The organism is Oceanicella sp. SM1341, assembly GCF_003448965.1.
In the GTDB taxonomy this organism is placed as follows: domain Bacteria; phylum Pseudomonadota; class Alphaproteobacteria; order Rhodobacterales; family Rhodobacteraceae; genus Paroceanicella.
This window is the reverse complement of the sequence record NZ_QRGC01000032.1, coordinates 1-55,799: the sequence shown is the minus strand read 5'-3', so window position 1 is coordinate 55,799 and position 55,799 is coordinate 1. Positions and strand designations below refer to the sequence as shown.

53 protein-coding genes and 1 tRNA gene (1 of these 54 running past the window's edge) are annotated in these 55,799 nt (G+C 72.5%); 32 read left to right on the top strand and 22 right to left on the bottom strand.

Going from position 1 to position 55,799, the window contains the following annotated elements; all coding sequences use genetic code 11:
* Together D3P35_RS22075 and D3P35_RS22070 are read left to right on the top strand one after the other, a co-directional pair.
* Nucleotides 1–855 carry the 3' portion of an MFS transporter gene (locus tag D3P35_RS22075; RefSeq protein WP_118137961.1) on the top strand. The gene continues 360 nt to the left of window position 1, outside the view, so 855 of the gene's 1,215 nt are visible here — the last part of the coding sequence; the start codon falls outside the window, past its left edge; the stop codon is at nt 853–855.
* 60 nt (nt 856–915) lie between these two features.
* Nucleotides 916–2,892 (top strand): ATP-binding protein, encoded by a 1,977-nt coding sequence (locus tag D3P35_RS22070; protein WP_157982262.1) that lies wholly within the window; start codon nt 916–918, stop codon nt 2,890–2,892.
* Between the two features lie 17 nt (nt 2,893–2,909).
* Here the strand turns inward: D3P35_RS22070 and D3P35_RS22065 are convergent, their stop codons facing one another.
* A complete protein-coding gene (locus D3P35_RS22065) occupies nt 2,910–3,296 on the bottom strand; it encodes a response regulator transcription factor (protein ID WP_157982261.1) in 387 nt (128 codons plus the stop codon).
* A gap of 131 nt (nt 3,297–3,427) precedes the next feature.
* Between D3P35_RS22065 and D3P35_RS22060 the strand changes: the two genes are divergently transcribed.
* Nucleotides 3,428–4,075, top strand: a complete 648-nt coding sequence (locus D3P35_RS22060) for a response regulator transcription factor (protein WP_118137954.1) — start codon at nt 3,428–3,430, stop codon at nt 4,073–4,075.
* Between the two features lie 510 nt (nt 4,076–4,585).
* Here D3P35_RS22060 and D3P35_RS22055 read toward each other — a convergent pair.
* A complete protein-coding gene (locus D3P35_RS22055; protein ID WP_118137995.1) occupies nt 4,586–5,566 on the bottom strand; it encodes a GlxA family transcriptional regulator in 981 nt (326 codons plus the stop codon).
* A 290-nt stretch (nt 5,567–5,856) separates the two neighbouring features.
* On the opposite strand from D3P35_RS22055, the gene D3P35_RS22050 reads away from it, so the two are divergent.
* Nucleotides 5,857–6,204 carry a carboxymuconolactone decarboxylase family protein gene (locus D3P35_RS22050; RefSeq protein ID WP_232830598.1) on the top strand — a complete coding sequence of 116 codons (348 nt, stop codon included), beginning with the start codon at nt 5,857–5,859 and terminating at the stop codon, nt 6,202–6,204.
* A 243-nt stretch (nt 6,205–6,447) separates the two neighbouring features.
* Here the strand turns inward: D3P35_RS22050 and D3P35_RS22045 are convergent, their stop codons facing one another.
* From D3P35_RS22045 to D3P35_RS22020, 6 genes are all read right to left on the bottom strand, one after another.
* A complete protein-coding gene (locus D3P35_RS22045) occupies nt 6,448–6,738 on the bottom strand; it encodes a putative quinol monooxygenase (RefSeq protein ID WP_118137952.1) in 291 nt (96 codons plus the stop codon).
* Between the two features lie 23 nt (nt 6,739–6,761).
* Nucleotides 6,762–7,886, bottom strand: coding sequence for an L-dopachrome tautomerase-related protein (locus tag D3P35_RS22040; RefSeq protein ID WP_198670753.1), 1,125 nt, complete (start codon nt 7,884–7,886; stop codon nt 6,762–6,764).
* Between the two features lie 9 nt (nt 7,887–7,895).
* Nucleotides 7,896–8,912, bottom strand: a complete 1,017-nt coding sequence (locus D3P35_RS22035) for a zinc-binding alcohol dehydrogenase family protein (RefSeq protein WP_118137948.1) — start codon at nt 8,910–8,912, stop codon at nt 7,896–7,898.
* Between the two features lie 105 nt (nt 8,913–9,017).
* Entirely contained in the window at nt 9,018–9,902 is an 885-nt protein-coding gene (locus D3P35_RS22030; protein WP_198670752.1) for a LysR family transcriptional regulator, read from the bottom strand.
* 83 nt (nt 9,903–9,985) lie between these two features.
* Complete coding sequence (locus tag D3P35_RS22025; protein WP_118137988.1) at nt 9,986–10,792, bottom strand: SDR family oxidoreductase; 807 nt, start codon at nt 10,790–10,792, stop codon at nt 9,986–9,988.
* A gap of 391 nt (nt 10,793–11,183) precedes the next feature.
* On the bottom strand, nt 11,184–11,528 hold the full coding sequence (locus D3P35_RS22020; protein WP_198670750.1) for an SH3-like domain-containing protein: 345 nt from the start codon (nt 11,526–11,528) through the stop codon (nt 11,184–11,186).
* Between the two features lie 297 nt (nt 11,529–11,825).
* Here D3P35_RS22020 and D3P35_RS26325 point away from each other — a divergent pair, with 297 nt between their 5' ends.
* The 3 genes from D3P35_RS26325 to D3P35_RS22005 all read left to right on the top strand — a co-directional run bounded on the left by D3P35_RS26325 (nt 11,826) and on the right by D3P35_RS22005 (nt 14,732).
* Nucleotides 11,826–12,485, top strand: coding sequence for a hypothetical protein (locus D3P35_RS26325; RefSeq protein ID WP_157982260.1), 660 nt, complete (start codon nt 11,826–11,828; stop codon nt 12,483–12,485).
* 225 nt (nt 12,486–12,710) lie between these two features.
* On the top strand, nt 12,711–13,856 hold the full coding sequence (locus D3P35_RS22010) for an MFS transporter (protein ID WP_198670749.1): 1,146 nt from the start codon (nt 12,711–12,713) through the stop codon (nt 13,854–13,856).
* Nucleotides 13,857–13,880: 24 nt separating this feature from the next.
* Nucleotides 13,881–14,732: an N-acyl homoserine lactonase family protein gene (locus D3P35_RS22005; protein WP_118137939.1), complete on the top strand. Its 852-nt coding sequence runs from the start codon at nt 13,881–13,883 to the stop codon at nt 14,730–14,732.
* A 464-nt stretch (nt 14,733–15,196) separates the two neighbouring features.
* Here D3P35_RS22005 and D3P35_RS22000 read toward each other — a convergent pair.
* A tRNA-Ser gene (locus tag D3P35_RS22000) sits at nt 15,197–15,284 on the bottom strand.
* Nucleotides 15,285–15,493: 209 nt separating this feature from the next.
* Here D3P35_RS22000 and D3P35_RS21995 point away from each other — a divergent pair.
* The 7 genes from D3P35_RS21995 (at nt 15,494) to D3P35_RS21965 (ending at nt 22,032) form a co-directional block, all read left to right on the top strand.
* Nucleotides 15,494–16,417, top strand: a complete 924-nt coding sequence (locus tag D3P35_RS21995; protein ID WP_157982259.1) for a hypothetical protein — start codon at nt 15,494–15,496, stop codon at nt 16,415–16,417.
* Between the two features lie 35 nt (nt 16,418–16,452).
* Nucleotides 16,453–17,655: a D-alanyl-D-alanine carboxypeptidase family protein gene (locus D3P35_RS21990; protein WP_198670748.1), complete on the top strand. Its 1,203-nt coding sequence runs from the start codon at nt 16,453–16,455 to the stop codon at nt 17,653–17,655.
* Complete coding sequence (tmk, locus tag D3P35_RS21985) at nt 17,652–18,290, top strand: dTMP kinase (RefSeq protein WP_118137933.1); 639 nt, start codon at nt 17,652–17,654, stop codon at nt 18,288–18,290. Before D3P35_RS21990 ends, tmk begins: the two co-directional genes overlap by 4 nt.
* Entirely contained in the window at nt 18,287–19,378 is a 1,092-nt protein-coding gene (locus tag D3P35_RS21980) for a DNA polymerase III subunit delta' (protein ID WP_118137931.1), read from the top strand. The genes tmk and D3P35_RS21980 overlap by 4 nt, the downstream gene beginning before the upstream one ends.
* A gap of 10 nt (nt 19,379–19,388) precedes the next feature.
* Entirely contained in the window at nt 19,389–20,201 is an 813-nt protein-coding gene (locus D3P35_RS21975) for a TatD family hydrolase (protein WP_118137929.1), read from the top strand.
* A 4-nt stretch (nt 20,202–20,205) separates the two neighbouring features.
* Nucleotides 20,206–21,003 (top strand): MBL fold metallo-hydrolase, encoded by a 798-nt coding sequence (locus D3P35_RS21970; protein ID WP_118137927.1) that lies wholly within the window; start codon nt 20,206–20,208, stop codon nt 21,001–21,003.
* 93 nt (nt 21,004–21,096) lie between these two features.
* Nucleotides 21,097–22,032, top strand: coding sequence for an AEC family transporter (locus D3P35_RS21965; RefSeq protein ID WP_118137925.1), 936 nt, complete (start codon nt 21,097–21,099; stop codon nt 22,030–22,032).
* A gap of 30 nt (nt 22,033–22,062) precedes the next feature.
* On the opposite strand, the gene D3P35_RS21960 is transcribed toward D3P35_RS21965, so the two are convergent.
* From D3P35_RS21960 to D3P35_RS21935, 6 genes are all read right to left on the bottom strand, one after another.
* Nucleotides 22,063–22,617, bottom strand: a complete 555-nt coding sequence (locus tag D3P35_RS21960) for a hypothetical protein (protein ID WP_118137923.1) — start codon at nt 22,615–22,617, stop codon at nt 22,063–22,065.
* Between the two features lie 134 nt (nt 22,618–22,751).
* Nucleotides 22,752–24,014 carry a multidrug effflux MFS transporter gene (locus tag D3P35_RS21955; protein WP_118137921.1) on the bottom strand — a complete coding sequence of 421 codons (1,263 nt, stop codon included), beginning with the start codon at nt 24,012–24,014 and terminating at the stop codon, nt 22,752–22,754.
* Between the two features lie 218 nt (nt 24,015–24,232).
* Nucleotides 24,233–24,763, bottom strand: coding sequence for a GNAT family N-acetyltransferase (locus D3P35_RS21950; protein ID WP_118137919.1), 531 nt, complete (start codon nt 24,761–24,763; stop codon nt 24,233–24,235).
* Nucleotides 24,756–25,610, bottom strand: coding sequence for a 3-mercaptopyruvate sulfurtransferase (gene sseA, locus D3P35_RS21945; RefSeq protein ID WP_118137916.1), 855 nt, complete (start codon nt 25,608–25,610; stop codon nt 24,756–24,758). The genes D3P35_RS21950 and sseA overlap by 8 nt, the downstream gene beginning before the upstream one ends.
* An 88-nt stretch (nt 25,611–25,698) precedes the next feature.
* Entirely contained in the window at nt 25,699–26,325 is a 627-nt protein-coding gene (locus D3P35_RS21940) for an MSMEG_1061 family FMN-dependent PPOX-type flavoprotein (RefSeq protein ID WP_157982258.1), read from the bottom strand.
* A 110-nt stretch (nt 26,326–26,435) separates the two neighbouring features.
* Nucleotides 26,436–27,365, bottom strand: a complete 930-nt coding sequence (locus D3P35_RS21935) for an MBL fold metallo-hydrolase (RefSeq protein ID WP_232830597.1) — start codon at nt 27,363–27,365, stop codon at nt 26,436–26,438.
* Nucleotides 27,366–27,418: 53 nt separating this feature from the next.
* Between D3P35_RS21935 and D3P35_RS21930 the strand changes: the two genes are divergently transcribed.
* Nucleotides 27,419–28,750 (top strand): ATP-binding protein, encoded by a 1,332-nt coding sequence (locus tag D3P35_RS21930; protein WP_118137912.1) that lies wholly within the window; start codon nt 27,419–27,421, stop codon nt 28,748–28,750.
* Between the two features lie 381 nt (nt 28,751–29,131).
* On the opposite strand, the gene betA is transcribed toward D3P35_RS21930, so the two are convergent.
* From betA to betI, 3 genes are read right to left on the bottom strand one after another with little or no spacing between them, the layout of a single operon-like run.
* Nucleotides 29,132–30,820 (bottom strand): choline dehydrogenase, encoded by a 1,689-nt coding sequence (gene betA / locus D3P35_RS21925; protein WP_118137910.1) that lies wholly within the window; start codon nt 30,818–30,820, stop codon nt 29,132–29,134.
* Entirely contained in the window at nt 30,817–32,322 is a 1,506-nt protein-coding gene (betC, locus tag D3P35_RS21920) for a choline-sulfatase (protein WP_118137908.1), read from the bottom strand. The genes betA and betC overlap by 4 nt, the downstream gene beginning before the upstream one ends.
* Complete coding sequence (gene betI, locus D3P35_RS21915; RefSeq protein WP_118137906.1) at nt 32,319–32,912, bottom strand: transcriptional regulator BetI; 594 nt, start codon at nt 32,910–32,912, stop codon at nt 32,319–32,321. The genes betC and betI overlap by 4 nt, the downstream gene beginning before the upstream one ends.
* Nucleotides 32,913–33,075: 163 nt before the next feature.
* Here betI and D3P35_RS21910 point away from each other — a divergent pair, with 163 nt between their 5' ends.
* The 3 genes from D3P35_RS21910 (at nt 33,076) to choV (ending at nt 36,273) form a co-directional block, all read left to right on the top strand.
* Nucleotides 33,076–34,017: a choline ABC transporter substrate-binding protein gene (locus D3P35_RS21910; protein WP_118137904.1), complete on the top strand. Its 942-nt coding sequence runs from the start codon at nt 33,076–33,078 to the stop codon at nt 34,015–34,017.
* Nucleotides 34,018–34,399: 382 nt separating this feature from the next.
* Nucleotides 34,400–35,236, top strand: coding sequence for a choline ABC transporter permease subunit (choW, locus tag D3P35_RS21905; protein WP_118137902.1), 837 nt, complete (start codon nt 34,400–34,402; stop codon nt 35,234–35,236).
* On the top strand, nt 35,233–36,273 hold the full coding sequence (gene choV / locus D3P35_RS21900) for a choline ABC transporter ATP-binding protein (RefSeq protein WP_118137900.1): 1,041 nt from the start codon (nt 35,233–35,235) through the stop codon (nt 36,271–36,273). Before choW ends, choV begins: the two co-directional genes overlap by 4 nt.
* A 395-nt stretch (nt 36,274–36,668) precedes the next feature.
* Here the strand turns inward: choV and D3P35_RS21895 are convergent, their stop codons facing one another.
* Nucleotides 36,669–37,823: an alpha-hydroxy acid oxidase gene (locus tag D3P35_RS21895; RefSeq protein ID WP_118137898.1), complete on the bottom strand. Its 1,155-nt coding sequence runs from the start codon at nt 37,821–37,823 to the stop codon at nt 36,669–36,671.
* Between the two features lie 141 nt (nt 37,824–37,964).
* Here D3P35_RS21895 and D3P35_RS21890 point away from each other — a divergent pair, with 141 nt between their 5' ends.
* Nucleotides 37,965–40,421 (top strand): ATP-dependent helicase, encoded by a 2,457-nt coding sequence (locus D3P35_RS21890; RefSeq protein WP_118137896.1) that lies wholly within the window; start codon nt 37,965–37,967, stop codon nt 40,419–40,421.
* Nucleotides 40,422–40,493: 72 nt separating this feature from the next.
* Here D3P35_RS21890 and D3P35_RS21885 read toward each other — a convergent pair whose 3' ends face one another.
* A complete protein-coding gene (locus D3P35_RS21885; protein ID WP_118137894.1) occupies nt 40,494–40,709 on the bottom strand; it encodes a hypothetical protein in 216 nt (71 codons plus the stop codon).
* Between the two features lie 313 nt (nt 40,710–41,022).
* On the opposite strand from D3P35_RS21885, the gene D3P35_RS21880 reads away from it, so the two are divergent.
* The gene (locus tag D3P35_RS21880; RefSeq protein WP_118137892.1) at nt 41,023–42,132 is read left to right on the top strand and encodes a cystathionine gamma-lyase; all 1,110 of its coding nucleotides are present in this window, start codon (nt 41,023–41,025) and stop codon (nt 42,130–42,132) included.
* A 182-nt stretch (nt 42,133–42,314) separates the two neighbouring features.
* Nucleotides 42,315–42,899, top strand: coding sequence for an HNH endonuclease (locus tag D3P35_RS21875; RefSeq protein WP_118137984.1), 585 nt, complete (start codon nt 42,315–42,317; stop codon nt 42,897–42,899).
* A 7-nt stretch (nt 42,900–42,906) separates the two neighbouring features.
* Here the strand turns inward: D3P35_RS21875 and D3P35_RS21870 are convergent, their stop codons facing one another.
* Both D3P35_RS21870 and D3P35_RS21865 read right to left on the bottom strand, forming a co-directional pair.
* Nucleotides 42,907–43,386, bottom strand: a complete 480-nt coding sequence (locus D3P35_RS21870) for a disulfide bond formation protein B (RefSeq protein ID WP_118137890.1) — start codon at nt 43,384–43,386, stop codon at nt 42,907–42,909.
* A gap of 13 nt (nt 43,387–43,399) precedes the next feature.
* Nucleotides 43,400–43,978, bottom strand: a complete 579-nt coding sequence (locus tag D3P35_RS21865) for a YqaA family protein (protein ID WP_118137888.1) — start codon at nt 43,976–43,978, stop codon at nt 43,400–43,402.
* Nucleotides 43,979–44,206: 228 nt separating this feature from the next.
* Between D3P35_RS21865 and secG the strand changes: the two genes are divergently transcribed.
* The 11 genes from secG to D3P35_RS21810 all read left to right on the top strand — a co-directional run.
* On the top strand, nt 44,207–44,575 hold the full coding sequence (gene secG, locus D3P35_RS21860) for a preprotein translocase subunit SecG (RefSeq protein ID WP_118137886.1): 369 nt from the start codon (nt 44,207–44,209) through the stop codon (nt 44,573–44,575).
* 6 nt (nt 44,576–44,581) lie between these two features.
* Nucleotides 44,582–46,348, top strand: a complete 1,767-nt coding sequence (locus D3P35_RS21855; protein ID WP_118137884.1) for a glycosyltransferase family 39 protein — start codon at nt 44,582–44,584, stop codon at nt 46,346–46,348.
* A gap of 50 nt (nt 46,349–46,398) precedes the next feature.
* Nucleotides 46,399–47,175 carry a glycosyltransferase family 2 protein gene (locus D3P35_RS21850; RefSeq protein WP_118137882.1) on the top strand — a complete coding sequence of 259 codons (777 nt, stop codon included), beginning with the start codon at nt 46,399–46,401 and terminating at the stop codon, nt 47,173–47,175.
* Entirely contained in the window at nt 47,172–47,519 is a 348-nt protein-coding gene (locus tag D3P35_RS21845; protein WP_118137880.1) for a lipid-A-disaccharide synthase N-terminal domain-containing protein, read from the top strand. Before D3P35_RS21850 ends, D3P35_RS21845 begins: the two co-directional genes overlap by 4 nt.
* A gap of 68 nt (nt 47,520–47,587) precedes the next feature.
* Complete coding sequence (locus D3P35_RS21840) at nt 47,588–48,220, top strand: hypothetical protein (protein ID WP_118137878.1); 633 nt, start codon at nt 47,588–47,590, stop codon at nt 48,218–48,220.
* Nucleotides 48,221–48,380: 160 nt separating this feature from the next.
* On the top strand, nt 48,381–50,024 hold the full coding sequence (locus D3P35_RS21835) for a CTP synthase (RefSeq protein WP_118137876.1): 1,644 nt from the start codon (nt 48,381–48,383) through the stop codon (nt 50,022–50,024).
* Nucleotides 50,025–50,109: 85 nt separating this feature from the next.
* Entirely contained in the window at nt 50,110–51,534 is a 1,425-nt protein-coding gene (locus D3P35_RS21830) for a hypothetical protein (protein WP_118137874.1), read from the top strand.
* An 86-nt stretch (nt 51,535–51,620) separates the two neighbouring features.
* Nucleotides 51,621–53,222, top strand: coding sequence for an ABC transporter substrate-binding protein (locus D3P35_RS21825; RefSeq protein ID WP_198670747.1), 1,602 nt, complete (start codon nt 51,621–51,623; stop codon nt 53,220–53,222).
* A gap of 3 nt (nt 53,223–53,225) precedes the next feature.
* The gene (locus tag D3P35_RS21820; protein WP_198670746.1) at nt 53,226–54,257 is read left to right on the top strand and encodes an ABC transporter permease; all 1,032 of its coding nucleotides are present in this window, start codon (nt 53,226–53,228) and stop codon (nt 54,255–54,257) included.
* Entirely contained in the window at nt 54,254–55,057 is an 804-nt protein-coding gene (locus tag D3P35_RS21815; RefSeq protein ID WP_118137870.1) for an ABC transporter permease, read from the top strand. Before D3P35_RS21820 ends, D3P35_RS21815 begins: the two co-directional genes overlap by 4 nt.
* A partial coding sequence (locus D3P35_RS21810) for an ABC transporter ATP-binding protein (RefSeq protein ID WP_157982257.1) occupies nt 55,054–55,799 on the top strand: 746 nt, incomplete at its 3' end. The genes D3P35_RS21815 and D3P35_RS21810, both read left to right, overlap by 4 nt.

Below are 55,799 nucleotides of genomic sequence, written 5' to 3'. Positions count from 1 at the left end.
GCGGTGGCGGCCGGGCTCTACACCCCGGCGGCCAACGCGCTGGCGGGGGCGGTCGTCGCGCCCGGGCTGCGGGGAAGGGCACTCGCCATCGTCAGCGGCGGCATGACCATCGCCATCGCCCTCGGCCTGCCGCTGGGCGCGCTGGTGGGCCATGCCTTCGGGTGGCGCGCCACCTTTCTCGCCGTGGCCCTGATGGGGCTCGTGGCCCTGGCGGGCATTCTCGGCGGCATCGCGCGCGAGGCGGGCAGCGGGCAGGCGGTGGCGGGGCTGCGCGCCCGGATCTCGGTCATCGGCCAGCGCCGGGTGCGCCGGCTGCTCGCGGTCACGCTGTTCTGGTCGGTCGGGGCCTATGCCGCCTATCCCTACATCGCCGAATACCTCTCCGCCGTGCTGGGCTTCGGGGCGGGCGGCATCGGCGCGGCGGTGTCGATGTGGGGCGTGTTCGCCGCCCTCGGCGTGGTGGCCGGCGGCATGCTGAACGACCGGTTCGGCTCCCTGCGGGTGGTGCGCGGCTCGCTCGTGCTGCTCGGCCTGTCCTTCTGGGCCCTGGCCGCGGCCACCGGGCTCGGGGCGCAAGCCGCGCTGCTGCCGGTGCTGGGGGCCATCGCGGCCTGGGGCTTCAGCGTGTGGTCCTTCTTCCCGGCGCAGATGGCGCGGCTGATCGCGGCGGGCCCGGGCGAACAGGCGGGCGTGGCGCTCGCGCTCAACACCTCGACCATGTACCTCGGCTTCTCGCTGGGCAGCGCCGCGGGCGCGGGCATCCTGGGCAGCGGGGCGCTCTGGGGGATCGGGGTTCTCGCGGGCTGCAGCGAGCTGGTGTCGCTGCTGCTCGACCGCCGGGCGGAAGCGGCATGAGCCGCGCCATGAACCGCGGTGCGCACCGGTCCGGCCATGGCGCCGCGCGGGGCTGAGCGCATGCCTGCCGGGGTGGCCGGGCCGGCGCTGGCCCTGGCTCTGGCCGGGGTTATCTTCGTCACCGACGAGAAGGTGGGCTTTCATGCCGCGGTCTCCGTGCTCTACCCGCTGGTTCTCGTGCTGGGGGCGGGCCGCTCCGGCCGCCGCGGCATCCATGCCTGGACCGCGCTGTGCCTGGCGCTGCCGGTGATCTCCTTCATCTCGGTGCACATGCCCCGGCCGGGGGTCGAGGCCGCGCTGCGCCTGACCTTCGCGCTGGCCGTGACCGGACTGACCAGCGCGCTGCTGCTCGGCCGGCTCCGCCTGCGCGAGGCGCGGGACGCGCGGGATTCGAGCGAGGAAACCCTCCGGCAATTCGCCGAGCTGATCCCGCAGATCCTGTTCCGCACGGATGCCGACGGGCGCGTGACCTATCTCAACGCCTGGTTCACCCGGCTCACCGGGCGGAGCGCCGAGGAGGCCCTCGCCCGGCAGGACTGGCACGAGGCGCTGCACCCCGAGGACCGCGACCGCTACCTGCGGCTGCGCACCGAGGCCGGCACGAGCCCGCAGCGCATCCATGTCCGCGCCCGCGACAGCGCCGGGCAGTACCGCTGGCTGCTGCTGCACCGCCGCCCCCGGGCGGACCCGGTCACCGGCGCGCTGGTCGGCTGGTACGGGAGCTGCATCGACGTGGACGCCGAGTTCCGCGCCGCCGCGGAGATCCGTGATCTCAACGCGCGGCTCGAGCGGCTGGCGGCACAGCGCGAGGACGCCCTGCGCCGCAGCGAGCACCGCTTCCGCGCCCTGTTCGACGATCTCAACATCGCCTTCGCCGAGCATGACCTGAGCGCCGCGAAACCGCTCGTCGACGCGGCCCGGGACGCCGGCGCGGCCAGCCTCGCGGCCCATGATGCCGCGCATCCCGGCTACATCGCCCGCTGCCTCGCGGGCATACGCCTCGTGGGCGCGAACCGGGCCATGCTGCAGATGCTGGGCTACGGGGAGGAGACGGGGCCGCTGGACCCCGCCTGGCCCGCCCCGCGCAGGGGGCAGGTCGCGCAGATGCTCCTGGTCCAGCTCGAGGCGCTGTTCCACGGCCGCTGCCATGTGAGCGGCTCGACGACCCTCCCCGGCAGGGAGGGCCGGTCCATCCCGGTCGCCTTCGGGCTGAACCTGATCCCGGAGAGCTGCACCGCGCTCTCGACCTTCATCGACATTTCGGAGCAGCAGGCCGCCCATGCGGCGATGCTCGCGGCGCAATCCTCCCTGGCGCGGGCCGGGCGGGCGGCGACCATGGGGGCGCTGTCCACCTCCCTCGCCCACGAGCTGAACCAGCCCGTGCAGGCGCTGACCACCGAGATAGACACCATCCGCCGCTGGCTGCAGCGCGACCCGCCCGAGATGGCGCGCGCCCTGCGCACCCTCGACCGGCTGGCGGGCAACGGCGCGCGCATCGCCGCGATCATGCGCCGGACCCGCGACCAGCTGGTGACGGGCGAGGCGCCGGCCATGCCGATGGATCTGCGCGCGCTGCTGCGCGAGACATCGGGGCTGCTGGAGGGCGAGCTGTCGCAGCGTTCGGCCCGCCTGCGGGTGGACTGCACCCTGGACGATCCCCGGGTGATCGCGGAGCGCGTCGGCCTCCAGCAGGTGCTGGTGAACGTGCTGCTGAACGCGGCCGAGGCCATCGCGGCGCGGCCGGGGGGCGGACCGGGGCTGATCCGGGTCCTGGTCGGGGAGGCTCCGGGCGGCATGGCCTGCATCCGCATCCGCGACGATGGCCCCGGCATCGCCCCGCAGCACCTGGAGAAGCTCTTCGAGCCCTTCTTCACCACCCGTGCGCAGGGCATGGGCATGGGGCTGCACATCTGCCGGGGGATCATCGAGCGTTTCGGCGGCACGATCTCGGCGGGCAACCATGCCGGCGGCGGCGCGGAGGTCCGCTTCACGCTGCCCCGCGCCCGGGCCCGGGCCTGCGCGGAGGACGCGGCATGAGCCGGACGCCGCCGCCTTCAGGGGGCCGCCCTGCCGGTGAGCGCCTCCACGAGCCGGAGCAGCTCCGGGGGATCGAAGGGTTTCTCGATCAGCCGCACATCCGTCTCGCGCGCGACGCGGGCATGCACCTGCGGGGTCGCGAAGGCCGAGATCAGCACCACCGCGACCGTCGCACCGCCGCGGCGGAGCACGCGCACCATCTCCAGCCCGCCCATGCCCGGCATCTGGATGTCGCTCACCACGAAGGCGGTCCCGCGCCGGGCCGGGCTGGCGAGAAAGGCCTCCGCGCTGGCGAAGCAGCACACGTCGTAGCCGCGGCTGCAGAACATGTCCTCCAGCGCCAGCCGCACGCCTTCGTCGTCATCGATCACCGAAATCAGCGGCCGGGCACACACGAGGGCCATTCCTTTCCTCAAGCTCGACGAGCAGGGGAAACGGGGCCCGAATCCGGCCGCGAACACAATCATACCGCGGTATCGGGTGCCCCGGCCGGCCCCGGGCCCGTCCCCCCGCTTTCCCCGCACAGGAGACCGTCATGAAAAGTTCCCTGCCGGGCGCGTGCCCCCTGCCCGAAGCCGGCAGCCCCCCGCTCGCGATCATCGTGGATGACGACAGCGGCGTGCGCGCGGCCCTGGAGGATCTCTTCGCCTCCGTCGGGCTCGACGTGCGCAGCTACGGGTCCGGCGATGCCTTCCTCGCCGCCGGATTGCCCCGGCGCAACAGCTGCCTGATCCTCGACGTGCGGCTGCCCGGCGAAAGCGGGCTCGATTTCCAGGCCCGTCTCGCCACCCTCGCCCCGGGCTTGCCGGTGATCTTCATAACCGGCCATGCCGATGTGCCGATGTCCGTCCGCGCCATGCGCCACGGCGCCCTGCATTTCCTGCCCAAGCCGTTCCGCGACCAGGAGCTTCTCGACGCGGTCTGGGAGGCGTTGCGCGGCGACGAGGCCCGCCGTGCGCGCGACCACGAGGTCGCGGCGCTGCGCCGGCGCGCCGAAACCCTGACCCCGAGGGAGCGGGATGTGCTTCGCGGTGTGAACCGCGGCCTGCTCAACAAGCAGATCGCCCATGAGCTCGGCATCGCGGAAGTCACGGTGAAGATGCACCGCAGCAGCGCCTTTCGCAAGCTCGGGGCCCGCACCGTCGCGGACCTGATCCAGAAGGCGATGCAGCTCGACCTGTGAGGCCGGAGCCGCCCCGGGGCGGGGCGGAGCGGCCCGCGCGCGCGCGGCGAGCGCGCGCACAGCGCCCTCGGCCCGCAGCTCAACGGCGCGCCGGGGTGCGAGATCGGCAGCCTTCGGGAGTGCCGCCGTGCCGGGGCCCCGGCCGCGGCGGGCGGCAGCCGGACCGATACGCGCCCGGGCGACTGTGCGGCCGCGCCCGCAAGGCGGGTCCGGGAACGGGGCCGAGCCGCGCGGGCCCGCGCTGCCGATGCCGTCCGCGGACCCGTCGCCGGCCTTCCGGGCCTGCGGGGCGAGCGGCGCGCCGGTGCGCGCAGCGGCCACGCCTGGCCTGCCCGCGTTCCGGCCGCCCCGCTGGCGGTGCGCGGAGGGCATTGCGCCCGCGGCCCCGAGTTCCGCCGCCACACAGGCTCCGGTGACGCCGCGCGGCGCGCCCTGCCCGTGTCATGCCCCCGCCGCTCCGCCGCACCCGGGCGGCCGCGAGCGGACAGGGGTGCAGGCGGCCCTGCCCGGTCAGCGGGCGCCGCTGGCGCCCTCGACATCCCGGCCCGGCGTGCTTCCGGCGGGCCGATCCTGCCCTGCCAGGGCGCGCGGGGCATGCCCGTGGACCCGCAGAAAGGCGCGGCGCATGCGGTCGCGGTCGGCGAAGCCGCTGTCACGCGCGATCACGTCGAGCGGGTGCCGCCCGGTCTCCATCATCGTCTTCGCGGCCTCCAGGCGCAGCCGTTCCACGGCGCGGGCGGGCGACATGCCCGTCTCCTCGCGGAACACCCGGGAGAACTGGCGCGGGCTGAGCCGGGCCACCTCGGCGAGATCCTCGACGCCGAGCGGCCGCGACAGGTTCTCGCGCACATGGGCAAGCACGCGCTGAACCCGGTCCGAGCGGGGGGCGATGTCGAGCAGGGCCGAGTGCTGGGTCTGCCCTCCCGGCCGGCGGTGGTAGAGCACCATGCGGCGGGCCACCGCCCCGGCAAGCCGCGGGCCGTGATCCTGCTCGATGAGCGCGAGCGCGAGGTCTATCCCCGCGCTCATGCCGGCCGAGGTCCAGATGCCGTCATCCTCGGTGTAGATCCGCTCATCGGTCACCCGCACGGCCGGAAACTGCTCCTGCAGGGCCTGCACCCGGGCCCAGTGCGTGGTGGCCAGGCGCCCGTCGAGCAGCCCGGAGGCGGCGAGCACGAAGGCGCCGTTGCAGATGCTCGCCACCCGGCGCGCCTCCTGCCGGGCGCGGCGCAGGTAGTCGAGCACCGCGGGCGCCGGCGGGCGGCGGACCACCTGCCCCACCACGATCACCGTGTCGGGCATCCGGCGCGACAGGGGCTCCGTGACCACCGGAAAGCCGAAGGAGCTCGGAACCTCGCCGCCGGAAACCGACATGAAGCGGATGCGGTAGCCCGGTTCTCCGAGCTCGGAATTGGCCAGGTCGAAGGCGGTCAGCGCCGCCATCGAGATCACCTGGATGCCGTCTGCGGCAACAACGCCGATCTCCCTCATGCCGATCTCCTCGTCTGCAGCCTCGTTGCCCGCCTGCATGCCGTCTCCATCCTGCCACGCCCGTCGGCCTCCCGGCGACAGGCAAGAGCCGGCGGGCCCTGCCGACCGCCCGGTCGCACGAAGGTGGCGCGCGCGCCGCAGGCCGCGCAACCCGCCCCATACCAAGGTCTGCCCGCCACCGGCGCCGGTGGAGGACCTTGCATCCACCCGGTCAATGGCCCGGGACCGGGCAGGACGCTATTCCTGATCCCGGCAGCAACAGTGCCACTCCAGACCAGGGAAACAGACACATGCACATGTTCGATTGGAACGGCTATCGCGCCCAGGTTCTCGCCGGCGTGGGCGGGCTGGGCAAGCTCACCCCCGACACGGTGAAGGGCTACATGGCCATGGGCGGGGCCGGGGCGAAGACCGGCCAGCTCGACGCGAAGACCCGCGAGCTCATCGCGGTGGCCTGCGCCATCACCCTGCGCTGCGACGGCTGCATCTCGGTGCATACCGAGGCCGCGCTCAAGGCCGGCGCCACCGAGGCCGAGCTCGCGGAGGCGCTCGGCGTGGCGATCGGGCTCAACGCCGGCGCGGGGCTGGTCTATTCCACCCGCGCGATGGACGCCTTCGCCGCCGCGGCCGAGGGCTGACACGCGCCTCCGCGTGTCGCCGGGGGAGGCCGGCCGGCCTCCTCCTGCTCTCCGGCCGGCCCCGCGCCGGCCCGGCCCCGCCCGGTCCCTGCCAGGACCCGGGCGGGGATGCGCCGCCCGCGCCCCGGCAGCGGGCCCGGCGGGCCTCCGGGCACCTGCCCTCTCCTCCGTCATCCCCGCATCTCCCTCCTGCTGAACGATGCGCGCGGGGCGGCCACGCATGCGACCGCCCCGGCACTGCCCCTAGACCCGGCGCAGGAACTCGAGCCGCAGCGGCTCGGCCAGCAGGCCGTCGAACTGCGCCGCAAGCGCGGTGAAGGCCGGCCCCGCGCCATGCGCCTCGAAGGCGGCCTGGTCGCGCCAGCGCTCGTACATCACCACCGTGCCGGGCGTATCGGCCAGCACATGCGGCTCGTAGGCGATGCAGCCGTCCTCGGCGCGCGCCGCCGGCACCGCCACGGCGATGGCGCCGAGCAGCGCCTCCTCCCGGCCGCGCCGGGCGACGAGCCGGGCGATGAGGGTGATCTCTGTCATGTCCGCGCTCTCCTCTGCGGGGGTCATTTCAACACCACCGGCCCGGCGCCGATGCGGATGCGCAGCAGCTCGTAGGGCTGGCGGCGCTCGTCGGTGCCGCCGTGAAAGCCCGCCTGCCGGTGAAGCTGGTTCGCGGTGACGTAGAGCCAGCCGTCCGGGCCCACCGACATCGTGTCGGGCCAGAGCAGGCGCGGGTCCTCGGCCAGCGTCTCCCATGTGCCGTCGGGCGCGCGCCGGGCGATGGCGTTGCGCTCGTAGTCGCCGGCGTAGATGTTGCCCGCGTCATCCTCCGACAGCCCGTCCGAGGGGCCCTTGAGGCCGAGGTCGCGCACCGCGGCCTGCACCTCCGCCTCGCTCACCGAGGGGTCGCGCAAGAGGGCGGTGGGGACGGCGTAGAGATGCCGGCTCGACAGCGCGCAGTAGTAGAGCGTGGCGCCGTCGGCCGAGATGGCGATGCCGTCGCTCGCCACCAGCCAAGGCGTGGCGGGGCCCTCCGCGGGCCGGCTCATCAGCGGCTCGCCCCCGATCACCGGGGTGAAGCCCGGGTCGGGCATGGTCGAGGGATGGCCCGAGAGCCGGCGCAGCGCCGTGCCGCTGGCGAGATCCACCACGATGATGCCTCCCGGCCCGGTGATCGAACTGTCGGTCACATAGGCCACCCCCGCCTCGCCCTGGCGCAGGTCGATGCGCAGGTCGTTCACGTAGGTGCTCGGCAGCAGCACGTTCGCCGGGAAGGGGATGGTGCGCATCGCCGCACCGGTCGCGAGGCCGTAGGCGACGAGCTTGGCCGCGCCGGCGAGCGGCGGGCGGAACATCGGCGCGCCGGTGTCGAGCGCCCAGAGCCGGCCATGGCCGTCGGCCACCGCGGCCTGCACGCTCATCAGGTGCGCCTGCGGGTCCGCGGGGTCGAAGCGGTTGGTCGCCGCGTCGGGCCAGGCCACGGGCTTGCCGTCGACGAGCTCGCCCAGGGTGAAGGGGCTGCCGTCGCCCCATTGCGGCCAGGTGAGGAAGATCCGCCCCGTGGCGGTGACGGCGACGCCCGTGGGCATCGGCCCGCTGATCTGAGCCACGCCCTGCACCGGGCTGCCGGCGCGCGCGAGCGGAGCGAGGGCGGCGAGCACCGCCCCCGCGAGCAGAAGGGTTCTCACGCGCATCGCTCAGCCCCCGAAGCCGGTGAGCACGGTCTTGCCGATGCCGCGGCCGGCCTCGAGCCGGGCGTGGACGGTCTTCAGCGTCCCGGCGCTGATCGGGCTCAGCGTGTCGTTGAGCGTGGTCACCAGCACCCCGGCATCGACCAGCGCCGCCACCTCGGCGAGGAGCTGGTGCTGGGCGATCATGTCTTCCGTGCCGAACATCGAGCGGGTGAACATGAACTCCCAGTGCACCGAGATCGACTTGCGCTTGAAGGGCAGGATGTCGAGCGCCGCGGGGTCGTCGATGAGCGCGAGCCGGCCCTGGGGCGCGATGATCTTCGGGAGCACGGGCATCTGCGCGTCGGTGGCGGCGAGGCCCGCGACATACTCCACCTGCGGGATGCCGATGCGCGCGAGCTCGGCGTCGAGCGGCTTGTGGTGGTCGATCACGTGGTCGGCGCCCATGCGGCGCACCCAGTCGATGGTCTCGGGGCGCGAGGCGGTGGCGATGACCGTGAGCCCGGTGAGCCGCCGGGCGAGCTGGATCAGGATCGAGCCCACGCCGCCGGCGCCGTTGATGACAAGCAGCGTGCCCGCGCCGGGCGCCTTGCCGTAGGCCACGCCGAGCCGGTCGAACAGCAGCTCCCAGGCGGTGATGGCGGTGAGCGGCAGCGCCGCCGCCTCGGCCCAGTTCAGGCTCTGCGGCTTCAGCGCCGCGATGCGCTCGTCGACGAGATGCAGCTCGGCATTGGTGCCCGGCCGGGTGAGGTCGCCGGCGTAGTAGACCGCGTCGCCGGGGCGGAACATGGTCACCTCGGCGCCGATGGCCTCCACCGTGCCGGCGGCGTCCCAGCCGAGGATGCGCGGGCCGCCCTCGGGCTGCGCGCTGCTGCGAACCTTGGTGTCGACCGGGTTTACCGACACGGCCTCGACGCGCACGAGGATGTCGCGCGGGCCGGGGGTGGGGGCGTCGGTCTCGAAATCGACGAGGGCGTCGGGGCGGTCGATGGCGCCGGGGGCGTGGTATCCGATGGCTTTCATGGCGGGATCTCCGGTTGTGGTGTCTGCCGGAAAACATCGGGGCGGGGCCGGCCGTGCGCCACGGCCAGGATCGCATGCGGGCCATTCATCCCTGCATGGGGCGGCTCAGATCTGCGCCGGCACCGAGGCCACGAGATGGTCGATGAGCGCGCGCAGCCGGGCGAGGCGCTTGAGGTCGGCGTGGAACCCCATCCACAGCTCGCGCCCCGGCGGCGCGCCGAAGGCCTCGATGCGGGCGAGGCCCATGGGCCCGGCGATGATCACCGGCAGCACGGCGAGCCCGGCGCCCTGCGCGCAGGCCAGCGCCTGCAACTCACGGCTGCTGCTGCGCAGCGCGATGCGCGCGTGGGGGAAATGCCGGCGCAGCCAGTCCATGTCGGCCACCCGGTCGAACTGCTGGTCCATGGCGACCAGGCTGTGCCCCGCCCCCGCCTCTCCCGCCCGGGGCGGGCCGCTGCGCTCGAGATAGGCGGGGGCGGCATAGAGCCCGTAGGCCACGGAGGTGAAATGCCGCTGCACGATGCCCGGCGCGGTGAAGGGCTGGAAGCGGAACACCAGGTCGGCCTCGCGCCGGTCGAGGTCGAGCAGGCGCACGTCGGCCAGCAGCTCCAGCGTGACACCCGGGTGCCGGGCAACGAACCCCGCGCAGGGGGTCGAGAGCACGTGCTGCAGGAACCAGTCGGAGGAGGAGACCCGGAGGTTTCCCTCCAGCGTCTCGCCGCGGCCGGCGATGTGGCGCACGAGGCCGAGCACCCGCTCCTCCATCGCCGTGGCCGCCAGGACCAGCGCCTCGCCGTCCTCGGTGAGCACGAAGCCCGCGGCGCCGCGCTGGAACAGCGGCAGGCCGCAGGCCTCCTCCAGGCTGCGCAGCCGCCGCCCCACGGTGGGCTGGCTGAGCCGCAATGTCCGCCCCGCCGCGGTGAGCGAGCCTTCCCGCGCCACGTGCAGGAAGATGCGCAGGTCGTTCCAGTCCAGCCGCGACGCATCCATCGTCTTCCCCTCCTGCCGTCGCCCTTCCCGCCCATATTGCGCAGGTGCACACGGATGGAAAGCCGCGGCGCGACGGACGCTTCTCAGGGGGTCGGTGCCGCGGTGTAGCGCGGCGCGGGACGCGCGGAGGAAAGATGCGGGATCATCGCCTGGCGCGCCGCCTCCCAGGCCTCCCAGAGCGCCGGGTCCTGCAGCGAGGGCATGGTGGCGAACTCGCCCCGGTCGAGCCCGGCGAGCGCCGCGTCGACCATGTCCTGCGGCGTCATCACCCAGGAGGCGGGCATCTGGCTGGCCGGCATGCCGGCCCTGTCCCAGAAGGCGGTGCCCGTGGCCCCGGGCAGCACCACCTGCACGCGCACGCCCGTGCCCGCAAGCTCCTTGGCCAGGGACTGGCTGAAGGCCAGCATGAAGGCCTTGGTGCCGCCGTAGACGCCGTTCAGGATCTCCGGCCCCACCGCGACGATGGAGGAGATGTTCACGATCACCCCCGCCCCGCGCGCCACGAAGGCCTGAACCGCGGCATGGGCAAGGCGCATCGGCGCGGTGACGTTGATGGCGATCATGCGCTGCATCTCGCCGACATCGCTGTCGATCAGCGGCGTGACGCCGCCGAAGCCGGCATTGTTCACCAGATGGCCGATGGAGGCATCCTCGCGCAGGATCGCCTCCACCCGGGCGAGATCGGCCGGCGCGGTGAGATCGGCCGCGAGCGGGCGGGCGGTGACGCCATGCTCGCCCGCGAGCCGCCCTGCCAGCGCCTCCAGCCGCCCGGCGTCGCGGGCCACGAGCAGGAGGTCATGCCCCCGGGCGGCGAAGCGCTCCGCATAGACCGCCCCGATCCCCGAGGAGGCCCCCGTCACGAGCACGGTTGTTCTGCTGCTGTCCGGCATCTGCATCTCTCCTTCCGGCGCCGCCGCAGGGCGCGGCGGGCGAGGGAAGGAAGCATAGGCCCCGGCCCCGCCGCGGGCCCGGACGTATATCCGGCAATTCCGGTCATGGTCGCGGGGCGCCCGGCCCGCCCCCCGGATCCCCGCCCCTCCCCTCCCGTGATCGCGGCCCCTGGGGCCGGCGCCGGGCGCCGAGGCGGGGCGCCCCGGTATCGCGCCCGCGCGCCCGCCCGGCGTTTCGGCCCGGGGCCGGTCCGCCCCGCCCCACCTGCGGGCCGCGGCCCCGTTGCGCAGGCGTCCGCCCCCCGGCAGCCCGCGCCGCGCGGCCGCCTTCACCTCGCAGCGGACCCGTCGAGGGTGACGGGCGCGGGGTGGCGATCATGCGGAGGGGACATCAGATCTTCTCCAGCCAGGTCTCGGATATCTCGACCCGCAGCCCGTCGGCGGCGCTGCCGGCATAGCCCGGCCAGAGCGCGTGCATCGGCACGCTGAGCCGGTAGGAGTGCTCGAGACTGCCGTCGGCGTCGCGGCCGGGGCCCTCTTCCTCGCCGCCGATCGTCGCGGGGCGGATCACCCGGATCACCTCCCCCTCCTGCCCGCGCAGGCAGATCGGAACGCGGTAGTCGCCGACCGGGGCGCGGGTGTCGATCCGCACCCGGTCGCCCACGGCGAAGGCGGGTGTCGCGTGGCGGGCGGGCAGGCTGCGCGGGCTCATTGCGATGTTCCTTCCGAGGGTCATGGCTTGCACTCCCGCATGGGGGAGATCCCGGAGCATCCTGCCGCCCGTGCGCCCCTCCGGCCAGTCCTCCCCGGATGTATCCCGGGACTTCCTCGGGACAGGAGGGCTACGCCCGGAGGAGAGGTGCCCCCGCCCCGCCCGCGGCAAGGGAATGCACATCCCCCGGAAGGCCCCGAGGCGCCCACCCGTATGATCGGCAGGCGCCCGGCCGCCGGCCTACCATCGCCGCCATGGATGCGGCACGGCGCCGCGACCCCCGGGCCACCCGGCCCCTTCCCGGGCACAAGGAGCGCGAGAATGCACATCGACCCCCGGCGCGGCACCGGAGCGAAACGCCTGCTCGGCCATGCCACGGGCGCTGCCACGCCGGCCGGCGCCCTCGTGCTCGGCCCGGGCACGCCGGGGCGGGAGGGCCTGCCCCGGTTCGCCGCGCGCACCGCCCCGGCCCCGGCCATCGTGCCGGGTGGCTTCGAGGCGCTGGCACCCCGCGCCATCGGGGTCGCTCACGCGCACTTCATCCCGGGCTCCACCCTGTTCCTACTGCCCGGCGCCGCGCCGGCCGCGCCGGGACCGGCGCCCGGCCCGCGCGCACAGGGGCTGCCCTTCGCCCCGTTCGACCTGCCGCAATCCGGGATGAACCTCGTCGTGCCGTTCTTCGGGGTGATGGCGCAGGCGGTGATCCCTCCCGGCACTGCCCGTGTCGGCCCGGGATGCCGGCAGGGTGCTTGCCCTGTGGCTCGCCTGTCAGGGCGGTATCCGGGGCCGGGTCGCCTTGCGGGCGCTCCGGGGCCTGCGGGCGGGGGCACGGACCCTCGCCGTCTCCGGCTTCACGGCGGCCTGCCTGCTGGTGGCGCTGGCGAAGCCGATGGTCGAGCTCGCCGTGCCCGCCTGCGCCGGGGCGCTGCGCGGACAGGCCGGGGCGGCCTCCCGGCCCGGCACCCGCTCTCCCCGGCCTGATCTCCGCCCCCCGTACAGGCGAGGCGCCTCCCCTCCGGCCGCGTCGTCTCCCGCATGCGGCCCGGAAAGGCCCGCGGCGGCGACCGGCGCGGCCTGCGCCCCCTGCCCCATGCGACCCGGGCTTCGGCGCAAGACACGCGCCCGTCCGCTTCCCGCCCCCGCAAGGAGCTCCTCATGCCGGCCCAAGCTTCTCCCGCCTTCAGACTCCGGATCTGCGCAGGTGTCGTGGCGCACACGCTGTGGACCAGCGCCGCCCCCTCGATGAGCTACCCGCTCTATGCGCGGCACTGGGGCCTGAGCCCGCTCGAGACCACGCTGATCTTCGCCGTCTACCCGGCCGTGGTGGCCGCGGTGATGTTTCTCTCCGGGGACCTGGCGGACAGGCTGGGCCGACGCCGGGCGATGCTGCTGGGCCTGCTCGCCTCCCTCGCCGGGACAGTGCTCTTCGCCCTTGCGGGGGGCCTGGGCGTCCTGCTCGCCGGGCGGGTGCTCATGGGGCTCGGCGTCGGGCTCTCCGCCGGGCCCTCCGCCGCCATGGTGGCTGAGACGGGGGCCGAGGCCGGGCTCAGCCGGCCCCGCGCCGCGGCCGTCACGGTCGCGGCCCAGTCGCTCGGGCTGGTGTTGGCGTTGGGGCTGGGCGGCGTGCTGATCGGCTGGGCGCCGCTGCCGCTGCGGCTGAACTACATCCTGCTCGCACTCGTCATCGCACTGCTCGCAGGGCTGACCCTGCTGCTGCCGCCCGACACGCTCCCGGACGGGCCGCACCGGCGCCCGCGCCGGCGGCACCTTGCCCCGGGCGACGCGCCGCGCCTCGGCGCCGCCACGCTGGCGCTGGTCACCGCCTATGGCCACGGGGTGCTCATCACCGCGCTCGGGGCACAGTTCGCCACCGATCTCGTCGGCTCCGCCAGCCCCGCGGTGAACGGCCTGTCGCTCGCCCTGTTCCCGGCCGCCTTCGGCCTGGCCAGCGTGCTGATGCGCGACACCGGCCGCGGGGCGGCCCTCGTCGGCGGCGCAGTCTCGAGCATCGCGGCCATGGCGCTGCTCGTCCTCGCGCTGGAGGGGCACAGCCTCGTGGCCTTCGTGCTGGCCAACCTCGCCTCGGGCACGGGCTACGCCCTGCTGGTTTCCGGCGCCTTCCAGATGATCGACGCCGCGGCGGGGCGTGAAAACCGCGCCGGGCTGATCGCGCACGGGCTGCTCCGGGCCTATCTCGCCTCCGGCCTGCTGGCCCTCGCCATCGGCGCCCTCGCCGACGGGTTCGGCCTTGCCGCCGCCGGCCTGCTCGGCGTGGCGGTGATGCTGGTCCTCTGCCTTCTGTGCCTTCTCGGCCTGCGCGCGGCATCGCCCGCAGGCCGGCCGCTTCCCTGAAGTCCATCGAAAAGGAAAATCCTCATGGCCCTGAAAATCCACGCCCTCACCTTCGGCGAGCTCACCATGGACGCGAGCGGGCTGGTGCTGTTCCGCGCGCCCGGCACCCGGGTGACCATCCCCTTCCTGGGCTACCTGATCACCGGCGGGCAGGAACCGGTTCTCGTCGATACCGGCGCCAGCGACGCGGTGGACTGGGCCGCCTTCGGCATGGGCTTCCGCAAGACGCCGGAGATGGCGCTCGACGCCCAGCTCGCCCGCTTCGGGCTGCGCCGCGGCGACATCGGCAAGGTGGTGCACACCCATGCCCATCTCGACCATGTCGGGCAGGACAACCTCTTTCCCATGTCCACCATGGTGGCGATCTCGCGGCAGGAGCTGGAATTCTCCGTCTCCGGCGTGATGGGCCCGGGCATGTACACGGCGGCCGACACCAGGCACCTGATCGACCGGCTGCACACTCCCGGCGCGCTGCGCCTCTTCGACGTCGACGGCACCTTCGAGGAGGAGGTGATCCCCGGCGTGGCCGTGCGCCTCACCGGCGGGCACACGCCGGGCTCGATCTCGGTGCTGGTGGAGACCGACGAGGGCCTGGCCAACATCGCCGGCGACATCGCCTACAACGTGGCGGACCAGATCGTCACCCCGCTGCTGGACCAGGCGGCGCACGAGCCCACCATCACCGGCAACCGCGCCATGCGCTCGCTCGAGGAGAAGCGCGCCATCAAGCGCGCCCTGTCGGGCAGCCGTTTCCTGCTGGTCGGCCACGACCTGCCGGCGCTGGTCGAGGGCGGCCGCATCGTGGCCCGGCACCGCGGCGCCTTCGAGGACGCGACTGCCGATCTGACACGCCCCGCGGAATATACCGGCGCCTGAACGTCGCAGGGCCCGATGCTTCCTTCAGGCACAGGCCGCAACGCCGGCAACGGGCCTGAAGGAAGCCCTTCCCTTCCGCAACGCCGCTGCGGAGGGCATCGCCGTCTGGAACCGGGTGACGCACCGGCCCGCGAAGGAGCGATCAGCACGCCGCCGGCGCGGAGCATGCAGCCGATGCACGCGCTCAGGGCTTGTGTCCGCCGGGGCCGGGCTCGATGGCCTTTCCGGCAGCTGCCCCCTGTCCGGTCCGGGATCTCCGGTTCGCGGCGGCCGGTTCCCACTTGGGAAGACAGGCGAAATCGCTCGCAAGGCGTCCCGGCGCGACGCCGCAAGCTCCGCCCCCCGGAAACCCCGCTGCACAGTCCGGAGACGCGCCTTGTTGCGCGCCTCGCGTGCCGGACCTTGCATCACAAGGGCATTCAAGCCTCGAAAGCGGATCGTGCCATGGACTTGAGTGAAGTCCGTGGCGGATGGGGTGGGATTCGAACCCACGGATGCTCTCGCATCAACGGTTTTCAAGACCGCCGCAATCGACCACTCTGCCACCCATCCGGAGCGAGCCCCTTCTAGCGCCCTGCCCCGCCCGCGTCCATAGGCCCCGCCGCCGCCGGGACGGACCCGCAAGCGTGATCGGCCGGGCCTTTCCTTGCCAGCCCCGATTGGGTAGTCTTGCCCTCGAGCGTCCGGAGCGCCGTCCGCACAGAGAGGGCCACGGACCGGAAGGCAGCGGGCAGACAGCGGGCACAGATGCGGAGGACCAGGTGAGACCGGGAGGCGGCAGAAGCCGGACGCTTGTCGTCCTGCTCGCGGTCCTGTCGGGCACCTCCGGCTGCGCCGAGATGGAGATCGCCGCCGAGATGATCAAGGTCTCCGGCCGCTCCGGGCAGGCTTCCGCCCCGCCCCGCCAGGCCGGACCCGCCGCCGCGGCGCAGGAGCGCCGCGCGCCGGATGTCTTCGCCGACAGCGCCACGGGGCGCTGGAACGGCCGCGAGACGATAGGCGGGGTCTGGATCGCCCATCCCGATGCCGCCGACCCCACGCGCGTGGTGGTCACCGACATGCAGTCCGGCCGCAGCGTGGTGGGCGCGATGTTCCGCCGCCGCGCGGCAGAGCCCGGGGGCGGGGTGCAGCTTTCCTCCGCCGCAGCGCGGGCGCTCGGCGCGCCGCCGAACCGCGCCGTGCCGCTCGAGATCGTGGCGCTTGCGCCGCACGCCACCCGAGCGCTGGTGGTGCCGGCCACGCCCTCGGCCGGGCGCGTCACCGCGCAGGCACTCCCCCCGCCCGACAGCGCGGCGCCCCTCGCGCCGCCCGAAGCCGCCGCCGTGGCAGCCGCCTCCGCCCCGACCACCGCCGGAGCAATGCCGGGCCGCGACGCGGGCAGGAGCGCCGGGGCACCCCCGGGGGTTCCGGCCGCCACGGGGGCCATGCCCTCCGCGGGGGCGGGGGCCTCCGCCGCGGCACCGGAGCACATGGCGTCGCGGCCCGCGCCCCGGGCCACACCCGCGCTTGCACTCGCCGGGCGGATGGGCGAGGCACGGCCGCGCCCCCGGCCGGCCGGCATCGGCCGCGCGGCCGATCCGTCACGCGGCCTCCCGCCCCGGCCCCGGCCGGCGCGCCTGCCCGCGTCCGAAGCACTGCTCGCCCCGGCCGCCGGCCCGGGACACACCACGGCCCGGGTCGGATGAACCGACGGCCCGGCCCCATTGAAGGGAGAGTTCCCATGCGCGGTCTTCTCGCAGCCCTTGCCGCTGCCGGCATCCTGATCACCAGCCCGGCGCTGGCGCTCGACACCTCCGCGCGCGCCGCCTACATGGTGGATTTCGACACCGGCGCGGTGCTCCTGTCGAAGGAGGCCGACGTGGCGATGCCGCCGGCCTCCATGTCCAAGCTGATGACGCTCAACATGCTGTTCGAGGCGCTGGCCGATGGCCGGCTCTCGCTCGACGACCGGTTCCGCGTGTCCGAGAAGGCCTGGCAGATGGGCGGCTCGAAGATGTTCGTGCGCGAGGGCGAGCGGGTGCGCATCGCCGATCTCATCCGCGGCATCATCGTGCAGTCGGGCAACGACGCCTGCGTGGTGGTGGCCGAGGGGCTCGCGGGCTCCGAGGAGGCCTTCGCCCAGCGCATGACCGAGCGGGCCCACGAGCTGGGCATGACCGACAGCACCTTCACCAACGCCTCCGGCTGGCCCCACCCCGGCCAGCGCATGAGCGCGCATGACCTCGTGACCCTCGCACGGCGCATCATCTCCGAATTCCCGCAGTTCTACCCCTATTTCGCCGAGACCGAGTTCGAGTGGAACGGCGTGAGCCAGAAGAACCGCAACCCGCTGCTCTACCTCAACATCGGCGCCGACGGGCTGAAGACCGGCCACACCCAGGAGGCGGGCTACGGCCTCGTGGGCTCGGCGGTGCGCGGCACCCAGCGCATCGTGTTCATGCTCACCGGGCTCGACAGCGTGACCAAGCGCGAGGAGGAGGCCGAGCGCCTCACCTCCTGGGCGTTCCGCGAGTTTTCCAACCGCGAGCTGTTCGAGGCGGGCGAGGAGCTGGCCGAGGCGAAGGTCTGGCTCGGCGCGCAGTCGAGCGTGCCGATGGTGACCGGCAAGGACATCCTCGCCACCCTGCCCTTCGGCACAGGCGACGAGGTGAAGGTCTCGGTGGTCTATGACGGGCCCATCCCCGCCCCGATCGAGGAAGGCCAGGAGATCGGCCGCCTGCTGATCGAGGCGCCGGGGCTGGAGCCGGTGACCGAGCCGCTCTTCGCCGGCCATGCCGTGCCCGAGGGCGGCTACATCACCCGCATGGAGGTGACCGCCCTCACCCTGCTCGACAAGGTGGTCGACATGACCGGGGTGAAGGACATGCTGGGCAACAACACGCCCGACACGCCGGAAACGCCGGAAACGGGGGCCGCCGAGTGACCGAGGCGCCGACAGGGCGGTTCATCAGCTTCGAGGGCATCGACGGCTCGGGCAAGTCCACCCAGGCGCGGCTGCTGGCCGAACACCTGCGCGGCCAGGGCCGCGAGGTGGTGCTCACGCGTGAGCCCGGCGGCAGCCCCGGGGCGGAGGAGATCCGCCGCCTCGTGCTGGAGGGCGACCCCGGCCGCTGGTCGCCCGAGACCGAGATCCTGCTCTTCACCGCCGCGCGGCGCGACCACCTGGAGCGCACCATCCGCCCGGCGCTCGCCCGCGGCGCGGTGGTGATCTCCGACCGGTTCGCCGACAGCACCCGCATGTACCAGGGCAGCTTCCGCGCCAACCTGCGCCCGCTGGTCGACCAGCTGCACGCGCTGATGATCGGCGTGGAGCCCGACCTCACCCTCATCCTCGACGCCGACCCCGCGATCTCGCTGAAGCGCGGCCTCGCCCGCCAGACCGCCGAGGACCGGTTCGAGAACATGGGCCTCGCCATGCAGGAGGCGCTGCGCGAGGGCTTCCTCGCCCTCGCCCGCTCGGAGGCGCGCTGCGCGGTGATCGACGCCATGCGCACGCCCGAGGCGGTGGCCGGGGACATCGCCGCCACCGTGGCCGCCCGGCTGGAGCCCGCCGCATGAGCACCGACGAGATCCCCGAGCCGGACCGGGTGGAGGGCGCCCCGCACCCGCGCCACACCGCCGTGCTCTTCGGCCAGGACCCTGCCGAGGCCGCCTTCCTCACCGCGCGCGACGCGGGCCGCCTGCACCATGCCTGGCTCATCGCCGGCCCGCGCGGCGTGGGCAAGGCCACGCTCGCCTGGCGCATCGCGCGCAATCTGCTCGCCGGCGCCACCGGCCCGCTCGACATGGCGCCCGACCAGCCGGTGTTCCGCCGCACGGCGGCGCTCGGCGAGCCGCGCCTCTTCCTGCTGCGCCGCGCCTGGGATGCGAAGGCCGCCCGCCTGCGCCAGATCATCGACGTGGAGGAAACCCGGCGGCTGAAGAACTTCCTGCAGCTCTCCTCGGCCGATGGCGGCTGGCGGGTGGTGATCGTGGATGCCGCGGAGGAGATGAACACCTCCGCCGCCAATGCCCTGCTGAAGGTGCTGGAGGAGCCGCCCGAGCGCACCGCCTTCCTGCTGGTGTGCCACGCGCCGGCCCGGCTGCTGCCCACCATCCGCTCGCGCTGCCGCGAGCTGCGCTGCGGCCCGCTGGAGGCGCCGGCCCTGGCCGCCGCCCTCGCCGCCGCGGGGATGGAGACCGATGACGCGCAGGCGCTGGCCGAGCTCTCCGGCGGCTCGGCGGGCGAGGCGATGCGCCTTGCTGCCCATGGCGGGCAACCGGCCTACGAGGACCTGCTCTCGCTGCTCGCCACCCTGCCCCGGCTCGACCGGCCGCGGATGATCGCCCTCGCCGAGAGCTGCGCGGGGCGCGACGCCACCGAGCGCTACGACCTGATGATGCGCCTCGTGCCGCTGGCGCTGTCGCGCTTCGCGCGGGCCGGCGCGCTGGGGGCGCTGCCGGTGGAGGCCGCACAGGGCGAGGCCGATCTCATCCGCCGCCTCTCGCCCGGCCCCGCCCCGGCGCGGGCCTGGGCCGAGGCGGTGCAGCGGCTGGGCGAGCGCATGGCCCGGGCGCGCGCGGTGAACCTTGACCCCGGGCAGGTGATGCTCGATACCTTCCTCGACATCGAAACAACCGCGCAGCGGCTCTCCGCCGCGGCCTGAAAGCCTGCCCATGACCTCTCCCGCGCTGGTGGACAGCCACTGCCACCTCGACTTCCCCGAACTCATGGAAGACCTGCCCGGCGTGCTCTCCCGCGCGGCGGAGGCGGGCGTGGCCCGCATGGTGACCATCTGCACCCGGCTGCGCAACGAGCCCGCCGTGCGCGCCATAGCGGAAGCGCATGCCCCGGTGTTCTACGCCGCCGGCACCCACCCGATGAGTGCGGCGGAAGAGCCGATGGCCACGGTGGAGGAGCTGGAGCGCATCGCCGCCCACCCCAAGATGGTCGGCATCGGCGAGACCGGGCTCGACTATCACTACACCGCCGAGAGTGCGGCGGTGCAGCTCGAGAGCCTGCGCATCCACATCGAGGCGGCGCGGCGCACCGGGCTGCCGCTCATCATCCACGCCCGCGCGGCAGACGAGGACATGGCCCGCATCCTCACCGAGGAGCACCGCGCCGGCGCCTATTCCTGCGTGATGCACTGCTTCTCCTCCTCGGCCGAGCTGGGGCGTGCGGCGCTCGACCTCGGTTTCTACCTCTCGATGTCGGGCATCGCCGCCTTCCCGCGCTCGGGCGAGCTGCGCGAGATCTTCGCCGCCGCGCCGCGCGAGCGCATCCTGGTCGAAACCGACAGCCCCTACCTCGCGCCGCCGCCGCACCGGGGCAAGCGCAACGAGCCGGGCTTCGTCGCCCTCACCGCGAAGGTGGGCGCGGAGGTGTTCGGCATGGAGGAGGCGGCCTTCGCCGCCCTCACCTCGGCCAATTTCGACCGGCTGTTCACCAAGGCGGCCGCCTGGCCCGGCGCCCGGGCGGGGGCCTGAGCGGATGGGCGAACTGCGGTTCACCATCCTGGGCTGCGGCTCGTCCGGCGGCGTGCCGCGCCTCGGCGGGCACTGGGGCAACTGCGACCCGGACAACCCGCGCAACACCCGCCGGCGCTGCTCGATGCTGGTGGAGCGCGAGGGCGAGGGCGGCACCACCCGGGTGCTGATCGACACCTCGCCGGACATGCGCGCCCAGCTGCTCGACGCCGGCATCGGCCATCTCGACGCGGTGCTCTACACCCATGAGCACGCCGACCACGTGCACGGGCTCGACGACCTGCGCATGATCGTGATGAACCGCCGCTCGCGCCTGCCGGTCTGGGCGGATGCCAAGACCCAGGCCTCGCTGCTCGGGCGCTTCGGCTATGCGTTCCTGCAGCCCGAGGGCAGCCCCTACCCGCCGATCCTCGAGCTCAACACCATCGACGGCGAGGTGGTGGTCGAGGGCGCGGGCGGCGCCATCTCGGCCCTGCCCTTCCTGGTGAGCCACGGCAGCATCGACGCGCTGGGCTTCCGCATCGGCCCGCTCGCCTACCTGCCGGACGTGAAGGAGATCTACCCGCCGGCCTGGGACGCGCTCACCGACCTCGACTGCTGGGTGCTCGACGCGCTGCGCTACGCCCCCCACCCCACCCATGCCCATCTCGACCTGGCGCTGGAGTGGATCGGCCGCGCGCAGCCGCGCCGCGCCGTGCTCACGAACCTGCACAACGACCTCGACCATGACCGGCTGGACGCGGAGACGGCGGAAAACATCCGCCCCGCCTATGACGGCATGGTGATCACCTACCCGCTCTGAGCCGGCCGGCTGCAGGGCAGCCATGCGAAAACGGCCGTTTGCGCCGCGCGCCCGCCCCGCTATGAGGGGGCAGCCCCTGCCGGAGAAAGACCCTTGCTCGACATCCTGATCACCGTCATCCCCGTGTTTCTCGTCATCGGGGCGGGGTATCTCGCGGTCAGGCTCAGGGTGTTCCCGCAGTCGGCGGTGGACGGGCTGATGTCCTTCACCCAGGGCTTCGCGGTGCCCTGCCTGCTGTTCGTGGCGGTGGCGAAGCTCGACCTCGCCGAGATGTTCGACCCCGGGCTGCTGATCTCGTTCTACACCGGCGCCACGGTGGCCTTCGGCATCGGCATCGCCGGCGCGCTCTACCTGTTCCGCCGCCGCCCGGGCGAGGCGGTGGCCGTGGCCTTCGGCGCGCTGTTCTCAAACTCGACGCTGCTGGGCCTGCCGATCATGTCGCGCGCCTTCGGCGAGAGCGCGCTGGCGCCGAACTTCGCCATCATCTCCATCCACGCGCCGTTCTGCTACCTGCTGGGCATCACCGCGATGGAGATGGCCCGCGCCGACGGCCGCGGCGCGCTGGAGACCGCGCGCGCCGTGCTGCGGGCGATGTTCCGCAACGCGCTGATGATCGGGCTGTTCCTCGGCATCGCCACCAACCTCTCCGGCCTGCCGCTGCCCGAGCCGGTCTGGGCGGCGATCGAGATGGTGGCGGGCTCGGCCCTGCCGGCGGCGCTGTTCGGGCTGGGCGGCATCCTCACCCGCTACGCGCTGCGCGACTCGATCGGCGAGGCGGCGATGATCTCGGGCCTGTCGCTGCTGGTGCACCCCACCATCGCCTGGTTTCTCGGCACCCAGGTGTTCGACCTGCCGCAGGGCTTCGTGAACTCGCTGGTGATGACCGCGGCCATGGCCCCGGGCGTGAACGCCTATGTCTTCGCCAACCTCTACGACCGCGGCAAGGGCGCGGCGGCGAGCGCCGTGCTGCTCGCCACCGGCCTGTCGGTGATCACCGCCTCGGGCTGGCTCTACCTGCTGCGCCACTGAGGCGGTTGCCCCTGCCCGGCGGCGGGGGCTTCAGAATTTCGCCAGCGCGTCGAGGTCGATGAGCTCGAGATAGGCCATCTTGTCCTCGTCCGCCGCCGAACCGGAGAGCTTCACCAGCACGCGCCCGCCGACGAAGCCGGTGATCTCGCCATCGGCCACCACGAATTTCTCGCCCCCCACCCGGGTGACCCTGCCCATCGAGGCCATCATCGCGGTGGAGCCGAACATCGCGCCCATCGAGGCGACCATCGCGTTGTCGGCCATCAGCTCGATGGTCACGTCATCGCCGCCTTCGGAATGGTAGCTGGCCCCGGCCATCACCCCGCCGCCGAACACGGCGGTGGACTCGGGGGCGTCGAGCTCGCGGGTCCAGCCGTCGCGCGGCTCGGGCAGGAAGCCGCTCATGCTCTCGGCCTTGATCTGGCCGAGGAGCTGGGAGGCATAGTCCAGCTCCTCCTTGGCGCCGGCGATGTCACCGTCGCGGTAGGCGCCGAGGGCGGCCTCGATACTGTCGGAAATCTCGTCGGCGAACGCGCAGGCAGGCGCCGCCAGCACCAACGCGGCGGCAAGGCAAATGCTCTTCATGGTGAAATCCCTCTCCCGGTCTCATGCCCGCGGGCAGAACACGCCGGGGCCGGGAGAGGAGTAGCGAATGGTTGCGCGGCGCTCAACGCCCGCGCAGCCGGGCTGTGCGGAATGTCACTCCCGGGCGGGGTGGCTCAGTTTCCGCCGTGGCCCTGGAACAGCCGGCCGCGCTCGGTGAAGAGCAGGATGGCGAGCGAGGCGAGGCCGCAGGCCGCGTAGCCGGTCACCAGCGGACCGGCGGTGCCGTCGAACGCCTGGCCGATGCCATAGCCGATCACCGCGCCGGTGAGCGTGGTCACGCAGCCGATGATGGACGAGCCGATGCCCGCCACATGGCCCAGCGGCGCCATGGCCAGCGCGTTGAAATTGGAAAACACCATGCCCACGAACAGCATCGTCGCGGTCATCAGCGGGATGAACACCCAGCCGTTGAGCACCCCGGCATGGTGGCAGGCGAGCATGATGAAGCCCAGCACGGTGTAGGCGCAGGCGGCGCCATGGCTGAGCATACGCATGCCCAGCCGCTCCACCAGCCGCGAGTTGGTGAACGACGAGATGCCGAGCGACAGCGCGGTGAGCGCGAACATCGCCGGAAACCACGGCCCCATGCCATACACCCCCACCAGCAGCTGCTGCGAGGAGTTGATGAAGCCGAAGAGCGCGCCGAAGAAGGTGCCGGCGGCCAGCATGTAGCCCACCGCCTGGCGCGAGCGCAGCACGTGGCCCACGCCGCGCAGGATGGCGCGCAGCTCGATGGCGCGCTTGTCCTCCGGGCGCATGGTCTCGGGCAGGCGGGCGCCGATGAACAGCATCAGCCCCAGCCCGTAGAGCCCGAGCAGCACGAATACCCAGTGCCAGGACACGGCGAACATGATGGTCTGGCCCAGCAGCGGCGCGATCACCGGCGCGGCCATGAAGGCCATCATCGCCAGCGACATGATCCGCGCCATGCCGCGGCCCTCGTAGCAGTCGCGCAGGGTGGCGGTGGCGATGACGCGCGGCGCGGCCGCCCCCATGCCCTGCACGAAACGGCCCAGCAGCAGCGCCTCCATCGAATGCGCCACGGCGATGTAGAAGGCGGCGGCGGTGTAGACCGCGAGCCCCAGCAGCAGCACCGGCTTGCGGCCGAACCGGTCGGCGAACACGCCGACGCAGAGCTGCATGCCGCCGAAGCCGATCAGGTAGGCGGTGATCACCGTCTGCATGCGGTTCTGGTCGGTCACGCCGAGGCTGTCGGCCATCACCTCCAGGCCGGGCAGCATGATGTCGGTCGCCAGCGCGTTCAGCGCCATCAGCAGGGCGATGACGATCACGAACCCGTTGGTGGAAAGCGGCGCATGGCGAGGGAGCTCGGGCGCCACGCCGGGCCCCGATGCTGTGATGTCGGAGGTGCTCATGGCCGCAGCTATAGAGACAAACGTACACCCCGCCAATCCCGCGATGCGCATGGCAGGGGCGCCCCGGACGCATGGCTGCAGGGAAGCCCTTCCGGGCCCGCCGAGCGCGACCGCTCGCGGGAGCACCGCCGCGACGCGCGGCCGGTGATATGGCCCTGCCAGGTGTTTCCTCTCGAAGGAGCCCGTGTTTTCCGGGCCTTATCCGCGCGCGGCCCCGCTCAGGGCGCGTAGGTCGCGCTGCGGCTGCGGTCTTCGCGCCGCACCGGCACGAACCCGCATTTCTGGTATAGCGGCAGCGCGGAGGGATGGTCCAGCGTGCAGGTGTTCACGGTCATTTTACGGGTGCCCGGCCGGTCCCAGCCGGTGTGGATGGCCGTGCGCAGGAACCAGCCGCCCAGGCCCTGCCCCACCACTTCGGGCATCAGGCCGAAATAGGCGAGGTCGCACACGCCCTCCTCGCGGCTGTCGAGCATGAAGAAGCCCGCGGCCCAGCCCTGGCGCATCAGGGTGTAGATCGTGACATCGGGGTGCGAGACGAAGGCCGCAAGCTCGCCCTCCGGGCGGTCGTGCCAGTCGGTCCAGGCATAGTCGCCGCCCACGCCGTCGTAGAGCGAGAGGAACCAGCGCACCGGCGGATTCTCGGCCGCCAGCAGCATGGTGGGCACGGTGCCGGGCACCGGCGGGCGCGGGCCCGCGGGGCGGGCCTCCATCTCCAGCCAGGTGACGGTGTAGGTGTCCGCGTCACTCACCCGTGGCCACCTTCAGGTCGCCGTACATGCCCCATTCGGCCCAGGAGCCGTCGTAGAGCGCGTGGCGGCGGTGGCCGGCGCGCTCGAGCGCGAGGCTCAGGATCGCGGCGGTGATGCCGGAGCCGCAGGTGGTGATCACCGGCTTGCCGAGGTCGACGCCCGCCGCCTCGAACACGCCGCGCAGCGCCTCGGGGGATTTCATCGTGCCGTCCTCGTTCAGCACCGTGCGGTAATGCACGTTGAGCGAGCCGGGGATATGGCCGGAGCGCAGGCCCTGCCGGGGTTCCTTCTCGTCGCCGCGGAAGCGGGCGGGGGAGCGGGCGTCGACGATCTGCTCCTCGCCGAGCTTGGCGGCGCGGGCCACCTGGGTGACATCGCGCACCAGGGCGGCGTTGCGCCGGGCGGTGAAATGCCGGTCGCGCAGCACCGGGGAGCCGTCCTCCAGCGGCCGGCCCTCGGCCTTCCACTTCGCCAGCCCGCCGTCGAGCACCGCGACATCGGCCTTGCCGAACAGCCGGAAGGTCCACCACACCCGGGCGGCGGAGAACAGGCCCGAGCTGTCGTAGACCACCACGCGGTAGCCGTCGCCCACGCCCAGCGCGCGCATGCGGGAGATGAACTTCTCCACCGGCGGCGCCATGTGCGGCAGGGGCGACTGGCTGTCGGAGATCTCGTCGATGTCGAAGAAGATCGCGCCGGGGATGTGGCCCTCGAGATATTCCGCCTTCGGGTCGCGGCCCTCGGGGGGCAGGAACCAGGAGGCGTCGAGGATCTTCACGTCCGGCGCGCCGAGATGGGACTCGAGCCAGTCGGTGCTCACGAGCAGTTGCGGGTCGCTTCCAGCCATGATGCCTCTCTCTTCGGTCCGTTCCGTCAGCACAGGTGGTACTGACTGCGCGGGCCGAGTGCAAGCATGCGCGGGTCGCGGTCGGGGCTCAGACGTTGTTGCTCCACAGCCGGCGGGAATAGGCATCGTCGATGCCGCTGTCGACCTTGGCGCTGTCCGCGGCCTCGATCACACCCGCCTCCTCGAACACCTTGCCGAAGGAGACGCGCTTGCGCTCCGGCCAGGTCTCCGGCTTCCAGAGCCCGGCGCGCAGGAAGGAGCGGGCGCAGTGGAAGAAGGCGCGCTCGATCTCGATGCGGATGCCCAGCAGGGCGGGCTTGGCCGGCAGGCTCATGGCGGCGAGCAGCTCGGGGTCGTCGTCGAGGCTGGCGGTGCCGGAGATGCGCAGCGTCTCCGAGGTGCCCGGCAGCACCACCAGCAGCCCGGCGCGGCCGGTCTCGATGATGTTGCGCAGGCCGATGGCCATGTTGTTGCCCGTGCGCTCCGGCACCACCACCGAGGTGGGGGATTCGACGCGGATGAACCCCGGCACGTCGCCCTTGGGCGAGGCCTCGGGCCGGCCCTCGGCATCGGCGGTGGTGAGCACGGCGAAGGGCGAGAGCGCGAGGAACTCGTGCGCCTGACTGTCGAGCAGCGGGCGCACCTTGGCGAAGGTCCGGGCCCCCGGCTCGGGAAGGATGGCGCGCAGCGCCTCGATCGTCTCGATCCGTGCCATGGTCCGGGGTCTCCTCTCTCTGCCCTGGCGCCCGCCGGGAACGGGGCGCTCTGCCGGCTGACGGTGCCAGCCGCGGGCGGCGCAGTCCAGCCCCGGCATGGCCGGATGGCTCAGCTGCGACGGAAGACGGCCCCGGCGGACAACTCCCCCTCCGGCGCCACCGCGCCCCTCGCCGCGAGGTCGAGCAGGTGGGCGAGCACGTTGCGCTCCGCCGCCGGCAGCAGGCGCGGATCGAGCCCGGCGTAGATGCGTGCGGCAAGGGCGGCAGGCGTGGCGGGGCCCGCGTCGAGCGCCTCGCGGATCTGCGCCTCCCGCCCCTCGCGATGCGCGAGCACATGGGAAACGAGGGCGGCGGGGTCCTCCACCGGGGCGCCGTGGCCGGGGTAGTACACCCGGTCCTCGCCGCGCACCGCGAGCCGGCGCAGCGAGGCCATGAAGGCGGCGAGATCGCCCTCGGGCGGCGAGACCAGCGTGGTGGCCCAGCCCATCACGTGGTCGCCGGAGAAGAGCGCCCCCTCCCCCTCCAGCGCGAAGCTCAGGTGGTTGGAAAGATGGCCCGGCGTGTGCAGGGCGGTGAGGGTCCAGCCCGCGCCGCGCACCTGCGCGCCGTCTTCCAGCGTGATGTCGGGGGCAAAGCCCGTGTCGGCCCCCTCGCCGCCGCCGAGGTCGGTGCCGGAGGCGGTGAGGCTGCGCATCTGCGGGCTCATGCCGGCGCCATGCGGCCCGAAGGCCAGCACCGGCGCGCCGGTGAGCGCGCGCATCCGGGCCGCGAGCGGCGAATGGTCGACATGCGAATGAGTGACGAGGATGTGGCTGATGCGCTCGCCCGCCTCCAGCACCGCGGCGAGGGCGCGGAAATGCGCCTCGCTGTCCGGCCCGGGGTCGATCAGCGCCAGTTCGCCCTCGCCCACGAGGTAGCTGCGCGTGCCGGTGAAGGTCATCGGCCCGGCATTGGGCGCGGTGACGGCGCGGATGCCGGGGGCGAGGCGCTCCACCGCGCCATGCACCGGGGCGTGATCGGTTCTGAACGGTGACGCCACCTGTGGCCTCCTCCCGGCTTGCCGGCCTGCGGGACGGAGGCTAGCTTATCGCGATGAAACTGCCCTGGCTCAAGCGCTACCTGCCCCGCAGCCTGTTCTCGCGGACATTGCTGATCTTCGCGGTTCCCATCATCACCGTGCAGCTGGTGGTGACGGTGCTGTTCATCCAGCGCCATTACGCCGGCGTGACCGAGCAGATGACCCAGGCCGTGGCGGTGGAGCTGATCTACGCCGCCGAGACGGTGGAGGCCGCCCCCGACGCGCGGGAGGCCCAGCAGCGGCTCGATGCGCTCGCGATCCCGCTGGGCCTGTTCCTCACCCTCACCGACGGCAGCATCCGCCCGCGCGAATCGGTGGCCTTCTACGATGTCTCCGGCAATTCGCTGGTCGACACGCTGGCCGACCGCATCCAGCGCCCGATGGCCATAGACCTCACCACGGACGACAAGGTGGTCTTCGTGCGCATCGAGACGCAGAAGGGCATCCTGGAGGCCGAGGTGCCGCGGCGGCGCATGGTGGCCTCGAACCCGCACCTGCTGCTGGTGTGGATGCTGGTGACTTCGGCGGTGCTGAGCGCCATCGCCGTGCTGTTCCTGCGCAACCAGGTGAAGCCGATCCGCCAGCTCGCCCATGCCTCGGAGGAGTTCGGCAAGGGGCGCACGGTGCGCTTCCGCCCGGCGGGGGCGGAGGAGATCCGCCGCGCCGGCGCTGCCTTCCTGTCGATGCGCGCGCGCATCGAGCGGCAGATCGACCAGCGCACCCGCATGCTCTCGGGGGTGAGCCACGACCTGCGCACGCCGCTCACCCGGATGAAGCTCGCCCTCGCGGTGGCCGAGCCCTGTCAGGAGGTCGACGAGCTGGGCCGCGACGTGGACGAGATGGAGCGCATGCTGGAGGGGTTCCTCGCCTTCGCCCGCGGCGAGGGGGCGGAGGAGGCGGAGGAGACCGACCCGATCGCCATAGCCGAGCTGATCGGCGCCGACGCCCGGCGCACCGGCCGCACGGTGGCGGTGGCGAGCACCACCGACACGCCGCAGAACACCCTAGTGCTGCTGCGCCCGGTGGCGGTGAAACGCTCGGTGCAGAACCTGGTGGACAACGCGCTCACCTACGGGCGCGAGGTGGCGCTCTCGGTGCGGCTGCTGCCGAAATTCGTCGAATTCATCGTGGAGGACGACGGGCCGGGCATCGACGAGGCGGCCCGCGAGGAGGCGATGCGGCCCTTCGTGCGCCTCGACCGGGCGCGCAACCAGGACGCGGGCGGCGGCGTGGGGCTCGGCCTCTCCATCGCGATGGACGTGGCGCGCAGCCATGGCGGCACGCTGGAACTGGGCGCGAGCGAGCGCCTCGGGGGCCTGCGCGCCGTCCTGCGCCTGCCGCGCTGACCCCCGGCGGAGCCCTTCCCCTCGGGGGCATCGAGCCCCCTTCGGGAAAGCGCCGGCTGCGCCGGCGGGCGCCCGGAACCACAGCACGCTGCACGCGAACCCCGAACCACAGGCGCGCGCCCGTGGCAGCGATCAGCGCGCCCCTGCCCGGAGCGGTCGACAGAAGCCCCGGGGGCCATTCCGGCGACGAGCGCTGTCGGCAGACTGCCCCCTCGCCACCCGGCCCGGACCGTGGAGCGGTGCGCCGGCGCGCCCGGCAGCCGGAAACCGGCTGCCCTTCTGCGGGGCCCTGGCCCCGCAGAAGCTGCGCGCGGGGCACCCGCGCGCGGGGGGCGCGCTCCCGCCCCTGCCCGGCCGGTCACCCTGCGGGGTGCGTCGACCTCAGCGCTGTGCGGTCTGCCAGCGCGGGCTGATCCAGGGCTGCACGTTCTCGCGGGCGAGCGGCTGGCGGCCGAGGATATGGTCGGAGACCTTCTCGCCCACCATGATCGAGGGGGCATTGAGGTTGCCGTTGGTGATGCGCGGGAAGATCGAGCTGTCGGCCACGCGCAGGCCGTCGACGCCGATCACCCGCGCCTCGGGGTCGACCACCGCCATCGGATCGGAGGCCCTGCCCATGCGGACCGTGCCGCAGGGGTGGTAGGCGCTCTCCACGTGCTCGCGGATGAAGCCGTCGAGCTCGTCGTCGCTGCGCAGATCCGCGCCGGGCTGGATCTCGTGACCGCGGAAGGGCGCGAAGGCCTCCTGGGCGAAGATCTCCCGCGTGAGGCGGATGCAGGTGCGGAAATCCTCCCAGTCCTGCGCCTCGCTCATGTAGTTGAAGCGGATCTCCGGGGCGTCCTCGGGGTTGGCCGAGCGCAGGGTGACCGCGCCGCGCGAGGGCGAGCGCATCGGGCCGACATGGGCCTGGAATCCATGCCCCTCCGCCGCCGCCTTGCCGTCGTAGCGCACGGCGAAAGGCAGGAAATGGTACTGGATGTCGGGGTATTCGACGCCCGGGCGCGAGCGGATGAAGGCAGCACTCTCGAACTGGTTCGAGGCGCCGAGGCCCTTGCCCGTGAGCAGCCACTGCGCGCCGATCAGCGCCTTGGAGAACAGGTTCCAGTGCTTGTAGAGGGTGATGGGCTGGGTGGCGGCCTGCTGGATGTAGAGCTCGAGATGGTCCATCAGGTTCCGGCCCACGCCCGGGCGGTCGGCCACCACGGGGATGCCGTGCTCGGCGAGATGCGCGCCGGGGCCTATCCCCGAGAGCATCAGCAGCTTGGGCGAGTTGAAGGCCGAGGCGGAGACGATCACCTCGCGCCGCGCCCGCACCACCTCGACCTTGCCGCCGCGCGAGACCTCGACACCCACCGCCCGGCCGTTCTCGATCACCACCCGGCGGGCGAGACCGCGGGTCACGGCACAGTTCGGCCGGCGCAGCGCCGGCTTGAGATAGGCGTTCGCCGCCGACCAGCGCCGGCCCTTCCAGACCGTCTGCTCCATCGGGCCGAAGCCTTCCTGCTTCTCGCCGTTGTAGTCGGAGGTGAGCTCGTAGCCCGCCTGCGCGCCCGCCTCGACGAAGGCGTGGAAGAGCGGGTTCTCGCGGGTGCCGCGGGTGACATGCAGGGGGCCGTCCTTGCCGCGCCAGTCCGGGTCGCCGCCATGGCCGCCGGAATGCCAGCTCTCCATGCGGCGGAAATAGGGGAGCACGTCGGCGTAGGCCCAGCCGTTCGCCCCCATCTCGTCCCATGTGTCATAGTCGCGCGCGTGGCCGCGGACATAGACCATGCCGTTGATCGAGGAGGAGCCGCCCACCACCTTGCCGCGCGGCGCGGCGAGGCGCCGGCCGCCGAGATGCGGCTCGGGCTCGGTCTGGTAGCCCCAGTCGTAGCGCGACATGTTCATCGGGTAGGAGAGCGCGGCAGGCATCTGGATGAGCGGCCCCGCATCGGTGCCGCCATACTCGATGACCATCACCGAGCGCGTGCCATCCTCGCTCAGCCGCGCCGCGAGCGCCGAGCCCGCCGAACCGGAGCCGACGATGACGTAATCCGCCTCGCCGACATAATCGATACCGCCGCCTGTCATTCGCCCCTCGGGAAACGCTGGCCCTCTTCGAGGACGTTGAGATCCATGTGATTGCGCATGTACCGCTCGGAGGCCTGCTGGAGCGGCTGGTAGTCCCAGGGGAAATACGCGCCATTGCGCAAGGCTTCGTAAACGACCCAGCGCCGGGCCTGGCTCTCGCGCACCTCGGCGTCGAAGCGGGCGAGGTCCCAGCGGGCGTCCGCGAGCGCCCGCATCGAGGCGAGCGCGGGCGCATGTTCCGGGGCCTCGGCGAGGTTCACGGCCTCCTCCGGATCGGTCTCGAGGTCGAAGAGCTGCTCGGGGTCGAGGGCGCAGCGCACGTATTTCCAGCGGCCCTCGACGAGGCCGACGAGCGGGGCGTAAGAGCCCTCGGCGGCATATTCCATCGGCACCGGGGCGCGCGGGCCCCCGGCCGCGACAGGCACGAGGCTCTCGCCATCGGTCCAGGGCATGACCTCCTCGAGCGAGATGCCCGCGAGGTCGGCGAGCGTCGGCGTCACGTCCAGCGTCGAGACCGGGGTGTCGACCCGGCCCGGGGCGATGCCGGGGGCAGAGACCATCAGGGGCACCCGCGCGGAGCCCTCGCGAAAACTCATCTTGAACCACATGCCGCGCTCGCCGAGCATGTCGCCATGGTCGGAGAGGAAGACCACGATCGCCTCCTGCCGGGTCGCCTCCAGCGCCGCGAGGATCTCGCCCACCTTGTCGTCGACATAGGAGATGTTGGCGAAATAGGCCCGGCGGGCCCGGCGCACGTGCTCCGGGGTGATGTCGAACTTGGTGTAGTCGTTCGAGTCGAGCAGGCGCCTGGAATGCGGGTCCTGCGCCTCGTAGGGCAGCGGCGGGCTCGCGGGGTCGAGATGGGCGCAGTCCTCGTAGAGGTCCCAGTATTTCTTCCGCGCCACGTAGGGGTCATGCGGGTGGGTGAAGCTCACCCCGAGGCACCAGGGCCTCGCGTCATGGCCGCGCGAGAGATCGTAGATCTTGCGCACGGCGTTGTAGGCCACTTCGTCGTCATACTCGAGCTGGTTGGTGATCTCGGCCACGCCCGCGCCGGTGACCGAGCCCATGTTGTGATACCACCAGTCGATGCGCTCGCCGGGCTTGCGGTAGTCGGGGGTCCAGCCGAAATCGGCGGGGTAGATGTCGGTGGTCAGCCGCTCCTCGAAACCGTGCAGCTGGTCGGGGCCGACGAAATGCATCTTGCCCGAGAGCGCTGTCTGGTAACCCGCGCGGCGCAGGTGATGGGCGAAGGTGGGGATGTCGGAGGCGTATTCGGCCGCGTTGTCATAGACCCTCGTGCGCGAGGGGAGCTGGCCGGCCATGAAGCTCGCCCGCGCCGGGGCGCAGAGCGGCGAGGCGGTGTAGGCCTGCGCGAAGCGCGCCGAGCGGGCGGCCAGCGCCTTGAGGTTGGGCGCGTGCAGCCAGTCGGCCGGGCCGTCGGGAAACAGGGTTCCGTTCACCTGGTCTGCCATCAGCACGAGGATGTTGGGGCGGCTCATTCGGGGGTCTCCGCATCGGAAATGGAACGGGCGACGAAGGCCTCGATCCGGGCGACGGCGGCCTCGGTGGCCGCCTCCGGCCGGCCGAGGGCGCGGCGCAGGTAGTAGCCGTCGATCATCGCGCCGGTGTCGCGGGCGATCTCGCGGGCAAGGGGGGCGGCCACCAGCCTGCCCAGCGCATGGGCGAGGTTGCTGTGCATCCGGCTGTGGTAGAGGGCGAGCAGGTGCTGGGCGGCGGGCTCGGTCTGGGCCTGCATGTAGAAGGCGAGCCAGGCCGAGACCACCTCGGGGCGGAACTGGCCGGTGGAGAGGTTGGCGCGCACGATGGCGCTCACCCGCTCCAGCGGCGTGGCGGCAAGCGCGAGCTGCTCGCGCACGTCGCGGCCGAGCTGGCGGTAGAGCTCGCGCATCGTAGCCGAGAGCAGCTGCTCCTTGGAGCCGAAGTAGTGGTGGGCGAGCCCGGTCGACACCTTCGCCTCCCGCGCGATGGCCCCGATGGTCACCTTGCAGTAGCCCTCGGAGTGGATGGCGCGGATGGTCGCCTCGATCAGCGCCTTGCGGCGGATCGGCTCCATTCCCTGTTTCGGCATAGGCCTCGCCTCCGGCTGCTGGTGGATCGGAAGCCCCAGACGTAGCTATTGTTGAACGCGCGTTCAATATAAAATTGATCCGCGTTCCGGCCCGTGCTTACATTGACCCCGGAGCGCCCCCGCGAGAGGATGGCGCCGCGACAGACAACAGGAGAACACCCTCATGAAACTGCCCGCCGCCGCTCTCGCCTCCGGGCTCGCCGCATGCCTCGCGCTGCCCGCCTTCGCCGCCGACCCGGAAAGCTGCGGCACGGTGCGCTTCTCGGACGTGGGCTGGACGGACATCACCGCCACCACCGGCGTGGCCAGCGTGCTGCTCGAGGCGCTCGGCTACGAGCCGGACGTGAAGATCCTCTCCGTGCCGGTCACCTATGCCTCGATGGAGAAGGGCGACATCGACGTCTTCCTCGGCAACTGGATGCCCACGATGGAGGGCGACATCGCGAAATACCGCGAGGCCGGCACGGTGGACACGGTGCGCGAGAACCTCGAGGGCGCGAAGTACACCCTGGCGGTGAACGACGCCGCCGCCGCCCTCGGCATCAAGGATTTCGCCGACATCGCAGCACATGCGGACGAACTCGACGGCAAGATCTACGGTATCGAGCCGGGCAATGACGGCAACCGCCTGATCCTCGACATGATCGGGAAGGACGCCTTCGGGCTGAAGGATTTCGAGATCGTCGAGAGCTCGGAGCAGGGCATGCTGGCCCAGGTGGAGCGGATGACCGACCGCGAGGAGCCCATCGTGTTCCTCGGCTGGGAGCCGCACCCGATGAACGCGAATTTCGACATGTCCTACCTCACCGGGGGCGACGATTACTTCGGCCCCGACCTCGGCGGTGCCACGGTCTACACCAACACCCGCGCCGGCTACGTGGCCGAGTGCCCGAACGTGGGCAAGCTGCTGGAGAACCTGAAGTTCTCGCTGCCGATGGAAAACGAGATCATGGGCGCCATCCTCGATGACGGCGAAGACCCGGAGGCGGCGGCCTCCGCCTGGCTCGCCGCCAACCCGGACACGCTGGAGCCCTGGCTCGACGGCGTGACCACCATCGACGGCGGCGACGCAATGGCCGCCGTGAAGGAAGAGCTGGGCCTCTGAGCCCGGGCGCACGGGGGGCGCCGCGCTGCGCCCCCCGAGCCTTCCCCTGCCCGCAGGGGCCGGCCGCCGGCCCTTGCACTTTCCTGCCCGCAAGGGGCGGCCTGCCGGCCCTTGCATTTTCCCGCGCGCAAGGGGCGGCCTGCCGGCCCTTGCATGTCCCTGCCCGCAAGGGGCGGCTTGCCGGCCCTTGCATGTCCCTGCCCGCCGGCGATACCGGAGAGCGCCCCGGCCTCCCCGGCCGTGCCGCACCCGACGCCTGACCTTCCCCCCGGCCGCAGCCCGCCGCTGACGCCCGGGACGCGCGCCCCCGCGCCTGCCCGCCGGCCGCCGGCCCCGCCGCCCGTGTGCCGCGCAGGCCCCGATATGCGAGAGGACCCCCCGCATGGAGTGGCTCACCGACCACAAGATCCCGCTGGGCGACTGGACCGCCGCCCTGTTCAAGTGGATCACGAAACACCTCGCCTTCCTGTTCGACGCCGTGGCCGACGCGCTCGACTGGGTGATCGAGGGGGTGCTGTGGCTGCTGAACCTGCCGCACCCGTTCCTGCTGATCGCGCTCTTCGTGGCGCTGGCCTGGTGGCTGCAGCGCTCGTGGAAGATCTGCCTCTTCGTGGGGCTGGGCTTCCTGTTCTGCATGAACCAGGGCTACTGGCGCGAGACGCTGGAGACGCTGTCGCTCGTCTCGCTCGCCTGCCTGCTGTGCATGGCGATCGGCGTGCCGCTGGGCATCTACGGCGCCCACCGGCCCCGGGTGTGGCAGGGCATGCTGCCGGTGCTCGACCTGATGCAGACCGTGCCGGCCTTCGTCTATCTCATCCCGATCATCGTGGCCTTCGGCCTCGGCATGGTGCCCGGGCTGATCGCCACGGTGATCTTCGTGCTGCCCGCCCCCATCCGGCTCACGCAGCTCGGCATCTCCACCACGCCGCCGGCGCTGATCGAGGCGGCGGAGGCCTTCGGCGCCACCCGCGCCCAGGTGCTGTGGAAGGTGGAGGTGCCCTCGGCCCTGCCGCAGATCATGGCCGGGCTGAACCAGACCATCATGCTCTCGCTCTCCATGGTGGTGATCGCGGGGCTGGTGGCGGCCGACGGGCTGGGCGTGCCGGTGATCCGGGCGCTCAACCGGGTGAACGCGGCGCAGGGTTTCGAGAGCGGCTTCGTGATCGCGGTGGTCGCGATCATGCTGGCGCGGATGTTCCAGAGGAAGGGCGGCAAATGACGGCGGTTGTCTTCGACGCGGTGAACATCGTCTTCGGCGAGACGCCGCACAGCGCCCTGCCCCTGATGGACGCAGGCCAGAGCCGGGCGCAGATCCAGGCCGAAACCGGGCAGATCCTCGGCGTACACGACTGCTCCCTCACGGTGGGCGAGGGCGAGATCCTGGTGCTGATGGGCCTTTCGGGCTCCGGAAAGTCCACCCTCCTGCGGGCGGTGAACGGGCTCAACCCGGTGTGCCGCGGCGAGGTGCGGGTGAAGGACGGCGGGGAGATGGTCTCCGTCACCCGGGCCGATGCCGCCACGCTGCGGCGGCTGCGCCTCACCCGCATCGCCATGGTGTTCCAGCAGTTCGGCCTGCTGCCCTGGCGCACGGTGGCGGACAACGTGGGGCTGGGGCTGGAGCTCGGCGGCATGGAGCGGGGCGCGCGGGAGGCGCGGGTGCGCGAGCAGCTCGCGCTGGTGAACCTCTCGGACTGGGCGACGCGCAAGGTGGGCGAGCTCTCGGGCGGCATGCAGCAGCGCGTGGGCCTTGCCCGCGCCTTCGCCACCGAGGCGCCGATCCTGCTGATGGACGAACCCTTCTCCGCCCTCGACCCGCTGATCCGCACAAGGCTGCAGGACGAGCTGCTGGCGCTGCAGAAGAACCTGAAGCGCACCATCATCTTCGTGAGCCACGACCTCGACGAGGCGTTCAAGATCGGCGACCGGATCGCGATCATGGAGGGCGGGCGCATCGTGCAATGCGGCACGCCGCAGGAGATCGTGCGCAAGCCGGCGGACGAGTACGTGGCCGAGTTCGTGCAGCACATGAACCCGCTGGGGGTGCTTCGCGCCGGGGCGATCGCCCGGCCGATGGAGGGGCCGGCGCCGGCCGATGCCATCGAGGTGGCGGCCGGGACGCCGCTGCGCGAGGTGATCTCTTTGCGGCTCGACGGCGGGCGGGAGATCGTGGTGACCCGCGACGGCGCGCCGGTGGGGCGGATCGGCGAGACGGAGATCCTCGGCGCGCTGGCCGGGGCCGGGCGCACGGAAGGCTAGGAACGTCCCGTCGGGGGCATTCAGCCCCCTCGGGCCGTCGACGGCCTGCCCCCGGGCGGCGCGCGGGGCTTCGGGCCGGGCGCGCGGGCCGCGCGCCATGTCCCGGCGGGGGGAGCTGGAGCCGGGCCGGGCGGATGGTGCCGGCGGGCCCTTGCGCCCGCGAGATGCGGCGCCGGCCTCAGGCCGTGCGGACCGGGTTCCCGGCGTCCGAAGGCTGCGGGCCGGGGGCCGGAGCCCCGCGAGAGGCCGGGCGACGGTGCATGGCGCCGCGCCGGGACGCGGGCGGTGCCCCTGCGGAGCGCCGTAGCCCGGCGGGCCCGGGCGACCCCTTTGCGGACGAGGCGCCCGGGGCCGCGGGGCCGGCCCGCCCGCGGGAGCGCGCCGGCCGTTTCGGCTCAGCCGACGCGGGGGGAGACGAGGCGCGAGGGCAGCTCGTCGATGCGGGTGACGCCCATCTGGATCATGTTGGTGATCAGGTCCTGGCGCAGGATGTGGATCACCTGCTCCGGCCCGGCGGCGCCCAGCGCGCCGAGGCCGTAGATGAAGGCCCGGCCGAGCAGGCAGAAATCGGCCCCCAGCGCCAGGGCACGGGCGATGTCGAGCCCGCCGCGCAGACCGCTGTCGAAGACGATCTTCGCCCGGTCGCCCACCACGGCCTTGATGGCAGGCAGGGCGGTGATGGCGGCGGGGGTGGCGTCGAACTGGCGGCCGCCGTGGTTGCTCACCCCGATGCCGTCGATGCCCATGGCGATGGCGCGCTCGGCCTCCTCGGGGCGCATCACGCCCTTGAGCACGATGGCGCCCTTCCAGCTTTCGCGGATGCGGGCCAGCAGCTCCCATGTCGGCACGCCGTCGAACTGGCTGCCGGCGAAGGCCGCCACCGTGGTTGCGGCGGAGGAGCCGGTGTAGGGCTCGAGCGTCCAGAACCGCGGCATGCCCTCGCGCAGCAGCGCCAGCGACCAGGCCGGGCATTTCGCCGCCCGCCAGACGGTGATGAGGTCCTTCGCGGGGGGCACGCGGATGCCGGCCTTCTTCTGGCGCTCGCGCCGCGAGCCCACCGGCACGTCGACCGTCACCAGCAGGGTGCGGAAACCGTTGCCCCAGGCGCGGGCCATGATGTCCTCGCGCACGTCGGCGTCCTTGGTGGGGTAGAGCTGGAACCAGCCGTTGCCGTTCACGTGGCGGCCCACGGTCTCGGGGTTGGCATTGGCCACGGTGGAAAGCCCCATGGGGATGTTGGCCGCCGCCGCGGCCTTTGCCAGCGCCTTCTCGCCGCCGGGCCACATCAGCCCGGTGAGCCCCACGGGCGCCATGCCGAAGGGCGCGTCGAAGCGCTGGCCGAAGATCTCGGTGGAAAGCTCCGGCACGATGTCGCCATGCATGATGCCCGGCCACATCTGCACGCCCTGCAGGGCGGACATGTTGCGCTCGGAGGCGATGTCGAGCCCGGTGCCGCTGTCGAGATACTCCCAGGCGAAATGCGGGATCCGCCAGGACGCGCGGGCGCGCAGGTCGGCGATGGACGGGAAACGGTTGTCGAGATTGTTCATTGGTTGCAGCCCCTCACTTGCGCGGCGAGACTATGCCCGCCGCCGGGCAGCCACAAGCGCATTGGCGACGCACGAAACTTGCGGGAACATCCGGCGAACGGCCCTTTAACTCGGACGCCCCGCAGGCTATCTTCCCACCCCATGAGCGATTGGGACGAGTCCGCCGATTTCGATGCCTGGGAGGCGCAGAGCCTCAGCGCGCAGGCCATGGCCGCGCGCCCGGCCCCCTATCTCGACACGCTGAACGCGCCGCAGCGCGCGGCGGTGGAGCGGCTGGACGGGCCGGTGCTGGTGCTGGCCGGCGCGGGCACGGGCAAGACGCGCGCGCTCACCGCGCGCATCGCCCACCTGCTCAACACCGGCCGCGCCCGGCCGAACGAGATCCTCGCCGTCACCTTCACCAACAAGGCGGCGCGCGAGATGAAGAACCGCATCGGCGCGCTGGTGGGCGGGGTGATCGAGGGCATGCCCTGGCTGGGCACCTTCCACGCGCTCAACGTGCGCATCCTGCGCGCGCATGCCGAGCTGGCCGGGCTGAAATCCAACTTCACCATCCTCGACAGCGACGACCAGCTGCGCCTGATGAAGCAGATCATCCAGGCCGAGGGCATCGACGAGAAGCGCTGGCCGCCGCGGCTGCTCGCCTCGCTGATCGACCGCTGGAAGAACCGCGCCTGGAGCCCCGCCATGGTGCCGCCGGACGAGGCGGCGCAGTTCGACGGCAAGGGGGCCAGCCTCTACGCCCTCTACCAGGACCGGCTGAAGACGCTGAACGCCGCCGATTTCGGCGACCTGCTGCTGCACGTGGTGCAGATCTTCCAGGCCCACCCGGACGTGCTGGCGAAATACCAGCGCTGGTTCCGCTACATCCTGGTGGACGAGTACCAGGACACCAACATCGCCCAGTATCTCTGGCTGCGGCTGCTCGCCCAGGGCCACCGCAACATCTGCTGCGTGGGCGACGACGACCAGTCGATCTACGGCTGGCGCGGCGCCGAGGTGGGCAACATCCTGAAATTCGAGAAGGATTTCCCCGGGGCCGAGGTGATCCGGCTGGAGCAGAACTACCGCTCCACCGCGCATATCCTCGCCGCCGCCGGCTCGGTGATCCACCAGAACGAGACCCGGCTGGGCAAGACGCTCTGGACCGAGGCGCCCGGCGGCGAGAAGGTGCGCCTCATCGGCCACTGGGACGGCGAGGAGGAGGCGCGCTGGATCGGCGAGGAGATCGAGGCGCTGATCCAGGGCACCCGCGGCAACGCACCGGTCTCGGCCGACGGCATCGCCATTCTGGTGCGCGCCTCCTTCCAGATGCGCGCCTTCGAGGACCGGTTCCTCACCATCGGCCTGCCCTACCGCGTGATCGGCGGCCCGCGCTTCTACGAGCGCGCCGAGATCCGTGACGCGATGGCCTATTTCCGCGTCGTGGTCTCGCCCGATGACGGGCTCGCCTTCGAGCGCATCGTGAACACGCCCAAGCGCGGGCTGGGCGACAAGGCCCAGCAGGAGATCAACCGCGTGGCGCGCGAGAACGGTGTCTCGCTGCTCGAGGGCGCGCGCATCCTGGTGGAGGGCGGCGGCCTCTCGGCGAAGGCGCGCAAGGGGCTGGCGGAGCTGGTGGCCGGGTTCGACCGCTGGCGGGCCTGGAACCGCGCCCTCGCCGCCGGCACGGTGGCGGACGGCGAGCTGCTGGTCACCGACGACCGGCCGGAGACCGACGGCCCCCTCACCCATGTCGAGCTCGCGCAGGTCATCCTCGACGAGAGCGGCTACACCGAGATGTGGCGCACCGACAAGTCGCCCGAGGCGCCGGGCCGGCTGGAGAACATCAAGGAGCTGGTGCAGGCGCTGGAGGAGTTCGAGAACCTGCAGGGCTTCCTCGAGCATGTCGCCCTCGTGATGGACAACGAGCAGGACGAGAGCGCCCCGAAAGTGTCGATCATGACCCTGCACGGCGCGAAGGGGCTGGAATTTCCCGCCGTCTTCCTCCCGGGCTGGGAGGACGGGCTCTTCCCCTCGCAGCGCTCGATGGACGAGAGCGGGCTCAAGGGGCTGGAGGAGGAACGCCGCCTCGCCTACGTGGGCATCACCCGGGCGGAGGAGCATCTCACCATCTCCTTCGCGGCCAACCGGCATGTCTACGGGCGCTGGCAATCCGCCCTGCCCTCGCGCTTCATCGACGAGCTGCCCAAGGACCACGTGGAGGTGCTCACGCCCCCCGGCCTCTACGGCGGCAGCTACGGCGCCTCCTCGCCCGGCGGCGGCTTCGGCGCCGACAGCCTGCCCGGCGTGATGCGCGGCTCCGACCTCGAGACCCGCGCGGCCAATGCCGATGCCTACAATTCGCCGGGCTGGGCGCGCATGCAGGCCCGCCGCGGCCAATACGGCACCAGCCAGCCGCGCGAGGCCCGCAACCTGGTGATCGATGCGAAGGCGGTGAGCGCGCGTACGGTGGGCGAGCGCGTGTTCCACCAGAAGTTCGGCTATGGCGAGGTGATGGAGATCGAGGGCGACAAGCTCACCATCGAGTTCGACAAGGCCGGCACCAAGCGCGTGGTGGCAAGCTTCGTCACCGCGGCCGACGAAGCGCCCTTCTGAGCCCGCCGACACGAAAAAAGCCGCCGGCCCGCGGGGCCGGCGGCTTTTTCACATGCGCTCCGCGCAGGCGGCTCAGCGGGCGAGGAACTCGCGGAACACGTCCTGGCTCAGGGTCTCGCGGCTCAGGCCACGGGCTTCGAGCGCGGTGTCGGAGAGGCGGGACAGGCGCTCGTATTCATGCGCGGCGGCGAGACCCTCGCGCAGCGAGGCGAACACGTCGAGCACGGCTCGGAAGGCCGAGCGGACGCGGCCATGGTCGGGGGCGTGGGAGAAGGTTGCGGTGGTCATGGCTCTGGTCTCCTGATCGGGTCGGGCGGCGGGGCCGCATCTCTTGCCTTCTAAAATCGTCGAAATCGCCCGTTTTGCAACGCAGCAATCGCGAAGACCCGCCTTGCGCTGAGCGAATGGCTCCGGCCGCCTGCGGGCACGCAATTTTAATGAATATGTTCAGCTTTCCCGCGCGGCGGGCCGATACCAGCCATGCGCCCGGCGCGGGGCCGGGCTATTGTGCACCGCAGCACAGGCCTGCGGCGGCGTTTTCCCGTTGCGCGGGGGGCCTGCTGGGGTACCGTCGGGGCGCAAGACCGATGGAGACACCCGCATGACCACCCCCCCGCGCGACGCCCGCGCCCTGAGCCTGCTGCACCACCGCGCCGAGAGCCTGCACAAGGGCGACCCGCTGTCGCTGCCGCTCACGCTGTCGAGCGTGTTCCACCTGCCCGGAGACCCGCAGGCGGAGTTCACCTATGGCCGCTTCTCCACCCCGGTCTGGCAGGAGCTGGAGGCGCAACTCGGTGTCATCGAAGCGGCGGACTGCGTGGTGTTCCCCTCCGGCATGGCGGCGATCGCGGCGGTGTTCTACGCCCATCTGAAGAGCGGCGACCGGGTGCTGATGCCGTCGGACGGCTATTACACCGGCCGGGTGCTGCTGGAGCGCTTCCTGGTCAAGCTCGGGGTGGAGCCGGTGCTGCGCCCCACGCTGGACTTCGCCACCACCCCGCTCGACGGCTTCGCCATGGCCTTCATCGAAACCCCGTCAAACCCGGGGCTCGAGGTGTGCGACATCGCCGCCTTCTCGGCCCGGGCGAAGGCCGCCGGCGTGCTCACCGTGGTCGACAACACCACCTGCACCGCCTTCCTGCAGCAGCCGCTCGACCTCGGCGCCGATCTCGTGGTGGTCTCCGACACCAAGTCGAGCGCCGGGCATTCCGACGTGCTGCTGGGCCATGTCGCGGCGCGCGACCCCGGGCTGCTGCAGCAGGTGCGCGACTGGCGCACCCTCTCCGGCGCCATCCCCGGCCCCTTCGAGGCCTGGCTCACCCATCGCGGGCTCGAGACGCTCGACGTGCGGCTGGAGCGCATGTGCCGCTCGGCCGGCGTGATCGCCGAACGCTTCGCCGCCCATCCTGCCGTGCAGTCGGTGCGCTACCCCGGCCTGGCGGACGACCCCTCGCATGCCATCGCGGCGAAGCAGATGTCGGGCTTCGGCTTCATCATCTCGCTCACGCTGGAGAGCGCGGAGGCGGCGGAAGCCTTCATCACCTCCTGCACGGCCCTCGCCTCCACCACCAGTTTCGGCGGGGTGCATTCCTCGGCCGAGCGCCGGGCGCGCTGGGGCGACGCGGTGGCGCCGGGCTTCGTGCGCCTCTCCGTGGGGGTGGAGCCCACCGAGGCGCTGTGGTCGGCCTTTGCCGCAGCGCTGCCCGGATAAGCCGGCGCACGCGTCAAGAAAGCGTCATGCCCTGTGGATAAAAGGTGATCGCGCAGGGCCTGACACCGCATCTGGAGGGCTTGCGCGAATGTGAAGGCCATATATAGTTGCCTTAACTGGGACGGGCACGTCCCGTCCTGGCACCCGCTTTGGGTGGCGACAGGACGGAGGCCCAGTTGCTGATGAATACCGACTTCTCGACGAGTTTCGTAAGGAGCCCGGCGGCCCTGCGGGAGCACCCGGCACTGGTGCTCAACGCCGATTTCCGGCCGCTCTCCTATTTCCCGCTCTCGCTCTGGCCATGGCAGGAGGCGGTGAAGGCCGCCTGGCTGGACCGCGTGCAGATCATCGCCGAATACGATGTCACGGTCCGCAGCCCCTCGACCGAGATCCGCCTGCCCTCGGTCGTGGTGCTGCGCGACTACGTGAAGCCCGCCCGCATGGCCGCCTTCACGCGCTTCAACCTGTTCCTGCGCGACGAGTTCACCTGCCAGTACTGCGGCTCACGCGGGGAGATGACCTTCGACCACGTGGTGCCCCGCTCGCGCGGCGGGCGCACGACATGGGAGAATGTCGTCGCCTCCTGCTCGCCGTGCAACCTGCGCAAGGGCAACAAGACGCTGAAGCAATCGGGGATGAAGCTGCGCAAGCCCGCGATGCGCCCCTCGCCGGACCAGCTGCAGAACGTGGGGCGGAAATTCCCGCCCAACTTCCTGCACGACAGCTGGCTCGACTATCTCTACTGGGACGCCGAGCTGGACGCCTGAACCCGCCTCAGGCGCGCGCCCGGGCGGCCCAGAGCCACAGGAGCGTGAGCAGCGCGGAGAACACCGCGTTCCAGGCCGCCATGGAGAGGCCGAGGAACTGCCAGGCGATCTCGTCGCAGCGCACCATGGGCGCGGACATGATCTGTGCCATCAGGTCGTCCGTGGACATGCCGTCCACGCCCGAGGAGGTGCAGGCCAGCGGCCCCTGCCACCAGCCCTGCTCCACCCCGGCGTGGAACAGCCCGAGCCCCGTGCTCACCGCCAGCACCACGGCGGCCAGCAGCGCCAGGCGGCGCCAGCCGGTCCAGATCACCAGCAGGCCGAGGGCGATGGCGATGCCATGCGGCCAGCGCTGCCAGATGCACATCTCGCAGGGCGCGAGCCCGCCGATATGCTGGAATGCCAGCGCCCCGCCCAGCAGGGCCGCCGAGCCAAGGGTGGCGACAAGCCCCCGCGCCCGAACGGCGGTAAGCACGCGTGCGGTCATGCAGTCACTCTCCTCAGAAAAGCTTTACCAGCAGGAAGCCGCCGAACAGCAGCACCACCGATACGGTGGCCACCAGCCCCAGCCGGTTCTCGATGAAATCGCGCACCGGGGGGCCGAACTTCCACAGCAGCGCCCCGATCAGGAAGAAGCGCAGCGCCCGCGCCACGATGCTCGCCACGATGAACACGCCCAGGCTCAGCCCCGTGGCGCCCGAGGCGATGGTGATCACCTTGTAGGGGAAGGGGGTGACGCCTGCCACCAGCACCGCCCAGGCGCCGTATTCGTTGAACGTGGCGGAGAACTCGGCGAACTGTTCGCCCTTGCCGTAGAAATCCAGCACCGGCTTGCCGACGAGGTCGAACAGCTCGGCGCCGATGAAATAGCCCAGCATGCCCCCCAGCACCGAGGCCAGCGTGCACACCCCGGCGATGAGCCAGGCGCGGTTCGGCCGGGCGATGATCATCGGGATCAGCAGCACGTCGGGCGGGATGGGGAACACCGAGCTCTCGACGAAACTGATCGCGGCCAGGAACCACAGCGCATGGCGGTGGCCGGCAAGGGAGATCACTCTGTCGTACAGCGCCCTGAGCATTGCAGATCGCTAGCAGCAGGGCGCGATCCTGTCCACTGAATGCTGCAGCGCGATCACGGTTTCGCGGGCCGGCGGTGATCGGGGGCGGCGGCGGCCGTGGCGTCACCCGATTTCCGTTCGACAATCCGGCGCCCGGCGGATAAAACGCCCCCGAACGGGCTCCGCACGGGGCCCGACATGGAATCCGGGTGCGCGCATCCGGCACTGGCTGAAGGGACCCCGGGTCACATGGAAAACGTCATTCTGACCGTCCATCTCATCATCGCCGTGTTCCTCATCGGCATCGTGCTGCTGCAGCGCTCCGAGGGCGGTGCTCTGGGCATGGGCGGTGGCGGCGGTGGCGGGCTGGTCTCCAGCCGCGGTGCCGCGACGGCGCTCTCCAAGGTCACCTGGGGCCTCGCGGCGGCCTTCATCGCCACCTCGATCACCCTCACCATCCTCGCGGCCTCCACCAGCTCCGACCGCTCGGTGCTCGACACCATCCTGCCGCCGGACACCACCCGGACCGCGCCGGACGTGGACGCGCCGGCCCCGGTGCTGCCGCCCGCCTCCGGCGACCAGTCCGACCAGCCGCTCGCGCCCCCCGCCGCGGAATAAGCCCCCATGCAGGGCCTGCTGGCACGCATCGAACCGGCGGTGCTGGCGGTTCTCGACCGGGCCTCGGCCAGCGCCCCGCGCCGCGCGGCGCTGATCGGGCTGCTGGCCCTGCTCACCCTGCTGCCCGGCCTCACGGCCATGCCGCCGACCGACCGTGACGAGAGCCGCTTCGTGCAGGCCTCGCGCCAGATGGTCGAGACCGGCGATCTCATCGACATCCGCTTCCAGGACGAGCCGCGCTGGAAGAAGCCGGCCGGCATTTACTGGCTGCAGGCCGCCTCGGCCTCGGTCTTCGGCGGGGCGGAGGCGCCGGTCTGGGCCTACCGGCTGCCCTCGGCGCTGGCGGTGTTCCTGGCCGGGTTGCTCACCATCTGGACCCTGCTGCCGCTCGCCGGCGCCCGCGCCGCCACGCTGGCGGGCGCGATGGTCTCCACCGCGCTGCTCGTGGTGGTCGAGGGGCATATCGCCAAGACCGACGCCACGCTGCTCGCCTGCGTGATGCTCGCGCAGGGCGCGCTCGCCCGCATCCTCTCCCGCCCCGTCACCCGGTTCGACTGGCGGCACCTGCTGTTCTGGGCCGCGCTGGGGCTGGGGGTGCTGGTGAAGGGGCCGGTCATCCTGCTCTCGGCCGGCGGCACGCTGCTCTGGGTCACGCTCGCCGAGCGCGCGCCGCGCCGGCTGGCGGAGGTGAAGCCGCTGCCCGGCCTCGCCCTGCTGGTGCTGATCACCCTGCCCTGGGCGGTGGCGATCTGGCTGCGCACCGGCGGCGCCTTCTTCGACGAGGCCGTGGGCACCGACCTGCTGGGCAAGGTCACCACCGGGGCGGAAAAGCACTGGGGCCCGCCGGGCTACTACCTCGCCACCGTCTGGGGCACCTTCTGGCCCTGGACCCCGCTCGCCCTCTTCGCCGCGCCCTTCGTGTGGCGCAACCGGGCGAGCGCCGCGCTGCGCTTCCTCATCGGCTGGGCGCTGCCCTTCTGGCTGGTCTTCGCGCTCGTCTCCACCAAGCTGCCGCATTACATCCTGCCGATCCTGCCGGCCCTGGCCGGGATGATCGCGCTCTGGGCCACGGCCGAGACCCGGCCCGAGCCCGAGCGCCTGCGCCGCTGGCTCGCCGCCGGGCTCTTCGCGCTGGTGGGCGGGCTGCTGGGCCTCGCCGCCCTCGCCGGCCCCACGGTGCTCGAGGGCACGATCTCCGTGCCCGGCGTGCTGCTGGCGCTCGTCGCCCTCGGCGCGGTGGCGCTCGGCGCGCGGGCCATCGCCGGCATGCGGCTCGGCGCCTATATCGGCTGCGCGGCCCTCGCCGGCATCTGCCTCTACGCCGCGGTGCTGCAGTTCACCCTGCCGGCGCTGCACTCGGTGTTCCTCAGCCCCCGCCTCGCCGAGACGCGGGCGCGCTTCGACAGCTGCACCGACCGGCCGCTGGTGTCCGTCGGCTACCGCGAGCCGAGCCTTGTCGTGGCCGCCGGCACCGACACCCGGCTCGCCGACGCCGGGGAGGCCGCCGCCCTGCTCCGCTCCGAGGACGGCTGGCTGGTGTTCTTCGAGGAGGCCCGGGGCTTCGACCTCGCCCGCTTCATGGAGGAGCAGTCCCTGCCCCTCGTCGTGCTCGATACGGTGCAGGGCTTCAACTACAACCGCGGCAAGCCCACCACCATCCGCTTGGTGGCCCGCCAGGACGACCCCGCCCTGAGCGGCTGCATCCCGGCGCCGGAGGAGCAGGCCTCCTCCCGCACCGGCGCCGCGCCCGCCGGGCAACCGCCGTCTGGCTAAGCGGGCCGAGGCCCGCTATTCTCCGCCGCAACCCGAGGGAGCCCCGAGGCATGACCGAGACGCCGCGCGTGACCGTGATCGCGCCGATGAAGAACGAAGAGCTGAACGTGGCGATGCTGGCCGAGGAGATCGGCGCGGCCATGGCCCCGCTTGCGCCCTTCGAGGTGATCTTCGTGAACGACGGCTCGACCGACGATACCGCCGGCGCCATCGCCCGCACCCGCGCCCGCTTCCCCTGGCTGCGCGAGGTGCGCCACGCCGCGAGCTGCGGGCAGTCCGCCGCCGTGCTCTCCGGCGTGCGCGCGGCCACGGCGCCGCTGTGCTGCACGCTCGACGGTGACGGCCAGAACCCGCCTTCCGAGCTGCCGGGCCTCCTCGCCCCGCTGCTCGCGGACACGACCGGCACCGTCGGCCTCGTCGCCGGACAGCGGGTCGACCGGCAGGACACCGCCTCCAAGCGCCTCGGTTCCCGCGCCGCCAACGCGCTGCGCCGCTGGCTGCTGAAGGACGACACCCGCGACACCGGCTGCGGGCTGAAGGCCTTTCCGCGGCAGGTCTTCCTCTCCCTCCCCTTCTTCGACCATATCCACCGCTATCTGCCGGCCATGGTGAAGCGCGAAGGTTACGGAATCGTTCTGGTCGACGTCACGCACCGCGCCCGGTCCGAGGGGCGCTCCAACTACACCAATTTCGGCCGTGCCCTGGTGGGCGTGCTCGACCTCATCGGCGTCTGGTGGCTGCTGCGCCGGCGCAAGGTGCAGAAGGTGGTGCATGCCGATGCCTGGCAGCCCGCGAAGGCCGGCACCGCCGGCGACGACGCGGCATGACCGAGGCCCCGCACTGGCTGATGCGCCTGCTGCTGGTCGACAGCTGGTGGGGCGTGTGGCTGGCGCTGTTCGGCCTGCTGGCCCAGGGCATCTTCATGGCCCGCATGCTGGTGCAGTGGCTCGCCTCCGAGCGGGCGCGCGCCTCGGTGGTGCCGGTGTCCTTCTGGTGGCTGTCGCTCTGGGGCTCGGTGCTGCTGCTGGTCTACGGCGCGCTGCGCCAGGACGTGGTGATCATCGCCGCCCAGCTCTTCGGCTTCATCGTCTACGGGCGCAACCTGTGGTTCATCCGCGGCACCCGCAGACTGGAGCAGGCCCCGCCGGAACAGCGCCGCCCGCGGGGATGAGGGCGCCGCGCTTGAGACATGATTAACCATCGGCCCCTATCGTCACCGCGTGTATCGGGGACAGCACGATGGAAACACTCACGTTCGAAGACCTCCGCCTGGCCTACAAGCCCTTCCTGAGGCCACCGGGGCTGGAAGCGCGCCTGCGCGAGGCCTTCTGCCTCGACGCGCGCTTCGCCGAGGAATATCGCGGCCTGCGCCAGCTCCTGCTCGCCCGGCGCGACACGTTCGCCGACGACCTGCTGCGCTTTCTCACCACCCATGACGCGATCGACACCCGCTTCGCCGCGCGCGACATGGAGCTGTGCCGCCGCCTGGCGGAAAACCACCTGCGCGGCCTGCTGCCCGGCAAGTTCGGCGAGGTCTATCTTTCCGGGCTCGAAGACCTCTCGCTGTTGCTCGCGCGCCACAATGCCTCGATGCTCTGGATCGACGCCGCCTACCACGACCTGGCCCTGAGCTTCATGGACCAGATCGTCACCGAGAAGGCGATGACCAACCCCATCCTGCGCCGCGGCGCATACCGCGCCCTGGGCACCTGGATCATGCTGGAAACCAGCCAGATCCGCAGGGTTTTCAGCGAGTACGCCCGCCTGCTGCGCCACGAGGCCGGCTACGACCCCGCTGCCCCGCCGCCGGACGTGATCGACTTCTCCGAGCGCCTGCGCCGCATCTCCGCAGGTCTCTTGCGGCCGGACTGAGTGGCGCGGGCGCCACGGGTCTCGCCGACAAATTGCCACAAGATGTCGGGTTCGGCTTGCCGCGGCCCCCCGAATCCAGTAGTCCTCAAATCCCGTGATACAGCATCCATGGCTGCGCAACTTTGCGTCGCGCAGCCCGCAGAACGGGAAATATCGAGCAATGGCGCGCTTCATCTTCATCACCGGCGGGGTGGTTTCCTCTCTCGGAAAGGGGCTCACCGCCGCGGCGCTCGGCGCTTTGCTGCAGGCACGGGGCTATTCCGTGCGGCTGCGCAAGCTCGACCCCTATCTCAACGTCGACCCCGGCACCATGTCGCCCTTCGAACATGGCGAGGTCTTCGTCACCGATGACGGCGCGGAGACCGACCTCGACCTCGGCCATTACGAGCGCTTCACCGGCGTGGCGGCGCGGCGCACCGATTCCATCTCCTCGGGTCGGATCTATTCCAACGTGCTCGAGAAGGAGCGCCGGGGCGACTATCTCGGCCGCACCATCCAGGTGATCCCGCACGTTACCAATGAAATCAAGGATTTCATCTCCATCGGCGAGGATGAGGTCGATTTCATGCTCTGCGAGATCGGCGGCACGGTGGGCGATATCGAGGGCCTGCCCTTCTTCGAGGCCATCCGCCAGTTCTCGCAGGAGAAGCCGCGCGGGCAATGCGTGTTCATGCATCTCACCCTGCTGCCCTACGTGGCCGCCTCGGGCGAGCTGAAGACCAAGCCCACCCAGCACTCGGTCAAGGAGATGCGCTCCATCGGCCTCGCGCCGGACGTGCTCGTCTGCCGCACCGACCGCGAGATCCCCGAGCGCGAGCGCGAGAAGATCGCGCTGTTCTGCAACGTGCGCAAGGAAGCGGTGATCCCGGCGATGGATCTCACCTCGATCTACGAGGCCCCCACCGCCTTCCACGCCGTGGGCCTCGACCAGGCCATCCTCGACGCCTTCTCCATCTCCCCCGCGCCGCGCCCCGACCTCGCCCGCTGGGAAGAGGTCTGCGACCGGATCGAGAACCCCGACGGCGAGGTGCGCGTGGGCGTGGTGGGCAAGTACACCCAGCTCGAGGACGCCTACAAGTCGATCGCCGAGGCGCTCACCCATGGCGGCATCCAGAACCGCGTGAAGGTGCGCGCCGAGTGGATCGACGCCGAGATCTTCGAGCGCGAGGACCCCGCGCCCTACCTCGAAAACCTGCACGCCATCCTGGTGCCCGGCGGCTTCGGCGAGCGCGGCACCGAGGGCATGGTGAGCGCGGCCCGCTTCGCGCGCGAGCGCAAGATCCCCTACATGGGCATCTGCCTCGGCATGCAGATGGCGGTGGTCGAGGCGCTGCGCTCGCTCGGCGGCATCGAGCGCGCCGGCTCCGAGGAATTCGACGTGGAGTTCGGCGACAAGCGCTTCGAGCCGGTGATCTACCACATGAAGGAATGGCTGGAGGGCAACCGCAAGATCATCCGCGACCTCGCGGACGACAAGGGCGGCACCATGCGGCTGGGCGCCTACACCGCCACGCTGAAGAAGGATTCGCACGTGGCGGAGATCTACGGCGCGACCACCATCTCCGAGCGGCACCGCCACCGTTTCGAGGTCGACATCAAGTACCGCGAGACGCTGGAGGAGCACGGGCTGCGCTTCTCGGGCCTGTCGCCGGACGGGCGGCTGCCGGAGATCGTCGAGATCCCGGGCCACCCGTGGTTCGTCGGCGTGCAGTTTCACCCGGAGCTGAAGTCCAAGCCGCTGGAACCGCACCCGCTCTTCGCGGATTTCGTACGTGCGGCGGTGGAGCAGTCGCGCCTGGTCTGAGCGGCCCGGGCGGGGATCTCTGTTGCCGTCGACGGCGCGCCGGCCTTAGGTTGGCGCGCATGCCTGACAGGAAAGCGAGATTCCCATGCCCCGAGCCCTGGTTCGTGCCGGCAGGCTGGCCGGACTGGCGGTCCTGACCGCCGCCCTGCCCCTGAGCCTGCCCCTCATGTTGCGGGCCCAGACCGTGCCTTCGGGCTGGGCCACATCCGCCCGCATCGCCCGGGTCGACATCGCTCCGCCGGCCGCGGCGCTGCCCGGCTGGGTCGCCACCGACACCGGAGGCAGCGACGGGCTGGAAGACCTGCTGCGCCGCGCGATGAGCCGGCTCGGCGCGACCATGGCCGGGCCGATGCCGTTGCGGCTGGGCATCACGCCCGGCAGCGCCGCGGACGGGGCGCTTTCCCTCACCTACAGCCTGTCGGACGCGGGCGGACGGCTGCTGGCGCGCAGCGACTCCCGCCCCCTGCCCCGGCCCGAGGCCGGCACCGGGCTCGGCGCGCCCGACGCTCGGCTGGCCGACGCGGTGGCCCGCGACGCGGCCAACTGGATAGCCGCGCTCGGCTGCCTGCCGGCCGAGTGCAGGGCCGCGGTGGCCGAAGCCCCCGTGGCCCCCGCGGCGCCCGGAACACCGCCCGAAACGGCGGCCCCCACGTCGCCCACGGCGATCGACCGTTTCTTCGCCTTTCTGGGCGGCAGCCCGGAGCCGGCTGACCCGGCGACCGCCCCGCCGCCGCAGGATGACACCCCGACCGCGCGCGCCCCGCAGCAGGCACGCCCCCCCGCGCCGGCGGCCCGCACCCGCCCGGCGTCCGCGGCGGAGGCCCCGGTCATCACCGATCCGCCGGTGGCCCGGACCCCTGGCGCAGCGCCGACCGTCACCGGGGAAGCCACCGCCACGGCAGCGCCGGCGCCGGCCCCCTCCGCACCGGGGGAGACCCCCGCACCCGCCGCGGCGGGTGTCGTGCAGGCGATGCCTCCCGAGCATCGGCCGCGACGGGACATGCCCGAGATCGTCACCGGGCTGCTGCGGGCCGAGCACGCCGCGCGGTCGGCGCTGCCGGCCGAGGTTTCGGCTCCGCCGGGGTCGGCCGCTGCCGGAGCGGGAAGCGGGGCCGCGGCCCCCCTCCCCGCCGCACCCGTCTCCGCCGCCCCCCTCCCCGCGGCACCCGTCACGCCGCAGCAGGAGGCCGGGCCGGAACAGGCGCCGGTCGCTGCCGCCGAAGCCACCCCCGCCGGGCCGATGCCGCGGGTTGCCGGAAGGTGGATCGGCTCGACACCGGCGGAGGTCAGCAGCGGCGGCGCCTCCGGCACCTGGATGCGCACCCGCATGGTGCAGGAGGAGACGCAGGGCTGGGCCACGGTCGAGACCACCGGCGCCACCGCCGCGATCACGCTCCTGCCGGAGGAGATGCGTCTCGACCGGGCGGCCGCCCTCTCGCCCGAGGCCGGGGCGGCGTTGCGCCTGCCCGCGGGCAGCGACGCGCAGCTCTCGATCTACGTGCCGCGCTAACCCGCCGCTGCGGGCCGCGCCCGGAGTGGCGAGCAGGCGCGAAAGCCGCTATAGGGTCGGCACGACGGGACATGGAGGAAACGGACGTGACGCATCCCACGCGCAGAGACCTGTTGCTGGGCGCCGCCGCCGGCGCGCTCGCCCCCGCCTTGCCCGGCGCGGCCCTGGCACGCAGCCGCGAGGACACGCTGCGCTATGTCGTCGGCACGGTGTGGAACGGGCTCGACCCCGCCGGTTTCGGCAACAGCCGCGAGGCCATCGGCCTCAGCGCAAACGTCTATGACCGGCTGGTGCGCTTCGGCCGCAAGCCGGAGGGCGGCGCCTTCACCTTCGATTTCGACACCATCGAGCCCGAGCTCTGCGAGAGTTTCAGCCGCAGCGAGGACGGTCTGACCCTCACGTTCCGCCTGCGCCCCGACGCCACGTGGCACGATGGCAGCCCGGTGACCGCGCAGGACATCAAGTGGTCGCTCGACCGGGCGGTCTCGGCCGAGACCATGGCGCGCGCGCAGCTCGCCACCGGCTCGCTCACCGACCCGGCGCAGTTCGAGGTCACCGATGCGCGCACCGTCACGGTGCGCCTGCCGCGGGCCGACCGGCTGGCCCTGCCCAACCTCGCCACCGTGCACGCGCCGATGTTCAACGCCCGGCTCGCCCGCGCCCATGCCACCGAGGCCGACCCCTGGGCCACCGAATGGCTGCAGGCCAACACCGCCGCGGGGGGCGCCTACCGGGTGGAGCGCCGCAGCGCCGACGGCCAGCAGGTGGTGCTGTCGCGCTTCGGGGACTGGCGCTCCGGCCCGCCGCCCGCGCTGGAGAACGTCATCGTGCAGACCGTGCCGGAGGCCTCCACCCGCGCGCTTCTGGTGGAGCGCGGCGATGCCGACCTCTGCCTCGACCTCATGCCCGCCGACATCACCCGCTTCGAGCGCGAGGGCGCCCCCCGGGTGATCAGCGCCGCCATCCCCTCCGGCTTCACCGCGCTGTGCTTCAACACCGGCCTGCCGCCCTTCGACGACGCCCGCGTGCGCCGGGCCGTGGCCCTCGCCCTGCCCTATGCGCAGATCTTCGCGCAGGCCGGCGAGGGGCGCGGCGAGCCGCTTTACGGCGCCGCGGCGCCCTCGGGTGGCGCCTTCCCCCAGCCGATGCCCTTCGACACCGACATGGGCGCGGCCGCGGCGCTGCTGGCCGAGGCCGGGTTCGCCGACGGGTTCGAGACCGAGCTCAGCTACGGTGTCTCCAAGGCCACCTGGGCCGACCCCGCCGCGGCGCTCATCCAGGAGGCGCTCTCGAGCCTCGGCATCACCCTGCGCATCCGGAAGCTGCCGGACGCGCAGATGGCCGAGGTGATCACCGCGAAATCCGCCCCGCTGCTGCTGGAGCGCTCGCTGGCACTCTTTCCCTCCACCGAGTATTTCTTCCGCATCTTCCTCGCCGGCGACCAGCGCTGGAACTTCAGCAGCTGGCGCAACCCGGAGGTGGAGGCGCTGCTGCCCGAGGCGCGCTTCGAGCCCGACGCCGAGGCCTACGAGGCCATCGCCACCCGGCTGGTGGAACTGGTGGCCGAGGAGGTGCCCATGGCTCCGCTCTGGCGCCCGGTGCAGGACATCGCGCTGGCGGAGGGGCTCGAGGGCTACACCACCAACTACTTCTACAAGGCTGACTTCCGTCAGCTCTCGCGGGGCTGAGCCTTGGGCCCGGCGGCGCGGCTGCTGGCCGGGCTGGCGCTGCGGCTGGCCACCGCCCTGCCGGCGGTGTTCTGCCTGCTCGCGCTCACCTTCGTGCTGATGCGCCTGCTGCCGGGCGACCCGGTGAGCCTGATGGCCTCCAACCCCGGCGGCGACGCGGCCGAGCGCGCCGCGCTTGCCGCCCGGCTGGGGCTCGACGCGCCGCTGGCCGAGCAGTTCGGCGGCTGGCTCGCGGCGCTCGCGCGGGGTGATCTCGGCCGCTCGGTGGTCACCGGCCAGCCGGTGGCGGCCGATCTCGCGGCGCGGCTGCCGGCCTCGCTCGAGCTCACGCTCTGCGGCTTCGGGCTCGCGCTCGCCGCCGCCCTGCCCTGCGGGCTCTGGGCGGCGCGGCACCCGGGCTCGGCGGGGGACCACGCGCTGCGCCTCCTCGGTGCCTGCGGGGCTGCGCTGCCGGGCTTCGTGAGCGGGCTGATGCTGGTGCTGGTGTTCTACCACGGGCTGGGCTGGGCACCGGACCCGACCGGGCGCTTCGACCTCTTCGCCGGACCGCCGCCGCGGGTGACCGGCTTCGCCCTGATCGACACGCTGCTGGCCGGCGATACCGCCGCCTTCCGCGATGCCGCCGCCCGGCTGGTGCTGCCCTCGCTCACGCTGGCACTCTTCGTCTTCGCGCCGCTGATGCGGGTGACCCGCGGCGCCCTGCTCGCGGTCTTTGCCAGCGACTACATGCTCAATGCCCGCGCCCTCGGCCTCACCCGGCGGCAGCGGCTGCTCACCTGGGGGCTGGGCAATGCCGCGGTGCCGGTGCTGATGGTCTCGGCCACGCTCTTCGGCGCGCTGCTGGGCGCGAGCGTGCTGGTGGAGACCGTCTTCACCTGGCCCGGCGTGGGCCGCTACGCGGTCGAGGCGCTGCAGGCCGGAGACTATGCCGCCGTGCAGGGCTTCGTGCTGCTGATGGCCGGGCTCTTCGTGCTCATCACGCTGGTGGCCGACCTCGCGGCGCTGGCGCTCGATGCGAGGATGCTGCCGGCATGAGGGTCAGGCTCGGCCGCGCCGCGGGCGCCGGGGTGGCACTGCTTGTGCTGCTCGCGCTGTTCGGGCCGCTTCTCGCCCCGTTCGACCCGCTCGCCTCCGGCGCGGGCCCGGCGCTGGCCCCGCCCTCGGCCCGGCACTGGGCAGGCACCGACCAGATCGGCCGCGACGTGCTGAGCCGGCTGCTCCATGCCGCGCGGCTCGACCTCGCGCTCGCGCTCGGCGCGGTGGTGCTGGCGGGGGGCGTGGGCGCGGCGCTCGGCACCGCCTCGGGCCTGCTCGGCGGCTGGCCCGACCGCGTGCTCGGCCGGCTGGCGGAAGTGGCGATGGCCTTCCCGCTCTTCGTGCTGGCGCTCGCGCTCGTCGCGGTGCTGGGGGCGGACGGCCGGGCGATCCTGCTTGCCACCGCCGCCATCAACCTCCCCGTCTTCATCCGCCTCGCCCGGGCCGAGACCGCGGCGCGGCGCGAGGCGGGCTGGGTGGAGGCGGCACGGCTCGCCGGCAACGGGCCCTGGCGCCTCGTCACCCGCTTCCTGCTGCCCGACATCGCGCCGCTGCTCGCGGTGCAGGCCTCGGTCACGCTGGGCTGGGCGCTGCTCAACGCCGCCGGCCTGTCCTTCCTCGGGCTCGGGGTGCAGCCGCCCACCCCGGAATGGGGCATCATGGTGGCCGAGGGCGCGCGCTACCTCGCGGCGGGCAAGTGGTGGCTTACCGTCTTCCCCGGCCTCGCCCTCGGCCTTGCGGTGTTGTGCTTCACCCTCGCCGGCGACGCGCTGCGCGATGCGCTCGACCCAAGGGCATGAGCGCGCTCCTCACCCTCGACGGGCTCTCGCTGAGCTATGACACCGCGGCCGGGCCGGTGGCCGCGCTCGAGCGCGTGAGCCTGAGCGTGGCGCCCGGCGAGCGGCTGGGGCTGGTGGGGGCCAGCGGCTCGGGCAAGACCACGGCGATGCGCGCCGCCCTCGGCCTGCTGCCGCCCGCCGCGCGCATCACCGCCGGGCGCGTGGGCTTCGACGGCACCGATATCACCGCCGGACCGCCGCGCGCCCTGCGCGGCGCCGGCATGGCCATGGTCTTCCAGGACGCCCGCGCCAGCCTCAACCCGCAGCGCCGCGCGGGCGACCAGCTCACCGACGTGCTGCGCGCCCACCTGCCGCTCAGCCGCCGCGCCGCACGGGCCCGGGCCGTGGCGCTGCTGGCCGAGCTGGGCTTCGCCGAACCGGGCGCCATCCTGCCCGCCCTGCCGCACCGGCTCTCCGGCGGGCAGTGCCAGCGCCTCGCGCTCGGGCTCGCGCTGGCCTGCGCCCCGCGCCTGCTGGTGGCCGACGAGCCGGCGACCGGGCTCGACGCCCCCGGCCGCGCCGCCGTCATCGACCTGCTCGACCGGCTCGCCCGGGCGCGCGGCATGGCGCTGGTGCTCATCACCCACGACATGCGCCTCGCCGCCCGGCTCTGCGACCGGGTGGCGGTGATGGAGGCCGGCCGGCTGGCCGAGGACGGTCCGGCGGCGGAGCTGCTCGCCGCCCCGCGCTCGGCCGCGGCGCG

What these genes read in the sequence shown, in the direction of transcription:
- D3P35_RS22055 (WP_118137995.1), bottom strand. Translation starts at nt 5,566, where the DNA reads ATGAGGGAGATCGGCGTTGTTGCCGCAGACGGCATCCAGGTGATCTCG.
- D3P35_RS21835 (WP_118137876.1), top strand. Translation starts at nt 48,381, where the DNA reads ATGGCGCGCTTCATCTTCATCACCGGCGGGGTGGTTTCCTCTCTCGGA.
- D3P35_RS22030 (WP_198670752.1), bottom strand. Translation starts at nt 9,902, where the DNA reads ATGGATGCGTCGCGGCTGGACTGGAACGACCTGCGCATCTTCCTGCAC.
- D3P35_RS21890 (WP_118137896.1), top strand. Translation starts at nt 37,965, where the DNA reads ATGAGCGATTGGGACGAGTCCGCCGATTTCGATGCCTGGGAGGCGCAG.
- sseA (WP_118137916.1), bottom strand. Translation starts at nt 25,610, where the DNA reads ATGGCTGGAAGCGACCCGCAACTGCTCGTGAGCACCGACTGGCTCGAG.
- D3P35_RS21970 (WP_118137927.1), top strand. Translation starts at nt 20,206, where the DNA reads ATGGGCGAACTGCGGTTCACCATCCTGGGCTGCGGCTCGTCCGGCGGC.
- D3P35_RS22045 (WP_118137952.1), bottom strand. Translation starts at nt 6,738, where the DNA reads ATGACAGAGATCACCCTCATCGCCCGGCTCGTCGCCCGGCGCGGCCGG.
- secG (WP_118137886.1), top strand. Translation starts at nt 44,207, where the DNA reads ATGGAAAACGTCATTCTGACCGTCCATCTCATCATCGCCGTGTTCCTC.
- D3P35_RS21990 (WP_198670748.1), top strand. Translation starts at nt 16,453, where the DNA reads ATGCGCGGTCTTCTCGCAGCCCTTGCCGCTGCCGGCATCCTGATCACC.
- D3P35_RS21955 (WP_118137921.1), bottom strand. Translation starts at nt 24,014, where the DNA reads ATGAGCACCTCCGACATCACAGCATCGGGGCCCGGCGTGGCGCCCGAG.
- D3P35_RS21940 (WP_157982258.1), bottom strand. Translation starts at nt 26,325, where the DNA reads ATGGCACGGATCGAGACGATCGAGGCGCTGCGCGCCATCCTTCCCGAG.
- D3P35_RS21845 (WP_118137880.1), top strand. Translation starts at nt 47,172, where the DNA reads ATGACCGAGGCCCCGCACTGGCTGATGCGCCTGCTGCTGGTCGACAGC.
- betC (WP_118137908.1), bottom strand. Translation starts at nt 32,322, where the DNA reads ATGAGCCGCCCCAACATCCTCGTGCTGATGGCAGACCAGGTGAACGGA.
- D3P35_RS21880 (WP_118137892.1), top strand. Translation starts at nt 41,023, where the DNA reads ATGACCACCCCCCCGCGCGACGCCCGCGCCCTGAGCCTGCTGCACCAC.
- D3P35_RS22020 (WP_198670750.1), bottom strand. Translation starts at nt 11,528, where the DNA reads ATGACCCTCGGAAGGAACATCGCAATGAGCCCGCGCAGCCTGCCCGCC.
- choW (WP_118137902.1), top strand. Translation starts at nt 34,400, where the DNA reads ATGGAGTGGCTCACCGACCACAAGATCCCGCTGGGCGACTGGACCGCC.
- betI (WP_118137906.1), bottom strand. Translation starts at nt 32,912, where the DNA reads ATGCCGAAACAGGGAATGGAGCCGATCCGCCGCAAGGCGCTGATCGAG.
- D3P35_RS21815 (WP_118137870.1), top strand. Translation starts at nt 54,254, where the DNA reads ATGAGGGTCAGGCTCGGCCGCGCCGCGGGCGCCGGGGTGGCACTGCTT.
- choV (WP_118137900.1), top strand. Translation starts at nt 35,233, where the DNA reads ATGACGGCGGTTGTCTTCGACGCGGTGAACATCGTCTTCGGCGAGACG.
- D3P35_RS21875 (WP_118137984.1), top strand. Translation starts at nt 42,315, where the DNA reads ATGAATACCGACTTCTCGACGAGTTTCGTAAGGAGCCCGGCGGCCCTG.
- D3P35_RS21975 (WP_118137929.1), top strand. Translation starts at nt 19,389, where the DNA reads ATGACCTCTCCCGCGCTGGTGGACAGCCACTGCCACCTCGACTTCCCC.
- D3P35_RS21850 (WP_118137882.1), top strand. Translation starts at nt 46,399, where the DNA reads ATGACCGAGACGCCGCGCGTGACCGTGATCGCGCCGATGAAGAACGAA.
- D3P35_RS22070 (WP_157982262.1), top strand. Translation starts at nt 916, where the DNA reads ATGCCTGCCGGGGTGGCCGGGCCGGCGCTGGCCCTGGCTCTGGCCGGG.
- D3P35_RS21830 (WP_118137874.1), top strand. Translation starts at nt 50,110, where the DNA reads ATGCCCCGAGCCCTGGTTCGTGCCGGCAGGCTGGCCGGACTGGCGGTC.
- D3P35_RS21960 (WP_118137923.1), bottom strand. Translation starts at nt 22,617, where the DNA reads ATGAAGAGCATTTGCCTTGCCGCCGCGTTGGTGCTGGCGGCGCCTGCC.
- D3P35_RS22065 (WP_157982261.1), bottom strand. Translation starts at nt 3,296, where the DNA reads ATGGCCCTCGTGTGTGCCCGGCCGCTGATTTCGGTGATCGATGACGAC.
- D3P35_RS21895 (WP_118137898.1), bottom strand. Translation starts at nt 37,823, where the DNA reads ATGAACAATCTCGACAACCGTTTCCCGTCCATCGCCGACCTGCGCGCC.
- D3P35_RS21870 (WP_118137890.1), bottom strand. Translation starts at nt 43,386, where the DNA reads ATGACCGCACGCGTGCTTACCGCCGTTCGGGCGCGGGGGCTTGTCGCC.
- D3P35_RS22025 (WP_118137988.1), bottom strand. Translation starts at nt 10,792, where the DNA reads ATGCCGGACAGCAGCAGAACAACCGTGCTCGTGACGGGGGCCTCCTCG.
- D3P35_RS21865 (WP_118137888.1), bottom strand. Translation starts at nt 43,978, where the DNA reads ATGCTCAGGGCGCTGTACGACAGAGTGATCTCCCTTGCCGGCCACCGC.
- D3P35_RS22035 (WP_118137948.1), bottom strand. Translation starts at nt 8,912, where the DNA reads ATGAAAGCCATCGGATACCACGCCCCCGGCGCCATCGACCGCCCCGAC.
- D3P35_RS22060 (WP_118137954.1), top strand. Translation starts at nt 3,428, where the DNA reads ATGAAAAGTTCCCTGCCGGGCGCGTGCCCCCTGCCCGAAGCCGGCAGC.
- D3P35_RS21910 (WP_118137904.1), top strand. Translation starts at nt 33,076, where the DNA reads ATGAAACTGCCCGCCGCCGCTCTCGCCTCCGGGCTCGCCGCATGCCTC.
- betA (WP_118137910.1), bottom strand. Translation starts at nt 30,820, where the DNA reads ATGACAGGCGGCGGTATCGATTATGTCGGCGAGGCGGATTACGTCATC.
- D3P35_RS26325 (WP_157982260.1), top strand. Translation starts at nt 11,826, where the DNA reads ATGCACATCGACCCCCGGCGCGGCACCGGAGCGAAACGCCTGCTCGGC.
- D3P35_RS22005 (WP_118137939.1), top strand. Translation starts at nt 13,881, where the DNA reads ATGGCCCTGAAAATCCACGCCCTCACCTTCGGCGAGCTCACCATGGAC.
- D3P35_RS22050 (WP_232830598.1), top strand. Translation starts at nt 5,857, where the DNA reads ATGCACATGTTCGATTGGAACGGCTATCGCGCCCAGGTTCTCGCCGGC.
- D3P35_RS21930 (WP_118137912.1), top strand. Translation starts at nt 27,419, where the DNA reads ATGAAACTGCCCTGGCTCAAGCGCTACCTGCCCCGCAGCCTGTTCTCG.
- D3P35_RS21840 (WP_118137878.1), top strand. Translation starts at nt 47,588, where the DNA reads ATGGAAACACTCACGTTCGAAGACCTCCGCCTGGCCTACAAGCCCTTC.
- D3P35_RS21855 (WP_118137884.1), top strand. Translation starts at nt 44,582, where the DNA reads ATGCAGGGCCTGCTGGCACGCATCGAACCGGCGGTGCTGGCGGTTCTC.
- D3P35_RS21980 (WP_118137931.1), top strand. Translation starts at nt 18,287, where the DNA reads ATGAGCACCGACGAGATCCCCGAGCCGGACCGGGTGGAGGGCGCCCCG.
- D3P35_RS21885 (WP_118137894.1), bottom strand. Translation starts at nt 40,709, where the DNA reads ATGACCACCGCAACCTTCTCCCACGCCCCCGACCATGGCCGCGTCCGC.